Source organism: Ureibacillus acetophenoni (genome assembly GCF_900220965.1).
Classification (GTDB): Bacteria; Bacillota; Bacilli; order Bacillales_A; family Planococcaceae; genus Ureibacillus; species Ureibacillus acetophenoni.
In genome coordinates this window covers 1-57,671 of record NZ_OBQC01000001.1, presented here as the reverse complement: position 1 = coordinate 57,671, position 57,671 = coordinate 1, and the positions used below count along the sequence as shown (strand labels likewise).

General features: G+C 36.5%; 50 protein-coding genes. 12 read left to right on the top strand and 38 right to left on the bottom strand.

What is annotated here, in order from left to right; translation table 11 throughout:
* Nucleotides 1-24 precede the first annotated feature (24 nt).
* From fsa to CRO45_RS00235, 3 genes are all read right to left on the bottom strand, one after another.
* Nucleotides 25-675, bottom strand: coding sequence for a fructose-6-phosphate aldolase (gene fsa / locus CRO45_RS00245; RefSeq protein WP_097147620.1), 651 nt, complete (start codon nt 673-675; stop codon nt 25-27).
* Between the two features lie 393 nt (nt 676-1,068).
* Nucleotides 1,069-1,923 carry a class II fructose-bisphosphate aldolase gene (locus tag CRO45_RS00240; protein ID WP_097147619.1) on the bottom strand — a complete coding sequence of 285 codons (855 nt, stop codon included), beginning with the start codon at nt 1,921-1,923 and terminating at the stop codon, nt 1,069-1,071.
* Between the two features lie 318 nt (nt 1,924-2,241).
* Nucleotides 2,242-2,622, bottom strand: a complete 381-nt coding sequence (locus CRO45_RS00235; protein ID WP_097147618.1) for a response regulator — start codon at nt 2,620-2,622, stop codon at nt 2,242-2,244.
* 213 nt (nt 2,623-2,835) lie between these two features.
* Between CRO45_RS00235 and CRO45_RS00230 the strand changes: the two genes are divergently transcribed.
* Entirely contained in the window at nt 2,836-3,366 is a 531-nt protein-coding gene (locus CRO45_RS00230; protein WP_097147617.1) for a DUF2529 family protein, read from the top strand.
* Between the two features lie 1,679 nt (nt 3,367-5,045).
* Here the strand turns inward: CRO45_RS00230 and CRO45_RS00225 are convergent.
* From CRO45_RS00225 to CRO45_RS00180, 9 genes are all read right to left on the bottom strand, one after another.
* The gene (locus CRO45_RS00225) at nt 5,046-6,647 is read right to left on the bottom strand and encodes a CTP synthase (RefSeq protein WP_097147616.1); all 1,602 of its coding nucleotides are present in this window, start codon (nt 6,645-6,647) and stop codon (nt 5,046-5,048) included.
* 432 nt (nt 6,648-7,079) lie between these two features.
* Nucleotides 7,080-7,664, bottom strand: coding sequence for a DNA-directed RNA polymerase subunit delta (gene rpoE / locus CRO45_RS00220; RefSeq protein ID WP_170949366.1), 585 nt, complete (start codon nt 7,662-7,664; stop codon nt 7,080-7,082).
* Between the two features lie 366 nt (nt 7,665-8,030).
* Nucleotides 8,031-11,300, bottom strand: a complete 3,270-nt coding sequence (gene icmF, locus CRO45_RS00210; RefSeq protein ID WP_097147613.1) for a fused isobutyryl-CoA mutase/GTPase IcmF — start codon at nt 11,298-11,300, stop codon at nt 8,031-8,033.
* A 150-nt stretch (nt 11,301-11,450) separates the two neighbouring features.
* The gene (locus CRO45_RS00205) at nt 11,451-12,089 is read right to left on the bottom strand and encodes a TetR/AcrR family transcriptional regulator (RefSeq protein WP_097147612.1); all 639 of its coding nucleotides are present in this window, start codon (nt 12,087-12,089) and stop codon (nt 11,451-11,453) included.
* A 3-nt stretch (nt 12,090-12,092) separates the two neighbouring features.
* Nucleotides 12,093-13,232 carry an acyl-CoA dehydrogenase gene (locus CRO45_RS00200; protein WP_097147611.1) on the bottom strand — a complete coding sequence of 380 codons (1,140 nt, stop codon included), beginning with the start codon at nt 13,230-13,232 and terminating at the stop codon, nt 12,093-12,095.
* Between the two features lie 78 nt (nt 13,233-13,310).
* Nucleotides 13,311-14,441: an acyl-CoA dehydrogenase gene (locus CRO45_RS00195; protein WP_097147610.1), complete on the bottom strand. Its 1,131-nt coding sequence runs from the start codon at nt 14,439-14,441 to the stop codon at nt 13,311-13,313.
* A gap of 15 nt (nt 14,442-14,456) precedes the next feature.
* The gene (locus CRO45_RS00190; RefSeq protein ID WP_097147609.1) at nt 14,457-15,308 is read right to left on the bottom strand and encodes a 3-hydroxybutyryl-CoA dehydrogenase; all 852 of its coding nucleotides are present in this window, start codon (nt 15,306-15,308) and stop codon (nt 14,457-14,459) included.
* A gap of 63 nt (nt 15,309-15,371) precedes the next feature.
* Complete coding sequence (locus CRO45_RS00185; RefSeq protein WP_097147608.1) at nt 15,372-16,565, bottom strand: acetyl-CoA C-acetyltransferase; 1,194 nt, start codon at nt 16,563-16,565, stop codon at nt 15,372-15,374.
* Between the two features lie 528 nt (nt 16,566-17,093).
* The gene (locus CRO45_RS00180; RefSeq protein ID WP_097147607.1) at nt 17,094-19,232 is read right to left on the bottom strand and encodes a (Fe-S)-binding protein; all 2,139 of its coding nucleotides are present in this window, start codon (nt 19,230-19,232) and stop codon (nt 17,094-17,096) included.
* 263 nt (nt 19,233-19,495) lie between these two features.
* On the opposite strand from CRO45_RS00180, the gene CRO45_RS00175 reads away from it, so the two are divergent.
* Complete coding sequence (locus tag CRO45_RS00175) at nt 19,496-20,044, top strand: HXXEE domain-containing protein (RefSeq protein ID WP_235864494.1); 549 nt, start codon at nt 19,496-19,498, stop codon at nt 20,042-20,044.
* 1,561 nt (nt 20,045-21,605) lie between these two features.
* Here the strand turns inward: CRO45_RS00175 and CRO45_RS00170 are convergent.
* The 15 genes from CRO45_RS00170 to speB all read right to left on the bottom strand — a co-directional run bounded on the left by CRO45_RS00170 (nt 21,606) and on the right by speB (nt 38,209).
* A complete protein-coding gene (locus CRO45_RS00170; RefSeq protein ID WP_097147606.1) occupies nt 21,606-22,166 on the bottom strand; it encodes a cob(I)yrinic acid a,c-diamide adenosyltransferase in 561 nt (186 codons plus the stop codon).
* A gap of 132 nt (nt 22,167-22,298) precedes the next feature.
* The gene (locus tag CRO45_RS00165; RefSeq protein ID WP_097147605.1) at nt 22,299-23,654 is read right to left on the bottom strand and encodes an aspartate aminotransferase family protein; all 1,356 of its coding nucleotides are present in this window, start codon (nt 23,652-23,654) and stop codon (nt 22,299-22,301) included.
* 174 nt (nt 23,655-23,828) lie between these two features.
* Nucleotides 23,829-25,400 carry a PucR family transcriptional regulator gene (locus CRO45_RS00160; protein WP_235864493.1) on the bottom strand — a complete coding sequence of 524 codons (1,572 nt, stop codon included), beginning with the start codon at nt 25,398-25,400 and terminating at the stop codon, nt 23,829-23,831.
* 150 nt (nt 25,401-25,550) lie between these two features.
* Nucleotides 25,551-27,077, bottom strand: coding sequence for a CoA-acylating methylmalonate-semialdehyde dehydrogenase (locus CRO45_RS00155; protein ID WP_097147604.1), 1,527 nt, complete (start codon nt 27,075-27,077; stop codon nt 25,551-25,553).
* Between the two features lie 564 nt (nt 27,078-27,641).
* Nucleotides 27,642-28,397 (bottom strand): amino acid ABC transporter ATP-binding protein, encoded by a 756-nt coding sequence (locus CRO45_RS00150; RefSeq protein WP_097147603.1) that lies wholly within the window; start codon nt 28,395-28,397, stop codon nt 27,642-27,644.
* An 11-nt stretch (nt 28,398-28,408) separates the two neighbouring features.
* The gene (locus tag CRO45_RS00145) at nt 28,409-29,128 is read right to left on the bottom strand and encodes an amino acid ABC transporter permease (RefSeq protein ID WP_235864492.1); all 720 of its coding nucleotides are present in this window, start codon (nt 29,126-29,128) and stop codon (nt 28,409-28,411) included.
* A 16-nt stretch (nt 29,129-29,144) separates the two neighbouring features.
* Nucleotides 29,145-29,855, bottom strand: a complete 711-nt coding sequence (locus tag CRO45_RS00140) for an amino acid ABC transporter permease (RefSeq protein WP_097147602.1) — start codon at nt 29,853-29,855, stop codon at nt 29,145-29,147.
* Nucleotides 29,856-30,017: 162 nt separating this feature from the next.
* The gene (locus CRO45_RS00135; RefSeq protein WP_097147601.1) at nt 30,018-30,893 is read right to left on the bottom strand and encodes a transporter substrate-binding domain-containing protein; all 876 of its coding nucleotides are present in this window, start codon (nt 30,891-30,893) and stop codon (nt 30,018-30,020) included.
* A 2-nt stretch (nt 30,894-30,895) separates the two neighbouring features.
* A complete protein-coding gene (locus CRO45_RS00130; RefSeq protein WP_097147600.1) occupies nt 30,896-32,101 on the bottom strand; it encodes an acyl-CoA dehydrogenase family protein in 1,206 nt (401 codons plus the stop codon).
* A gap of 207 nt (nt 32,102-32,308) precedes the next feature.
* Entirely contained in the window at nt 32,309-32,656 is a 348-nt protein-coding gene (locus CRO45_RS00125) for a hypothetical protein (RefSeq protein ID WP_097147599.1), read from the bottom strand.
* A 42-nt stretch (nt 32,657-32,698) separates the two neighbouring features.
* Complete coding sequence (gene argS, locus CRO45_RS00120; RefSeq protein ID WP_097147598.1) at nt 32,699-34,366, bottom strand: arginine--tRNA ligase; 1,668 nt, start codon at nt 34,364-34,366, stop codon at nt 32,699-32,701.
* Nucleotides 34,363-34,803, bottom strand: coding sequence for a DUF1934 domain-containing protein (locus CRO45_RS00115; protein ID WP_097147597.1), 441 nt, complete (start codon nt 34,801-34,803; stop codon nt 34,363-34,365). The genes argS and CRO45_RS00115 overlap by 4 nt, the downstream gene beginning before the upstream one ends.
* A gap of 162 nt (nt 34,804-34,965) precedes the next feature.
* A complete protein-coding gene (locus tag CRO45_RS00110) occupies nt 34,966-36,399 on the bottom strand; it encodes a carbon starvation CstA family protein (protein WP_097147596.1) in 1,434 nt (477 codons plus the stop codon).
* A 267-nt stretch (nt 36,400-36,666) separates the two neighbouring features.
* Entirely contained in the window at nt 36,667-36,957 is a 291-nt protein-coding gene (locus CRO45_RS00105) for a CC/Se motif family (seleno)protein (protein ID WP_097147595.1), read from the bottom strand.
* A 379-nt stretch (nt 36,958-37,336) separates the two neighbouring features.
* The gene (gene speB, locus CRO45_RS00100; protein ID WP_097147594.1) at nt 37,337-38,209 is read right to left on the bottom strand and encodes an agmatinase; all 873 of its coding nucleotides are present in this window, start codon (nt 38,207-38,209) and stop codon (nt 37,337-37,339) included.
* A gap of 1,270 nt (nt 38,210-39,479) precedes the next feature.
* Here speB and CRO45_RS00095 point away from each other — a divergent pair.
* Complete coding sequence (locus CRO45_RS00095; RefSeq protein ID WP_097147593.1) at nt 39,480-41,531, top strand: transglycosylase domain-containing protein; 2,052 nt, start codon at nt 39,480-39,482, stop codon at nt 41,529-41,531.
* Between the two features lie 331 nt (nt 41,532-41,862).
* Here CRO45_RS00095 and CRO45_RS00090 read toward each other — a convergent pair whose 3' ends face one another.
* Complete coding sequence (locus CRO45_RS00090; protein WP_097147592.1) at nt 41,863-42,381, bottom strand: YwhD family protein; 519 nt, start codon at nt 42,379-42,381, stop codon at nt 41,863-41,865.
* Between the two features lie 69 nt (nt 42,382-42,450).
* On the opposite strand from CRO45_RS00090, the gene CRO45_RS00085 reads away from it, so the two are divergent.
* Nucleotides 42,451-42,636 (top strand): 2-hydroxymuconate tautomerase, encoded by a 186-nt coding sequence (locus tag CRO45_RS00085; protein WP_097147591.1) that lies wholly within the window; start codon nt 42,451-42,453, stop codon nt 42,634-42,636.
* 59 nt (nt 42,637-42,695) lie between these two features.
* On the opposite strand, the gene CRO45_RS00080 is transcribed toward CRO45_RS00085, so the two are convergent.
* Nucleotides 42,696-43,946 carry an HD domain-containing protein gene (locus CRO45_RS00080; protein WP_097147590.1) on the bottom strand — a complete coding sequence of 417 codons (1,251 nt, stop codon included), beginning with the start codon at nt 43,944-43,946 and terminating at the stop codon, nt 42,696-42,698.
* A 130-nt stretch (nt 43,947-44,076) separates the two neighbouring features.
* Nucleotides 44,077-44,298: a DUF1450 domain-containing protein gene (locus CRO45_RS00075; RefSeq protein ID WP_097147589.1), complete on the bottom strand. Its 222-nt coding sequence runs from the start codon at nt 44,296-44,298 to the stop codon at nt 44,077-44,079.
* A 264-nt stretch (nt 44,299-44,562) separates the two neighbouring features.
* Between CRO45_RS00075 and CRO45_RS00070 the strand changes: the two genes are divergently transcribed.
* Nucleotides 44,563-45,234 carry an RsfA family transcriptional regulator gene (locus CRO45_RS00070; protein WP_097147588.1) on the top strand — a complete coding sequence of 224 codons (672 nt, stop codon included), beginning with the start codon at nt 44,563-44,565 and terminating at the stop codon, nt 45,232-45,234.
* A 24-nt stretch (nt 45,235-45,258) separates the two neighbouring features.
* Here CRO45_RS00070 and CRO45_RS00065 read toward each other — a convergent pair whose 3' ends face one another.
* Nucleotides 45,259-46,092 (bottom strand): lipoate--protein ligase family protein, encoded by an 834-nt coding sequence (locus CRO45_RS00065; RefSeq protein ID WP_097147587.1) that lies wholly within the window; start codon nt 46,090-46,092, stop codon nt 45,259-45,261.
* A gap of 200 nt (nt 46,093-46,292) precedes the next feature.
* Here CRO45_RS00065 and hemQ point away from each other — a divergent pair, with 200 nt between their 5' ends.
* A complete protein-coding gene (gene hemQ / locus CRO45_RS00060) occupies nt 46,293-47,048 on the top strand; it encodes a hydrogen peroxide-dependent heme synthase (RefSeq protein ID WP_097147586.1) in 756 nt (251 codons plus the stop codon).
* A 32-nt stretch (nt 47,049-47,080) separates the two neighbouring features.
* On the opposite strand, the gene CRO45_RS19955 is transcribed toward hemQ, so the two are convergent.
* Nucleotides 47,081-47,251, bottom strand: a complete 171-nt coding sequence (locus CRO45_RS19955; protein ID WP_170949365.1) for a hypothetical protein — start codon at nt 47,249-47,251, stop codon at nt 47,081-47,083.
* Nucleotides 47,252-47,679: 428 nt separating this feature from the next.
* Here CRO45_RS19955 and CRO45_RS00055 point away from each other — a divergent pair, with 428 nt between their 5' ends.
* Nucleotides 47,680-48,150, top strand: a complete 471-nt coding sequence (locus tag CRO45_RS00055) for a spore coat protein GerQ (protein ID WP_235864491.1) — start codon at nt 47,680-47,682, stop codon at nt 48,148-48,150.
* A gap of 66 nt (nt 48,151-48,216) precedes the next feature.
* On the opposite strand, the gene CRO45_RS00050 is transcribed toward CRO45_RS00055, so the two are convergent.
* The 6 genes from CRO45_RS00050 to CRO45_RS00025 form a co-directional block, all read right to left on the bottom strand.
* The gene (locus CRO45_RS00050; RefSeq protein WP_097147585.1) at nt 48,217-49,902 is read right to left on the bottom strand and encodes a methyl-accepting chemotaxis protein; all 1,686 of its coding nucleotides are present in this window, start codon (nt 49,900-49,902) and stop codon (nt 48,217-48,219) included.
* A gap of 106 nt (nt 49,903-50,008) precedes the next feature.
* Nucleotides 50,009-51,187: a M20 family metallopeptidase gene (locus tag CRO45_RS00045; protein ID WP_097147584.1), complete on the bottom strand. Its 1,179-nt coding sequence runs from the start codon at nt 51,185-51,187 to the stop codon at nt 50,009-50,011.
* 177 nt (nt 51,188-51,364) lie between these two features.
* Nucleotides 51,365-51,745 carry a DUF423 domain-containing protein gene (locus CRO45_RS00040; protein WP_097147583.1) on the bottom strand — a complete coding sequence of 127 codons (381 nt, stop codon included), beginning with the start codon at nt 51,743-51,745 and terminating at the stop codon, nt 51,365-51,367.
* A gap of 52 nt (nt 51,746-51,797) precedes the next feature.
* The gene (locus tag CRO45_RS00035) at nt 51,798-52,082 is read right to left on the bottom strand and encodes a YwdI family protein (protein WP_097147582.1); all 285 of its coding nucleotides are present in this window, start codon (nt 52,080-52,082) and stop codon (nt 51,798-51,800) included.
* The gene (locus CRO45_RS20235) at nt 52,079-52,255 is read right to left on the bottom strand and encodes a uracil-DNA glycosylase (RefSeq protein ID WP_097147581.1); all 177 of its coding nucleotides are present in this window, start codon (nt 52,253-52,255) and stop codon (nt 52,079-52,081) included. Before CRO45_RS20235 ends, CRO45_RS00035 begins: the two co-directional genes overlap by 4 nt.
* Before the next feature lie 70 nt (nt 52,256-52,325).
* A complete protein-coding gene (locus CRO45_RS00025) occupies nt 52,326-53,009 on the bottom strand; it encodes a uracil-DNA glycosylase (RefSeq protein WP_097147580.1) in 684 nt (227 codons plus the stop codon).
* Nucleotides 53,010-53,354: 345 nt separating this feature from the next.
* Between CRO45_RS00025 and CRO45_RS00020 the strand changes: the two genes are divergently transcribed.
* From CRO45_RS00020 to CRO45_RS19950, 5 genes are all read left to right on the top strand, one after another.
* Nucleotides 53,355-53,705 carry a YojF family protein gene (locus tag CRO45_RS00020; protein WP_097147579.1) on the top strand — a complete coding sequence of 117 codons (351 nt, stop codon included), beginning with the start codon at nt 53,355-53,357 and terminating at the stop codon, nt 53,703-53,705.
* A 14-nt stretch (nt 53,706-53,719) separates the two neighbouring features.
* Nucleotides 53,720-54,397: a bacillithiol biosynthesis deacetylase BshB2 gene (gene bshB2, locus CRO45_RS00015; protein WP_097147578.1), complete on the top strand. Its 678-nt coding sequence runs from the start codon at nt 53,720-53,722 to the stop codon at nt 54,395-54,397.
* A gap of 257 nt (nt 54,398-54,654) precedes the next feature.
* A complete protein-coding gene (locus tag CRO45_RS00010; protein ID WP_097147577.1) occupies nt 54,655-56,007 on the top strand; it encodes a YjiH family protein in 1,353 nt (450 codons plus the stop codon).
* 172 nt (nt 56,008-56,179) lie between these two features.
* The gene (gene ilvA, locus CRO45_RS00005; protein WP_097147576.1) at nt 56,180-57,442 is read left to right on the top strand and encodes a threonine ammonia-lyase IlvA; all 1,263 of its coding nucleotides are present in this window, start codon (nt 56,180-56,182) and stop codon (nt 57,440-57,442) included.
* Nucleotides 57,443-57,477: 35 nt separating this feature from the next.
* Nucleotides 57,478-57,627 carry a hypothetical protein gene (locus tag CRO45_RS19950; protein ID WP_170949364.1) on the top strand — a complete coding sequence of 50 codons (150 nt, stop codon included), beginning with the start codon at nt 57,478-57,480 and terminating at the stop codon, nt 57,625-57,627.
* Nucleotides 57,628-57,671: the final 44 nt, after the last annotated feature.

Here is a 57,671-nt window from a genome sequence, read left to right as displayed (position 1 = left end):
TTGTATTTAAACAACATATCATTATTATTGACCTTCGCGCTTTTTCCAATCCGCTAAAAAGCCTTCAATCCCTTTGTCAGTTAGTGGATGATGGAATAATTGTTTTAATACTTTGAATGGTGTTGTAGCGATGTCGGCTCCTGCCAAAGCCACATCAGTTATATGTTGAGGATGACGAATTGAAGCGGCAATAATTTCAGTTGGAATATCATGAATTGCAAACATATCAGCAATTGTGGAAATTAACTCCATCCCACTTTGACCGATATCATCTAAACGACCAACAAATGGTGAAACATAAGTAGCTCCTGCACGTGCAGCCATTAAAGCTTGATTTGCACTAAAGATTAAAGTAACGTTCGTTTTAATGCCTTTTTCAGCAAAAAACTTACATGCTTTTAAACCTTCTGGTGTCATAGGTAATTTCACAGTAATATTTGGATGAATTGCTGCAAGTTCTAGTCCTTCTTTAATCATTCCTTCAGCATCTAGAGAGATTACTTCTCCACTAACTGAACCATTCACAAGTTCTGCAATTTCACGTAGGCGATCATGAAAAGAAATGTTTTGTTCTTTTGCAACTAATGATGGATTCGTAGTTACTCCTGAAAGAATACCCCATGAGTGGGCTTCTTTAATTTCTTCAAAGTTTGCTGTATCGATAAAAAATTTCATTTCGCTGTTCCTCCTGCATAGTATTGGTGCATTTTATATTGACACCTAATCAATTTTGACAATCTTCCCAATTTAATAATTGGGGGATTTATCCAGAATTATGTTAAAACAAAGAGAAGGCTGATATTAAAAAATCAGACACTTCTCCTCAAGATCATTTACCTTGTATTAAATGAATTAAGAAAAGCAGTGTATAAATAAACACATTATTTACTTATAGGATAAATTGGAAATTAAAATGGGCTGCTTTCTTTATTCAGTGTATCCATATTTTTGATTATTGTACATATTATGATAAATTTTTATTGAAATTTGCTGTTGTATTCTAAATATAACATATGCTTACTAGCTCTTTTATGTCAAAAGCCCACAATTTCCTGTATAGGCTACTAACTATGCTTTTTGAGAGCTACCAAATTCACGCATTTTACCGATAACCGTAGCTTTAATCGCATCACGTGCTGGTGCTAAATATTTACGTGGGTCGTAAACTTTTTTGTCATTGTCTAATACTTCACGGATTACTTTTGTAGCTGCAATTTGATTTTCAGTGTTTACGTTAATTTTTGCAGTACCTAAAGAAATAGAACGTTGAATATCTTTTGTTGGAATTCCAGTACCGCCATGTAATACAAGTGGAATATCTGTTGATTTTGAAATTTCTTCCATTTCAGCGAAACCTAAGTTTGGCTCACCTTTGTAAGGTCCGTGTACTGAACCTAATGCAGGTGCTAAGCAATCAATTTCAGTTTGCTCAACAAGAGCTTTACATTCGTTCGGATTTGCATAGATAATGCCGCCAATTACGCCATCTTCTTCTCCACCTACAGTTCCTAATTCCGCTTCAACTGAAACACCTTTTGAATGTGCATATTCAACAACTTCTTTTGTGATTTTCACATTTTCTTCAAATGGGTGGTGAGAAGCATCAATCATAACAGATGTAAAACCTGCATCTACAGCTTCTTTACATTTGTCAAAGCTTGAACCGTGGTCTAAATGGATTGCAACAGGTACAGTAATTTTATAGCTTTCCATTAAACCTTTTACCATATGAACAACGGCGATAAATCCGCCCATATATTTTCCTGCGCCTTCAGATACACCGAGGATCACTGGAGACTTTTCTTCTTCTGCCGCTTGTAAAATTGCTTGAGTAAATTCTAGGTTATTAATGTTAAATTGACCTACTGCATAACCTTCTTTTTTTGCTTTAATTAACATTTCCTTCATCGATACTAATGGCATTGTGAAAATCCTCCTGAAGATAGTATTTTTATTTAAATATTCCATTTCATATTAGCAGAAAGGCTGTTGTCTCACAAGTAAGGAGACAACAGCCTTTCATACGCCGAAAGCTTGCGGCAGGCGAAAAAACATCTTTGTTAGGATTTCTTAACTTTAGAAATGATTTCGTCATTTTCAACTCTCGTTAGTAATGTTTGATAATCGATAATCTAGTTATACTACGCGATTGAAAAGACACTATCCATTAACTTAAAATAGTAGAAATTTAATTTGTTAAAATTTGTTAACATTTTCGTGACAGATTCAAAGATCAATAATTTATTGCTCATTCTGATTTTTATCTATGTACACTTTATTTTTTACAGTTGTAATTAAATCATGAATATTAAACGGTTTTGTAAAAAAGCATGAAGCACCTTGTTCAAGCGCTTTTTCAATTAAAGTTTGCTCTGAAAAAGCAGACATCATAATAATAGGTAAATCGCAATTTATGTTTTTAATTCTCTTAATAATTTCTAGACCATTCATATCTGGAATTTTCATATCTAGTAGTACACAATGTAAATTGTATTTTTCTACTAGTCGAATTGCTTCAGCTCCACTAGTTGCAAGATGAACGAGATAGCCTTCTTTATTAAACACTTCTTTTAATAACAATCGAATCCCTTGATGGTCATCTACAATTAATAGTTCTTTCACCACGATTCTCTCCCATTCCAAAATTTATTAATCTATTTAACTATTACGTTCCCTATTATTTTGAGTTTAAAACCTTTTAAGTTGATATTTTATTCTCCATATAATATTCATTTGCTTGAATAATGACCTATTTATAACTAAACTTGATGAGACAAAGTACATGGATTTTAATTTTACTAATATAACTTTATAATGATTTTAGAGGTGAACGGAATGAAAATACTTACAACCCAATTAACAGGTTTATTACAAAGAATCTCACAGAGTGAAGAAGAAGCCATCGAAGAAACTGCAAGATTACTCGCCCAAGCATCTGTTGGTGAAGGGAAAGTTTATTTTGCATGTTTTGATGGATTAGAAGGTGTTGAGCTTAATGCTTTACATAATTCAGAGCCATTCTATCAATTAGAAAAATGGACTCCAGACACCGTGATTAATGATGTAGATCGTGTTTGTATATTTACAAAAAGTAGTCAGAATGAAGATGCGTTGGCTCTTGCAAAACAGTTGGCTGAGGAATTTATTCCTTTTGCTGCGGTTGCTAGTGAGAAACCAGATGAAGGAAATGAATTGAGTGAACTCGCTTACACTTATATTTCAATGAAAGTGAGAGGCGGCATTCTACCCCACCCTACTAAATTAGGGGAGCGCACATTAATCCCGCATTTATTTTCCGCGCTATTTGTTTATGAAGCAATTAAGTTAAGCTATGATGAGATAATTTTCGATGATGACGAGTTGTGATTTCAGAAGTATCCTAAAATAGTTTGAAGTACTAATGAAGACCGATTTTGTTCGTTTTTTGGATCAAATCGGTCTTCATCTGCTTTATCAAGACCTTTTTAGATTGCCTTTTGAATTAAATTGATCCTCATCCGCCTTATCAAGACCAGTTTTGATCATTTTTTTGTTCAAAATGGTCTTCATCCGCCTTATCGAGACCAGTTTTGATTATTTTTCGGTTCAAATCGGTCCTCATCCGTTTTATCAAGACCAGTTTTGTTTGATTTTTAGTTCAAAATGGTCGTTATCCGTCTTATCAAGACCAGTACTGGTCAGTTTTTGATTCAAAATGGCCTTCATCACCTGTATGAAAGACGTTTTTGATCCTTTATCATCTTCAAATGTCCTTCATCACCTCTATGAAAGACATTTCTAACCAATTTCCACCTTTAAATGTCCTTCATCACCCTTATGAAAGACATTTCTAACCATTTTCCACCTTCAAATGTCCTTCATCACCTGTATGAAAGACATTTCTAACCATTTTCCACCTACAAATGTCCTTCATCACCTGTATGAAAGACATTTCTAACCAATTTCCACCTTTAAATGTCCTTCATCACCTCTATGAAAGACATTTCTAACCAATTTCCACCTTTAAATGTCCTTCATCATCCTTATGAAAGACATTTCTAATCGTTTTCCACCTTCAAATGTCCTTCATCATCCTTATGAAAGACATTTCTAATCGTTTTCCACCTTCAAATGTCCTTCATCACCTGTATGAAAGACATTTCTAATCATTTTCCACCTACAAATGTCCTTCATCACTTGTATGAAAGACATTTCTAACCAATTTCCACCTTTAAATGTCCTTCATCACCTCTATGAAAGACATTTCTAACCAATTTCCACCTTTAAATGTCCTTCATCATCCTTATGAAAGACATTTCTAATCGTTTTCCACCTTCAAATGTCCTTCATCACACTTATAAAAGACATATCACCGCAATATCCTCTCACTTTTGTCCATTATAAGGGTTATAAAAGACATTTCAACGCGATTACCTTCCACTTTTGTCCTTTATAAGTCCGATAAAAGACATTACAACTCAATTCCCTTCCACTTTTGTCCTTTATATGGCCGATAAAAGACATTTCAACCCAATTTCCTTCCATCTTTGTCTTTTATAAGCTCTATTAAAGTCATTACAACTCAATTCCCTTCCACTTTTGTCCTTTATATGGCCGATAAAAGACATTTCAACCCAATTTCCTTCCACTTTTGTCTTTTATAAGCCCTATTAAAGACATTTCAACCCAATTTCCTTCCATTTTTGTCCTTTATAAAGTCTATAAAAGACATTTCAACCCGAATTCCTCCAATTTTTGTCTTTTATAAGCTCTATTAAAGACATCTCAATGCAACTCCCTCTCGCTTTTGTCCTTTATAAGTCCGATAAAAGACATTACAACGCAGTTCCCTTCAACTTTTGTCCTTTATAAGGCCTATTAAAGACATTTCAATCCAATTTCCTTCCACTTTTGTCTTTTAGAAGCTCATTAAAGACATTTCAATGCAACTCCCTCCCACTTTTGTCCTTTAGAACGAAACCAAAATAAAAATGCCCCACTATGAATCAAAATCAAAAACCCCCAAATGCCAATCCGGCATTTGGGGTCTCATATCTCATAATTTATTATCGTTTAAAATTAAACGCTGCGCCGACAAACTCACGGAATAGTGGTTGTGGACGTTGTGGGCGAGAAACGAATTCTGGGTGGAATTGACATGCCATGAAGAATTTTTTCTCAGGTAATTCGATAATTTCGACTAAGCGATTGTCTGGGCTTGTACCAGAGAATACAAGGCCTTCTGCTTCCATCGCTTCACGGTACTCGTTATTGAACTCATAACGGTGACGGTGACGTTCGTAAACTAATTCGTCATTGTAAGCTGCCTCTGCACGAGAACCTTCTTTTAACTTACAAGGATATAAACCTAAACGTAACGTACCACCTAGGTCTACCTCATCGCTTTGATCTGGTAAGAAGTCGATAATTGGGTATGGTGTTCCTTTGTTTAATTCTGTTGAGTGGGCACCTTCTAAACCTAGTACGTTACGAGCAAATTCAATCGTTGCTAATTGCATACCTAAACAAATACCTAGGAATGGGATATCGTTTTCTCGTGCAAATTGAATTGCTGCGATTTTCCCTTCGATTCCACGATCACCAAATCCACCAGGCACTAAAATACCATCAGCGTCTTTTAATAATTCTTGTACATTTTCAGTATTTACTTCTTCGGCATTAATCCAATCTACTTCAATATCTGAATCAAACGTATAACCAGCATGTTTTAACGCTTCAACAACTGAAATATAAGCATCTTGTAGTTCAACATATTTCCCTACTAATGCGATACGCGTTTTGTGAGTTAAGTTTTTCACTCTTACAACAAGCTCTTTCCAAGCTGCCATATCTGCCTCGGGCGCTTCAATACCAAAGTGCTCTAACACGATATCGTCAAAATCTTGAGCATGTAACTTTAATGGAATTTCATATAAATGCTCTGCATCCGCAGATTCAATAATATCACGAGCAGTTACGTCACAGAATAATGCTAACTTTTCACGCATGTCTTGAGAAATCGGTTGTTCTGTACGTACAACTAAAATATTTGGCTGAATTCCTAAAGAGCGTAATTCTTTTACAGAATGTTGTGTTGGTTTTGTTTTTAACTCACCAGCAGCTGCAATGTATGGAATTAAAGTACAGTGAATGTACATTACATTTTTATGACCAAGGTCAGATCTCATTTGACGGATTGCTTCAAGGAATGGTAGTGATTCGATGTCACCTACTGTTCCACCAACCTCTGTAATAACGATATCTGCATTTGTTTCACGACCAGCACGTTGGATACGGTCTTTAATTTCGTTTGTTACGTGAGGAATTACTTGAACTGTTTTCCCGTTATAATCACCACGACGTTCTTTAGCAAGAACTGATTGATAAACACGTCCAGAAGTTACAGTTGAATGTTTCCCTAAATTAATATCAATAAAACGTTCATAGTGTCCTAAGTCTAAATCTGCTTCCGCGCCATCATCTGTTACGAATACTTCACCATGTTGATAAGGACTCATTGTACCTGGGTCAATATTTAAATATGGATCGAATTTTTGAATCGTTACTTGTAAACCACGGTTTTTAAGCAGTCTTCCTAATGAAGATGCGACAATTCCCTTCCCTAAAGATGAAACAACTCCACCTGTTACAAAAATATACTTCGTCATTAAAAATTTCCTCCTCTTATACGATTAAAATAAGAAAAGCCTTGAGATCCTCGTTTTAAATTCACCTTATAAGCAACTTTCCACGAGTTTTTCATAGCTATACATAAACATCTCTATTTACTTTTCTTTTTCTTTTTTCTTTGATGTGATTGGAAGGGCACTTGGCAAATTACACATCTTCTTTATGTAGCTTATCTATCTAACACACAGATACATTTGAAATGTGTGCAATTAGTTTATAAAAAACAAAAAAGCCCCACCTGCATATCATTTGCAGGGGGAGCGATTAATAATCACGGCCATTCTCCTTTTTCAAGGAGCCCAAGTAAAAGATTAAACGGAACACTATAAGAAGTCAAGATATTTCAGAATGATTATTTGACATTTCATCAAATGTTCACGTTCAAACTTTTCAAATAAAGTAGCCTAATTTTACTCTTCTTCTTCCTCTAAAGCTTCATCTTCATCGATAATAAATGCGTCTTCCTCGTCGATTAAATCTTCGTCGATTTCATCATCCACATCCACATCTACGTCGACATCTACGTCTACGTCGTCGTCAACCGCATCAATATCTTCATCAAAATCAAGATCTTCATCTACTTCTTCTTCTTCTTCTTCATCGACGAATTCATCTAGATCTTCTTCAAATACTAGATCGTCTTCATCAATTTCGATTTCTTCCTCATCTTCATCAAGAAGAGCAGATTTTGCTTTTCGTTTACGAGATTTAACAGTTGGTGCTGTTTCTTCTTCGATTGTTTCAATTTTATACCATTCACGAAGACCCCAAGTGTTATCGTTATTTAGTAAGAAACGTCCGTCTACATTCATATCTGTATAAAACTGTACTAAACGATTTTGGATTTCTTCATCAGATAAACCATTTAAATTTTGGATTTCTTTTAATAGATCTAAAAATGCAAGAGGTGACTTTCTTTCTTCTAGTAGTGCGTATGCTAGATCAATCAATGATTCTTCTTCTAGCTGTGCCTTTGTTAATTCACGAAGGTTCAATTCATGCACGTCCTTTCCTTAATACATTACTCACACGGCAAACGAGTTTGCAATAATAACCATTATATACAAAGTGCTATATTCTATGCCAGCTTCATTTACTGTTTTTTATTTTATATATTTCAACGTAAGCTAGTATGAAGAAATATGCAGATAATATTAAAAATGGTATCGCACCTTTTCCACTATTATATATTAGAAAAGTAGTAATCACACAAGCAATAATAATGAAATAGTGTACGAAACGCCACATTGTTGCAACCTTCCTTCTAGTATGTTTACTTTTGTGCATCGGTACTTCCATAAACATACCACTGATAAGAACGTTTTGCTCTAATAATTTTTAATATTTCTATTACAGTTTTATTACATATTTCTTCGATATTGTCCGCCGACTTCATATAGTGCATTCGTTATTTGACCAAGGCTTGCATATTTTACCGTTTCCATGAGTTGAGCAAATATATTCTCCCCTGAAAGTGCAACTTGTTTCAACTTTTCAATCTCTTCATGACATTTAGATTCATTGCGCTTTTGGAAGTCCCTCAAATTATTAATTTGAAGTTCCTTTTCTTCTTTTGTTGCACGAGCAACTTGTAATGTATCAATTTGAGTTGGTTCTGCATTCGGATTAATATACGTATTTACACCAATAATCGGTAGTTCACCTGAATGTTTTAAGTGTTCATAGTACATTGATTCCTCTTGAATTTTCCCACGTTGATATTGCGTTTCCATTGCTCCAAGCACGCCACCACGATCATCAATACGCTCAAATTCTTCAAGAACTGCTTCTTCTACTAGATCTGTAAGTTCTTCAACAATAAATGAGCCTTGCAATGGATTTTCGTTTTTCGATAAGCCGTGTTCTTTTGTAATGATCATTTGGATTGCCATTGCTCGACGAACTGATTCTTCCGTTGGCGTTGTAATCGCTTCGTCATAAGCATTTGTGTGCAATGAATTACAGTTATCTTGTAACGCCATTAATGCTTGTAATGTTGTACGTATATCATTAAATGCCATTTCTTGTGCATGTAATGAACGACCAGACGTTTGAACATGGTATTTTAACTTTTGAGATCTTTCGTTTGCGCCATATTTGTCTCGCATAACAATTGCCCAAATTCTTCTCGCTACTCGACCAATCACTGTATACTCAGGATCAAGGCCATTCGAGAAGAAGAATGATAAATTCGGTGCAAAATCATCAATGTGCATACCGCGGCTTAAATAATATTCCACATAAGTGAAGCCATTAGCTAAAGTAAATGCAAGTTGTGAAATTGGATTCGCACCAGCTTCGGCAATGTGGTAACCAGAAATTGATACGGAATAATAATTACGTACTTTATGGTCAATGAAATATTGTTGAATATCCCCCATCATACGAAGGGCAAATTCCGTAGAGAAAATACATGTATTTTGACCTTGATCTTCTTTTAAAATATCCGCTTGCACAGTTCCGCGCACTACTTGTAATGTCTTTTCTTTTACATCAGTAAATTCTTCTACAGTTAATATGCGGCCAAGTTCTTCTTCTTTTTCCTTCACTTGCTGATCAATTGCTGTATTTAAGAACATTGCTAAAATAATTGGTGCAGGGCCATTGATCGTCATAGATACCGAAGTACTTGGTGCACATAAATCAAAACCTTCGTACAGTTTCTTCATGTCATCCAATGTACAAATACTAACACCAGATTCTCCTACTTTTCCGTAAATATCTGGTCGATAATCTGGGTCTTCTCCGTAAAGTGTAACTGAATCAAAGGCTGTTGAAAGTCGTTTCGCATCATCATCTTTGGATAAGTAATGGAATCGCTTATTTGTACGTTCTGGCGTACCTTCCCCAGCAAACTGACGTTTCGGGTCTTCTCCTTCTCGTTTAAATGGAAAGACGCCCGCTGTGTAAGGGAATTGTCCTGGAACGTTTTCTGCGTATACCCAGCGTAAAATTTCTCCATAGTCTTTGAACTTCGGAAGTGCAATTTTAGGAATTTTTGTTCCTGATAAAGAAGTTGTTTTTAAAATTGTACGAATCTCTTTATCCCGAACTTTTGTAATGAATTCATCGCCAGAATATGCTTCCTTCAATTTCTCCCAATTTTCTAAGATGCGTAGGGATTCTTTTGTTAGTTGATTTTTTACGCCATCAGCCAATGATGTTAATGAAGCGAGCATTGCATTTGCATCTGGATTTTGTGCACGAACTGTTTCAATCGTTCCTTCTAATTGATAAAGTTTTCGTGCAAGTTCAACTTGCTGTGCGGCTTGTTTATGATAATTGCGAACTGTATCTGCAATTTCTCTTAAGTAATATCTACGGTTTGTTGGAATGATTACATTTTGTTTCTGTGTTTTAACGAATTGTTCGTAAGAAGTTTTCCAGTTGAAACCGAATTTTTCATTGATTTTATCGACCAATGCTGCGAACAATGAATTCGTACCTTTATCATTGAATTGGCTAGCAATTGTGCCGTAAACAGGCATACGGTCAAGGCTTTCAGACCATCTTTCATGGGATCGCTGGTACTGTTTTTGTACCTGTCTTAATGCATCTTCTGAACCTTTACGCTCGAATTTGTTAATAACAATTAGGTCTGCAAAGTCAATCATATCAATTTTTTCTAGTTGCGTTGGTGCACCGAATTCACTTGTCATGACATACATAGACAAGTCTGTAAACTTTGTAATTTCTGCATCCCCTTGCCCAATACCACTTGTTTCAACAATGATTAAGTCATAGCCAGCTGCTTTTACAACAGTAAGCACATCACCAATAGACGCAGATAGTTCTGTTCTAGAACCACGCGTTGCTAAACTACGCATATACACACGCTTATCGAAAATTGCATTCATCCGAATACGGTCACCAAGTAATGCCCCACCTGTTTTTTGTTTCGTTGGATCCACAGAAATAATGGCCACTTTTTTCTCTGGAAACTCTCGTAAAAATCTTCGAATTAATTCATCTGTTAATGAAGACTTCCCTGCTCCACCTGTTCCAGTGATCCCTAAGATTGGTGTATTCTTATCTTTCTTTTCTGCTTCTCTTAGAAGCTCTGCAACTTCCTGTGTTCCGCCAATTTCTGCCGCTGTTATTAGATTTGCCAAAATTTCAGGTTTGTCTGTTGAAAGTTCGTCTAGAAGTTCTAGGTAATTTTCTTTTAATGTTGAGAAATCAGCACCTTCTAGTTGCTTATTAATCATTCCTTGAAGACCGAACTTCATACCATCATCTGGAGAGAAGATTCCTGCTATTCCGTACTCATGAAGTTCTTTAATTTCACGTGGAAGGATTACCCCTCCACCCCCACCATAAATTTTAATATGAGGTGCACCTTTTTCGCGAAGTAGGTCATACATATACTTAAAGTATTCCATATGGCCACCTTGGTAGGAAGATACAGCAATTGCTTGTGCGTCCTCTTGAATTGCTGCGTTCACTACCTCTTCTACAGAGCGGTTGTGCCCAAGATGAATAACTTCTGCTCCACTTGCTTGTAAAATTCTTCTCATTATATTTACTGAAACATCATGACCATCAAATAAGCTTGATGCCGTTACAAATCGTACGTGATGATTCGGACGATATACTCCATTTTCCACTTGTGATTTTTCAAGTTTCACCATACGACTTTACCCCTTTCTTTGAACGTAAACATTTGTAAAATAAAGACCGCTAATGGCAGTCGTGAAAACTATGCTACTTAGCGGTGTCGGTTGTTTACTTCTGTATAATTTTTTCTCCCTATTCCCCCAATGAATCTTGAATCTATTAGTTTACTTATCTTGGAAATGTAGTAATCCTGAAAGAATGAGTTTTGTTTGATCTTCCACATATTCCTCAATTGTGTATCGCTTTTTAAACGCCCATTTTCGAAACGCCCATGCTTGCCCTTGAACAACGATATGGTTAGCAGTTAAAAAGACTTCTTTTTCTGTTAATTCTATCCTTAAAGAAGGTAAAGAATTTTTTATAATTCCCTCGAATAATCGAACCATCTCGAATTCTTTATCAAACACATAGTGCATCGCTTCTTTGGAAAGCGATTTTGTCTCTTGATACATAATCGTAAATTCATCGCTCATTCGATCGATTAAGCAAAAATATTGTTTTATTGCTTCTTTTAATTCATCTACTGTTCCTGTATCTGAATTAATTTCCGCAAGTTGTTGTTTCACTTTGTCATAGATATGATCAGAAACTAAGTAAAGAACATCTTCTTTTGTTCGGATGTATTCATACAAAGTGCCAATACTAAATCCAGCCGCTTTTGCGATTTCCCTTGTTGTTGCCCGATGAAATCCTTTTTCTTTAAAAAGATTGACCGCTCCATTAACAATTTGAAGTCGTCTAATTTCTATTAGGCTCTCATCTTTGACAGATGTTTGGACAACAATTTTCTCTTTTTCAGCCATCGATTATTTTGTAATTAGTCGAGAGATAACAAGACGTTGAATTTCCTGTGTACCCTCGTAGATTTGAGTTATTTTTGCATCGCGCATAAAGCGTTCTACTGGATATTCTTTCGTATAGCCATACCCTCCAAATACTTGAACTGCATCTGTTGTTACTGACATTGCAGTATCACCTGCCATCAATTTTGCCATTGCAGAAGCTTTTCCATATGGAAGATTATTCGATTCTAACCAAGCTGCTTGGTATGTTAATAGTCTAGAAGCTTCAACTGCTGTCGCCATATCTGCTAATTTAAAGGACACACCTTGATTTGCAACGATTGGTTTTCCAAACTGCACACGCTCTTTTGCATAGTCGATAGCAGCATCTAATGCCCCTTGTGCAATTCCAACCGCTTGTGCAGCAATTCCGTTACGTCCACCATCTAATGTTTTCATTGCGACGATGAAGCCATCGCCTTCATTCCCCAATAGATTTTCCTTAGGAACACGACAATTTTCAAAGATAATTTCTGTCGTAGGTGATGAACGAATGCCCATTTTCTTTTCTTTTTTCCCTACTTTAAATCCAGGGAAATTCGATTCAACGATAAACGCACTTGTTCCTTTATGTTTGGAAGAAGGATCCGTTACCGCGAAAACGATGTATATTTCTGCTTCCCCACCATTTGTAATGAAGATTTTAGAACCGTTTAGTACGTATTCATCACCTTCAAGTTTTGCTGTCGTTTTCATACCGCCAGCATCACTTCCGGATCCGGATTCAGTTAAACAATAAGCTCCGATTTTCTTACCCTCTGCCATCGGACGTAGATATTGTTGTTTCTGCTCTTCTGTACCAAATTTATACACAGGCCAACCAGCAAGTGAAGTATGTGCAGATAAAGTTACACCTGTAGAAGCACAAACTCGAGAAAGCTCTTCCACAGCGATACAATAAGCTAAATAGTCAAAGCCTGCTCCACCATACTCTTCTGGCCATGGAATCCCTGCCAAACCAAGCTCAGCCATTTTATCCCAAATAGCACGGTCAAAAGTTTCATTCTCATCTCGCTCTGCTGCTGTTGGTGCTACTTCATTTACCGCAAAATCACGGATCATCTCGCGTAATTGTTCATGTTCTTCAGATAATTGAAAGTTCATCATTTTCCCCCCGATTGTGTGGGTACCAGGTACACATACAATTCCGAATATTCCGAATTATTTTTGTACCTGGTACCATTATAGATTTTTGCTTATTACGATTTTTTGAATTTCACTTGTTCCTTCGTAAATTTCTGTTATTTTTGCATCTCGGAAATATCGTTCAACTGGGTAGTCTTTTGTGTAGCCGTAGCCACCAAATACTTGTATTGCTTCAGTTGTCACCTTTACTGCCGTTCTAGAAGCAAACAGTTTCGCCATAGATGCTTCTTTACTACAAGCAAGGCCATTATTTTTTAAATCAGTCGCCTTATAAACTAGTAATTTAGCAGCTTCAACCATTGTGGCCATATCCGCTAATTTAAAGCCTACTCCCTGTTGTTCAGCAATCGGTTTGCCAAATTGGACACGTTGTTTTGCATATTCTACCGCTGCTTCAAATGCTGCTTCTGCCACCCCAAGCGCTTGAGCTGCAATGCCAATCCGGCCAACTTCTAAATTCGCCATGGCAATTATAAATCCTTGGTTTTCTTCACCTAGCAATTGACTTGCTGGTATTTTCATATTTTCAAAGGTAATTTGGACAGTTTGGGACCCGTGAAGCCCCATCTTTTCTTCATTTTTTCCAACAATAAAGCCTGGTGTATCTTTTTCAACGATGAAGGCAGAAATACCACGCGCGCCTTTTTCAGGATTCGTAGATGCAAAGACGATATAAACATCTGCCTCACCACCGTTTGTAATAAACACCTTTGAACCATTTAATATATAATGGTCTCCCGATTTTACTGCACGGGTTCTAAGAGAGGCAGCATCGGATCCTGCTTCTGACTCCGTTAAACAAAACGCACCTAAATATTCACCGCTAGCTAACTTCGGAACATATTTTTTCTTTTGTTCATCCGTTCCGAAATAAAGAATTGGATTTGTGCCAACAGATGTGTGTACGGCTAAGATTACTGCCACAACAGCACTTACTTTTGAAAGCTCATTGATGGCTAATATATAGGATGTGAAATCCATTCCGGCTCCACCTAAATCTTCTGGTGTGGTCATCCCCATTAAGCCTAAATCAGCCATTTTATTTAAGATTTCTCTTGGAAATTCACCTTGCTCCATTTTGTCAATGAATGGTGTGATTTCAGTTTGGGCAAAGTCGCGAACCATGTCTCGAACCATGATTTGCTCTTCTGTAAATTGCAAGTTCATCGGAAATCTCCCCTTTTAGTCATACACATAGAAGCCGCGACCAGATTTCTTTCCTAACCAACCTGCCGCTACATATTTTCGAAGTAAAGGACAAGGACGATACTTACTATCTCCGAATCCTTCATGTAAAATTTCCATGATATATAGACATGTATCTAGACCAATAAAGTCAGCTAACGTCAGTGGACCCATTGGATGATTCATTCCTAACTTCATGACACTGTCGATATCTTCCTTAGTAGCAACCCCTTCATACAATGTGTAAATTGCTTCGTTAATCATCGGCATTAAAATTCGATTTGACACAAATCCAGGGAAATCATTTACTTCAACAGGTGTCTTTCCTAACGTAACAGTCATCTCTTGAACTGCTTTATATACCTCATCTGAAGTTGCAAGACCACGAATAATTTCTACAAGTTTCATAACAGGGACCGGATTCATAAAATGCATCCCAATCACTTGTTCAGGTCTTTCGGTAACCGCTGCAATTTCAGTAATTGGTAAAGACGATGTATTTGTTGCTAGAATTGCATCTTTCGGTGCGATGGCATCAATTTCTCTAAAAATGGATTGTTTAATATCCATGTTTTCAGTTGCTGCTTCAATCACTATGTCCACATCAACTGCATCTTTAATATCAAGAGATTGTGTAATACGGCTAAGAATGACCGCTTTCTCATCCTCTGTTTTTCTTCCCTTTTCAACATCTCTTGAAAGATTTTTTGTAATGTTCGATAATCCACGATCTAAAAATTCTTGCTTAATATCATTTAAAATTACTTCGAATCCTGACCCCGCACATACTTGAGCAATACCTGAGCCCATTTGACCTGCACCGATTACCATTACTTTTTGGATTACCATTATGTTTTCCTCCTATTTTTTGCTCTAATTGTTATTAATAAAAATATATGGATTCAACATCAATTATTGTTTTGGTACCTCAATCATGATTGCGTCCCCTTGACCACCACCTGAACAAATTGCTGCGATTCCGATACCTCCACCGCGGCGTTTTAATTCATAAGCAAGGGTTAAAATAATTCTTGCACCAGAAGCTCCGATTGGATGACCTAATGCAACTGCACCACCGTTGACATTTACTTTTTCAGGGTTAATGCCTGCGATTTGATTGCCTACTAATGCAACCATTGCAAATGCTTCATTGATCTCTACTAAATCAATTTCATCAGCAGTTTTACCTGTTTTGTTTAGTAATTCATTGATTACTAGACCAGGTGTTTGTGGAAAATCTTTAGGTGCTACCCCTACTTCAGCATGAGCTAAAATATACGCAAGTGGTGTGCGGCCTTCATTTTTTGCACGTTCTTCGCTCATTAAAACCATTGCACAAGCTCCATCATTCACACCAGGTGCATTTCCTGCTGTTACAGTGCCGTCTTTATCGAAAGCTGGTTTTAACCTTGATAACGCTTCCAATGACGTATCCTTTCGAGGCGCTTCGTCTTGTGCTACAACTGTCAAATCACCTTTACGTCCCTTTATTTCAACTGGTACAATTTCCTCTGCAAACTTGCCTTCTTCAATTGCCTTTAATGCAAGTTGATGACTGCGAAGAGCCCATTCATCTTGTGATTCTCTAGTGATATTGAACTCACTTGCTGTGCTACTTCCATATGTCCCCATGTGCACATGATTTGGATCAAATGCACAAGATAAGCCGTCATAAACCATGCCATCGATTAGTTGAGCATCTCCCATACGAAGACCCCATCGCCCTTTTGGTAAAAGGTAAGGTGTGTTTGACATGGACTCCATACCACCTGCAACAATCACATCTTCGTCCCCTAAACGAATTAACTGATCTGCAAGAGTGACACTTCTCATACCGGATGCACATACTTTATTGATTGTTTCTGTTTTAACAGAATACGGAATACCTGCTTTTGTAGCAGCTTGTCGTGATGGAATTTGCCCTTGACCAGCTTGAAGTACTGTTCCCATAATAACTTCATTTACTTCATCAGGTTGGATGTTTGATCTTTCTAGTGCCCCTTTAATCGCAATTCCACCAAGATCACTTGCGGATAATGAAGATAATCCCCCGCCAAATTTACCAAATGCCGTTCTTGCTCCATCTAAAATCACAGTTTTACTCATTTTTCCACCCCTATTGTTATTGTTTGAAATCTTTTTTTCTAACAATCTAAAAGCGTACTGATCTTAATATCCCCTGTTGAATTAATTGTGAACTACTCCAGAATGTGTGCTTCTGCGTCGAATCGCTTCGTTATCCTCGGCGCAAATTCAATGACACGATTTCAGTTGTTTCTTACTAGCTTCTGTACCCATGCCTTTACTAAATTGGGCTACTCTTTAATTTGCTTCTGCGTCGCTTCGCTATCCTCGGCGCAAACAAATGACTTAATTTCAGTTTTGTCATGTGCTTCTGCGGTGGTCACAACAAGTTGTCACCATCCTCGGCGCAAACGTGTCGTCTCAAAACAAAGTTTACAGACGACACGTTGACTGAACGCTCGCTCGGAATATTCATATGAAAAGAGGGAGTCTGGTAGAACTCCCCTTTCTTTACATTTATTTTACTGTATTCGCAATTTTCATTCAATCGAATTTTCTCTAAAAAGTTGTTTTTTTCTCGTTAATTCGATAATATCTTCGTTCCACAAATTATTCTGCAATACTAACTGCTTCTTCTTTCACATGTGCACCGAACACGGATCTTTCTAACAATTCAACTACATCATACGTACCGACTTTGTCTTCTACTTCTTTTGCTTTAGTACCATCTGACAGCATTGTTAAGCAGAATGGACAGCCTGATGAAATAACAGATGCGTTAGTTGCTATTGCTTGTTCTGTTCGAGCTACGTTAATGCGATTTCCAACATGTTCTTCCATCCACATTAATCCCCCACCTGCTCCACAGCACATCGCTTCATCACGGTTACGTTCCATTTCTACAAGTTTCACACCAGGAATCGCTTTTAAAATTTCACGTGGTGGATCATACACATCGTTGTAACGCCCTAAGTAACAAGAATCGTGGAATACGATTGTCTCGTCAACTCGATGATTCAACGTTAACTTACCTTCATTTACTAAATCGTATAACAGTTCCGTATGGTGATATACTTCGCCTTCCCAACCAAAATCTTTATATTCATTTTTAAAGATATTGTAAGCATGAGGGTCAATTGTAACGATTTTCTTTACATCATTTTTTTCAAACTCTTCAATGTTTGCAGTCGCTAATTCTTGGAATAAAAACTCGTTTCCTAATCGACGAGGTGTGTCCCCAGAATTTTTTTCTTTATTTCCTAAAATCGCAAATTTCACACCAGCTTCATTCATTAAACGAGCAAAGGATATTGCGATTTTTTGTGAACGACTGTCAAATGCACCCATAGATCCAACCCAGAATAAATACTCAAAGCCTTCACCTGATTTTTTTGCCTCTTTTACAGTAGGTACTTTTACTGTTGGATCAAGATCACGCCAGTTTTCTTTTTCTTTACGGTTAATTCCCCAAGGATTGCCTTGACGTTCGATATTGTTCATCGCACGTTGCGCATCTGGGTTAACTTTTCCTTCAGTCATTGTCAGGTAACGGCGAAGGTCGATAATTTTATCTACATGCTCATTCATTACAGGACATTGGTCTTCACAGTTACGACATGTTGTACAAGCCCAAATTTCTTCTTCTGTAATGACGTCTCCAATTAAAGAAGGATTGTAAATGTTTTCAATAACAGCTCCCTCTGCCCCAGCAGCTAGCGCTAATTGGTTGCCATTAGTTTTATTGAAGAAAGAAGCTGGTACCCATGGTTTTTTCTTTGTTACAACGGCACCTGTATTTGTTAAGTGGTCTCTTAGCTTTACGATTAAATCCATTGGAGAAAGCATTTTTCCTGTACCTGTTGCTGGACACATATTCGTACAGCGACCACATTCAACACAAGCATATAAGTCTATTAATTGTTTCTGAGTAAAGTCTTGAATCTTCCCTACCCCAAACGTAGGCATCTCGTCTTCATCTTCTGCTTCTTCCATTGCTGAAAAGTCAATCGGACGTGGTGTTCCAGCACGATCTAATCGGTGGAAATAAACGTTTACAGGACCAGTAATTAAATGGAAGTGCTTTGACTGTGGTACGTAAACTAAGAATGTTAATAAAATGAGTAAGTGTACCCACCACATAATATAAAAGACAGCTGCTGCAACTGCAGGTGGTAAAAATCCAAAAACAAATGCGATACTTGAAGCAACAGGCTCGCTACCTGTAAAACCATGGTCAAGCCAAACTAAGCTCATCCCATTTCCAATTAAAGTTGAAAGCATTAAGCCCCCGATAAAAATAAGAACAAGTCCGTTTTTCCAACCGCGCTTTAAGCGAACAAGTTTTTCAATGTAACGACGATAAAATGCCCAAACTACGGCAACTAAAATAACTAAAGCGACAACTTCTTCAAATAGTGTAAAAATCGTATACAATGGTCCAAGTGGCAAATGCGATCCAGGAGCTAGTCCTTTCCAAATAAAATCAATCGCTCCAAATTGGACAAGAATAAATCCATAGAAAAATAGAACGTGAATAAAACCACTTTTCGGATCTTTTAACAGTTTTGACTGTCCAAAGACATTGACCCAAATTTTTTCGAGTCGTTCTTTTACACTGTCGTTAAACTCTTCTTTTTTCCCGAGCTTAATATACTCATAACGTGTTTTTAATAGATAAATAAATAGTCCAACCCCGTAGAGCACTACTACAATGAACAAAATCCAGTTTGCAATTAACAATGGATTCATATTGTCTCCCCCCTAATTTTCCCCTTTAGACGTTTTTATTTCTTATTCCTACTTCACTTCAAATATGTTACGAGATTTTAACCGTTTTCTACAAAAATTCTTCGTTTATGCATTCATTTTAAAATATGAATGAGCATTCAGTCAATGGATTGTTGATAATTTTCTAAATATTATAAAGAATGCTATTTGAATTATAGTATATTAAAAGGAATTAACTTATTACTAGGGATTTTTTAGGGATTGTATGTAGAGGTGGATTAATTATGGATACAACATATTATTTACTTACATTAATTTGGCTGTTTCCAATCGCCTTTATTTTTCACGACTTAGAGGAAATAATTATGGTGGAAAAGTGGTTGAAGCAAAATGAAGTAAAGCTGTATCAATTACTTCCTAAGAAGATGGCTGATCGAATCGTAAAGCAGTTTTCAATGACAACGGCTCAATTTTCTGTTGCAGTATTAGTGATTTTTCTATTTGTTTCAACTTCTACAATTCTCGCAGGTCAATACATTGTTGACGGCCCCTTTGGTAATATTTATTTATTCACAGTAGTCGTCCAATTAGTATTCTTTCTTCATGCCTTCACTCATATCGGACAGTCCATTTTATTACATTCAATTACTCCAGGGGTTATCACTTCTGCAATTATTATTCCTTATAGTTCTTTCTTATTTCTCGCATTATTTGAATATGGGATTATTTCATGGCAAACCTTTGGATCTCCCTGCCGTTTTTGTTATTTATCTTTCCGGTGCTATTTTTTGCACATTGGGTTGGGAAGAAGATTGGATAGTGATGCCTGGTAAAGTATTGATATTCGCCAAAATCATGAAGGTTATCGTCAGTTTAATAGACTTATCCTCTATTATTTTCCAGGAAGACTTAGTGGATGCTAATAATGTGTTGATATTAGCCAAAATCCTGTAGTTATTCGCCAGTTTGATACAATTATTCGCCAAATTAAAGGAGTTATTCGCCAGGATGACTTTTTAGAGCTGCTAATGGGGGGATTTTCGCCAAAATTACGAAAGTATTCGCCAGTTTGATAGACTTATTCGCCAAATTGAAGGAGTTATTAGCCAGGAAGATTTTTTGGAGCTGCTATTGGAGGGATATTCGCCAAAATCGCGAAAGTATTCGCCAGTTTGATAGACTTATTCGCCAAATTAAAGGGGTTATTCGCCAGGATGACTTTTTGGAGCTGTTAATGGGGGCATATTAGCCAAAATCTTGAAGATATTCGCCAGTTTGATAGATTTATTCGCCAAATTAAAGGGGTTATTCGCCAGGAAGACTTTTTGGATGCTAATAATGTGTTAATATTAGCCAAATCCTGAAGATATTCGCCAGTTTGATAGACTTATTCGCCAAATTAAAGGGGTTATTCGCCAGGATGACTTTTTGGAGCTGTTAATGGGGGCATATTAGCCAAAATCTTGAAGATATTCGCCAGTTTGATAGACTTATTCGCCAAATTGAAGGAGTTATTAGCCAGGATGACTTTTTGGCGCTGCTAATGGGGGGATTTTCGCCAAAATCGCGAAAGTATTCGCCAGTTTGATAGACTTATTCGCCAAATTAAAGGAGTTATTCGCCAGGATGACTTTTTAGAGCTGCTAATGGAGGCATATTAGCCAAAATCCTGAAGATATTCGCCAGTTTGAATTATTCGCCAAATTAAAGGAGTAATTCGCCAGGATGACTTTTTGGAGCTGCTAATGGAGGGATATTCGCCAAATTAAAGTAGTTATTAGCCAGGATGACTTTTTGGAGCTGTTAATGGGGGCATATTAGCCAAAATCCTGAAGATATTCGCCAGTTTGATACAATTATTCGCCAAATTAAAGGAGTTATTCGCCAGGAAGACTTTTTAGAGCTGCTAATGGAGGGATATTCGCCAAAATCGCGAAAGTATTCGCCAGTTTAATAGAATTATTCGCCAAATTAAAGGGGTTATTCGCCAGGATGTCTTTTTGGAGCTGTTAATGGGGGCATATTAGCCAAAATCCTGAAGATATTCGCCCAGTTTGATACAATTATTCGCCAAATTGAAGGAGTTATTCGCCAGGATGACTTTTTGGAGCTGTTAATGGGGGCATATTAGCCAAAATCTTGAAGATATTCGCCAGTTTGATAGATTTATTCGCCAAATTAAAGGGGTTATTCGCCAGGAAGACTTTTTGGATGCTAATAATGTGTTAATATTAGCCAAATCCTGAAGATATTCGCCAGTTTGATAGACTTATTCGCCAAATTAAAGGAGTAATTCGCCTTAATCTTTTATTAGCTCCCCAGATGTAAGATCCTCTCCCTTAATTTCTTCAAACTAAAAACCTAGCATCCATCCAGATGCTAGGCTCCTATCAATTATTTAAATACATCTCCACCGCGAATGTATTCAACGTCCTTCACATTCAAACGATGGTTCACAGCTCTTGCCGCTGCAAAGAAATAGTCAGATAGACGATTCAAATACTTTTGGATAATTGTCGGAACATCGTCTGTTGCGTTCATTAACGATACAACACGTCGCTCTGCACGTCGACAAACGGTTCTTGCAATGTGAAGAGTCGCAGAAGCTTCTGACCCTCCAGGTAAAATAAATCGTTTTAAAGGTGGAACTTCCTCAGTTAAAACATCTATACGTTTTTCCAACACATCAATCGATGCCTCTTCTAATTTGTACTTTCTCTCTTTCATCACATTTGCTAAATCGCCACCACAATCAAAAAGTTCATGTTGAATCGTTTCAAGGTCTTCTATTAAATCTTTAAACACATTCTTATCTAGTTCTGTCACGGCTTTACCGATAAAAGAATTTAGTTCATCAACTGTTCCATAAGCTTCTACACGAAGATCGTCTTTACTCACTCGCCCACCTATTAAGCTCGTTTTCCCTTTATCGCCTGTTTTCGTATATAGTTTCAAATTTCTTCCCCCTTAATTAATGCTCAATCAATTTTTTATCCATTATTTATAATATATAGCAAAATGGCACCCTTTACATAAAAAGCTGACCTAAAAAGAATGAATTCTTCTCTTAAGGTCAGCAATTGTTTATTAGTTTAACTTGTTAATCGCATCCACTAACGTTTTTAGAACAATCTCTAAATCTTCATCTGGAATGCTTAATGGTGGAGATAATTGAAGGATATTGTTATAGCCTGCAACTGTTGTACCGTTTTTCCCAATAATAACTCCGTTTTCTTTACACGTCGCTACCACTTGGTTAACCAAAGCAACATCAAGTGGCTCCTTCGTTGTCTTATCTTTAACTAGTTCTACACCTATTAACAAACCTTTTCCGCGCACATCCCCAACGTAAGGATGCTCTCCTAAAGCATTTTGAAGCTTTTCAAGTAATTCACTACCCTTTTCTAGTGAACGCTTAAATAATTTTTCATTCTCCATAATTTCTAAATTCTTCAATGCTAATGCGCATGCAGCGGGACTGCCGCCAAACGTGTTCACATGTCGGAAGAAATCGTAATTTCCACTTTTTGTGAACTCTTCGTAAATTTCGCGTTTCACCGCAGTCGCTGAAAGCGGTAAATAAGCGCTAGTCAGTCCTTTTGCCATTGTGATAATATCCGGTTTCACATCATAGTTCATGAAGCCAAATGGTTTACCAGTACGACCAAAACCACATATAACTTCATCGACAATTAATAAAGCACCGTGTTTCTTACAAACTTCCTCAATACCTTTTAAATAATTTTGAGGTGGAATTAAAATTCCCCCACCAGTAATAATCGGCTCTAAAATCATTGCCGCAATTGTTTCACTAAATTCCCAAGTCATCAAATTATCCACTTCTTTTACACTTGGAATTTCTTGCGCTTCTGTATACTCATCTTCGTTTCGACGGTATGAATCAGGAGGTGTTACATGCAGGAAACCTGGTGCTAGCGGTTCATATTTATATTTCCGTTCAGCCTGCCCAGTTGCTGCAAGAGAACCCATACTACTTCCGTGATAAGCCCGATATCGAGACACAATTTTATAACGTGAGCCTTCCCCTCTTTGTTGATGGTATTGTCTAGCAATCTTAAATGCAGCTTCATTTGCCTCCGACCCGCTATTCGAGAAGAATACGACATAATCACCGCCAAGCATTTCGTTTAGCTTTTCCGCAAGTTCAATAGCTGGCACGTGTCCTTGAGAAAGTGGCGTATATGGATTTTTTAATAATTGTTCATATGCCGCTTGTGCTAGCTCTTGTCGACCGTAACCAACATTCACACAGAACAAACCAGCCATCGCATCAATATATTCTTTTCCATCAACATCTGTAATACGTGCACCACTGGACTGTTCAACCACCAATGTTGCATTTGGATTATACGGTTTCATGGAGTGCCAAACATATTTTTCATCTTTACTCATCAGTTCTTTACCGACATTTGTCTCTAACATAACCACACACCCCTATCCATTTTTTAAAGCATCGAATCAAACTTTAATTTACAGTCAATTATGATTTGTCCCTTCATTTTTTTCACTAAACAAAACGTAAAATAATACCAAAAAATTCATACATAACGTAAAAGGAGTAACGATCGAAACTCCATCCAATCGCTACTCCCTACACTATACATTTGCCATGAACTTACGAGAGAGCAACATAAATTCCAGAACAAGCCGCTTCTCTCCATCCATAAAATCTTCACCTATTAAACTTTCAATCTTTCGAATCCGATGGTATAGTGTTTGCCTCACAATAAACAAACGCTTTGCCGTTTCTTGCTTCGAGCCATTCGTTTGCAAATAAACTTCCAATGTATCAATCAACTGCCCATTATTTTTTTCATCATACTCTATTAATGGCTGTAAATATTCATTAACCATCTCATGTAAATCGGTGTGCATTTGCATTTGATAAATTAAACGGTACAGATGAAGATCATCATAGAAGTAGGAGGATGTCTTAATTTTTCTGGAGATATATAATGCATCTAATGCAGATTGATAACTCTCCCCAATGTGGTGAACCTGGTCGACTAATTTACCAACGACAAACTTAAAATGAAAGGCATCTTGATTCGTTATCAAATCGGACTGTTCTATTTTTTTCAGAGATTCATAGATTCTATCCTTCATCGAGCTTTGCTCACGTTTATTCAGCAAAATAAAATTAAGAAACTTGTTCTTTTCCACAACAAATGAATAAAATCCATACTGTTCAAAAATCGACTTACAATACAATTTCAAATATGTTTTATCAAGTTGTTGATTTCTTTTCATTTCGGAAATGGATGTGAGGACAACCGTACATCCTTTTGGTACATAACTTGTCCATTGGGATAAAATAAATTGATCGATCGCTTCCTTTAAATGCTTTCCTTCTAACCATTCTTCCAACCACTTGGCATCTTCTATCCCTTTTTTCTCTTCCACATACAAATTTCGAATTAATAATTCCCCTAATGCCGTTGCCGTTCTGTCTAAAATGAGGGATTCAAATTCTGTAATTGCTTTTTCCTCGCTATATAACATAATTTCAGCATATGGATGTTCAAATAAATGAATTGATTGGCTAATAAAACATGAATCTTCTGAATGATATTCTATTTTTTTTAGTAATGAGGATCTCTGTTGTTGTGATAAATTCGGAATGAACAACGGTTCTTGCCCTTCAATCTTGAGGATTGTCTGAACCTTTAAATATTGATACATCATTTTCATAAGATGACTCGGTGTTTGTGTAGATAATGTTTCTTTATTTAATTGCTGTGCATATTTTTCTAATTTCGAGATCATTAAATATTGTTGATTAATAATTAAGGAATGAAGTTCTTGAGTTATTTCAACAAATGCGACAATTTCGTGGAATACGATGATAGGGAACTGATGTTTATTGGCAAGGTCTATAACTTCTTCCGGGATGCTTTGTATATACTCACCATATTCAATACACAAACCTGCACTTTTTGCTTTAATTAACCCTTCTACAAAAAGAAGAAACTTTTCTGTATCTTGTTTAATACTTACACCTGTCGTTAATACAAGTTCTTGCCCTTTTAGTAATTTTTCAACATGGTAGGTTTCTAAAATATGTACCCATTTCACAAGGTTGCTAAGTCCATTGCTTCCCGCAATTACTTCCGCTCGAGCAAAATGTTTATTTTTTAAAACATCTTCCATTTGCAATGAATGAGTCACTAAACATCCCTCCTGTTCTACACCGATTTCACTTTTCAAAATATTTAAACTATTATTCTATTGATATTATAGAAGAAACCTTTCTACTTTTCTAATAAAATCAAAAAAGAGGCATACCAATGCGGTATACCTCTTTTAATATGTTATTTGTTACTTTCCACTTTCATTACTTGGGAAGGAAAACGTTGATGCAGTTTCATCATCTTCTTCTAACCAACGTTCTGAAATCGTTTTTACTTTTGTGAAGAAGCGGGCTTGGTCTGGACCAAACATGTAACCCTCACCAAATTTTGAACGTTTTAGTCCACCAAAGTTATGATAGCCTACTGGAATTGGTATCGGTACGTTTACCCCTACCATACCAACTTCAATTTCTTCTTGGAATTTACGAGCAGCCGCTCCACTATTTGTGAAGATCGTTACACCGTTACCTAATTCGTGGTCATTAATTAAATCAATCGCTTCTTGCAGAGATTCTACACGAACGATAATACGTGCAGGACCGAAAACTTCTTTTTCATAGATTTCCATTGATGGTGTCACTTCGTCTAAAAGTGTCGGCCCAAGATAGAAACCTTTTGATGTTTCACTGATTTTTGGATTACGACCATCAACAACGATTTGCGCACCCTCTTCGATTCCTTTATTAATCGCTGCAAGAACCGCATCTTTTGATTGCTGTGTGATGACTGGTCCGAAATCTACTGTTTCGTCAGTATATGGTCCCACTTTTAAGTTTGCAATTTTTTCTTTTAAGATCGCAACGAACTTGTCTGCTGTTTCTTTACCAACTGGGATTGCACCCGAAATAGCCATACAACGTTGCGATGCTGCTCCATAGGCTGCTCCTAAAAATGCATTTGCTGTTTTCTCTAGGTCAGCATCCGGCATAACTACCATAAAGTTTTTACCACCACCTAGGGCAGCCACACGTTTGTTATAGCTTGTTCCTTTTTGGTAGATATGCTCAGCTACTGGAGTTGAGCCGACAAAGGAAATAGCTTCAATTGTATTATTTTCTAATAGTTCATCAACCGCTTCTTTGTCACCATTGATAACTGTCCAAATGCCATCTGGTAATCCAGCTTCTTTCCACAGATTTGACATGTATAGCGCTGAGATAGGTACTTTTTCAGATGGTTTTAAAATTACCGCGTTTCCAACAGCAACAGCCATACTTGTTTGAGCAAGTGGTACCATTACCGGGAAGTTAAACGGTGAAATGGCAGCAACGACGCCAAGTGGATATTTTGCAGAATATGCGTTTATGCCTCCACCAACATTGACTGAGTATTCCCCTTTAGTCATGTGGGCAACGTTGATAGCTAAATCAACAGATTCTAAACCACGAGTAATTTCACCTTTAGCATCTTCTTTCGTTTTTCCACTTTCTTCACAGATGACTTCGATGAGCTCTTCAATATTTTCAGAGACTAATTGACGGAAACGTTGAACAACTTCTGCACGCTTTCCTGCAGATACTTTTTTCCAAGCTGGAAATGCTGCTTTTGCATTTTCAATAGCAGTTATAACTTCCTCTCTCGATGCTAATGGCACTCGTGCAATAACTTCACCAGTACTCGGATTGTAAACATCTGAATAACGTCCACTTGTCCCATCCACTAGTGAACCATTAATAAAATGCTGTAATTCTCTAACTTTTTGATCAACAGTCATTTGCTACACCCCTTATTTTTTCAGTCTCCCTCTTATATATATGAGAAAGAACATCCTAACTTTAATGTAAATTTATTTTTGCTAATTTTAAATGGACATATGGTAAAGAAAGTTATGCTTTCTTTTCACATTTTGTTGCATGGGTTGGTTTGGATTGGGTCTACGGGCGAAATTCAGGTGTTTATGTGCGAGTTTCTGATATTTACGGGCGAGTTCCACGTACTTATGGGCGACATTTGCATACTTACGGGCGTTTTAGCTTATTTCAGGTTTTTACGAGCGCTTTTCTTAAGATTACGGGCGAATTTCAGAAACTTATGAGCGAGTTTTGAATACTTTCGTGCGATTTCTTAAATTGATAAATTTTACTTGCGAATTTCAGAACGTTACTTGCGATTCTATGGAGTTTATTTGCGAGTTTTGGTTACTTATTTGCGTTTTCCGAATTTGATGGAATTCACTTGCGATTTTCAGTACGTTACTAGCGATTCTAATGAGCTTACTTGCGAGTTTGAGAAACTATTTTCATAAAAATATGGTAAAACCAGCCCTAAATAGGACTGGCTAAATTTCAAAATCATATTCCCCTGGTAGCACGCGTCGTAAAAATCGGCGTGTTCGTTCTTCTTTTGGTGTGACAAAAATTTCATGGGGTGTTCCCTCTTCAACAATGTTGCCACCATCCATAAAGATCACCTTTTTCGCAACATCCTTAGCAAATTGCATTTCATGGGTTACGACAATCATTGTAGTTCCTTCACGGGCGATTTCTTTCATAACTTCGAGTACTTCTCCAACTAGTTCTGGGTCGAGTGCAGAAGTTGGCTCATCGAAAAGAATGACATCTGGATTTAATGCAACCGCGCGTGCAATCCCGACACGTTGCTGTTGCCCTCCGGATAATTGGCTAGGATAGGAGTCGTATTTCTCAGATAGACCTACTTTATCTAATGCTTCACGAGCAATTTTGTATGCTTCTTCTTTAGGTATCTTTCTTCCAATTATTAAACCTTCAGCCACATTTTCAATGGCTGTTTTATTGTTAAATAAATTATAGTTTTGGAAAACGAAAGCAGATCGTTGACGAACGGCCAATACTTCTTTTTTCGAAGCTGAATGCAAGTCTACCTTCAAATCCCCTAAAGTCGCTGTTCCTTGATCAGCTCTTTCTAAAAAGTTTATGCATCGTAAAAGTGTTGTTTTTCCGGATCCACTTGGACCGAGTATTACAACTACATCGCCTTTATCTACTGAAAGATCGACGCCTTTTAATATTTCATTTTTACCAAATGATTTATGGACATTTTGAATTTCTAACATCGTTTTCCCCCCTATGCCGTAGCAACAGCCTTATAGCGACTTAGTCGTTTTTCAAAGACTTTAAATAAATACTCAACCGTAATACACAAAATCAAGTAAACAATAAATATATCAATATACGCTTCTAAATAGTTGTACCCTACGTTTGCAGCCACTTTCGCTTTTAGCGTAATTTCTTGTAATGAAATCGCGTAACCTAATGACGTTGCTTTGATCAAATTAATCGTTGCTGTACATAGATTAGGCATTGCAGATACAAGCATTTGTGGGATAATAATTCGGCGATACGCTTGTGCTGTTGTTAACCCAACAGAGTAAGCTGCCTCCAATTGTCCTGCATTTACAGTTTTCAGTGCCGAACGAAAGACTTCGACTAAAATAGCAGCTGTATTAAACGAGAAAATAATAAATGCATACCATAGTGTATTGACTTCATATATTGGGAAATCAATATTATACCTTTCAAAAATACTTGCTAAAACTAATGGTAGAATACTATATAAAACAAATATTTGAATGATGATAGGCGTCCCTCGAACAAAGGACACATACACTTTTGTAAAACCATTAAGTATTGGAATTTCATTGATTCGTGTTAATGCGAGGAAAAAGCCGATTGGCAAAGCGATCGCAAGTGCAACAACAGTTACAAGAAGCGCAATTGGAACGCCACTAAGTGCTACGAAAAATGTATCAATTAGAAATTCCATATTAATAAAACTAGAATTCATCCTTTAATGCGCCTCCTTAACTTGTTTTTAATGAACGTTGCCCTTTACTAAATGCTTTTTCTAGCAATTCAAAGATTTTTGCAATCACAACGGAAAGTACCCAATAAAATACTGCTAAAGCAATATAGATCTCTAACGCGTGTGTATTGTAATTATTCGCAATGATTAGATTCGCTTTTCCTACAATGTCAATAAATCCGATTGTATAAGCTAGTGCTCCCTCTTGTAGGACTGAAATGAGTCCGTTACCGAAGTTTGGTAGCGCAACAACTACAGCTTGTGGGAAGATGATTCGTCGATATGCTTGGAATGGTGTTAACCCAACACTTACTGCAGCCTCATATTGTCCTTTATCAATAGCTAAATAAGCGGATCTAATTACTTCTGCCATCATCGCTGCGAATTGTAAGCTAAACGTAATAACTACAAATACTCCAGTGTGTACATCTTGTAAATATATACCGAAGAAAGAATCAGCAAAAGCAGGTATTCCATAATAAACAAGGAATAATAGTACAATTGAAGGCGTACAACGCATGATTGTAATATAGCTATTTGCTAATAATTGTAAAAATCTATTTTTAGATAATTTAAAGACAGCAATAATTAAACCAAGCAAGGTTCCAAAAATTACGGACAACGCAGCTACAAATAAGGTAATCCATAAAAATGGTACTAGTTGAGGAAGTGCCGTCCAAAGATAATTTATATCAAAATACTTTTCCATCTACTCACCACTTTCCAAATGAGAAATTCATTAGAGAGAGAAAATTATGTTCCGAAACCTTTTTCTATTTTCATAGAAAACTAATCTAAAAGATGTTAATCACACAAATATAAGAAAAGGGCTCCAGAGAAACTGACCACTGGCAGCCCTTTCTTACATTTTTTAACGTTCTACTTTATCTAACACTTCAAATAAATCTCTACCGTAGAACTCAACACTTAATTCACGTAATTTATCAGTCTCTTTTAACTCTGCTAGTGCTTTGTCATATGCATCAGCAAATTCTTGTTCATTTTTGTTGAATAATGGCCATGTTTTAATTACCGCGAATTCGTTATAGACAACTTCATCTTTTAAGTTGTAATACGGACCGCCTTCAGTTAATACTTGCCCTTTGAATGCACCTTCAATGATTACCCCACCATCAACACGACCTTCATTTACCCATTGAACAACGTCTACAGTAAACTCTTCACCTGCTTGTAGTTTTACAGGATTGTCTGGGTTTGCGTCGTTGTATTCAGCAATAACCGTGTATTGTGCATTGTTAGCTGCAATTGGTGCTAGAGTCATACCAGCTGTTGCAAAGTCACTTAAGTCCTTAATATTTTCATTTTCCTTTTTCAACACTAGACCTGCACTACTTAAGCCAAGGAATTCTTGTGGGAAAATGAACTTCTGTGTACGCTCTTCTGTCCAGAAGGCATTTTTTACTCCAGCATGGTATTTTCCTTGTTCTACACCAATTAATAGATCGTCATTTGTCGTACCTACAAATTCAAACTCGTATTCTGGTAAAAGTTCATCTACTAGTTTCATAACTTCTACGTCATAACCTGTTGCATTTCCATTTTCATCGATGAATGTCATCGGTTTACCCGCTTGGTCGTAAGCTACTTTTACAACTCGAACTTCTTGACCGTCTTCTGTCGTCTTCGTTCCTGATGATTTTTCACTTTCACCGTTTCCACATGCAGCTAAAATTGAAATTGATGCAAATCCTACAGCAGCAAATTTAAGTAATTTATTGAATTTCATGATTATTGTTCCCCTTTATGTTCATCTTGTTTTAAAGCGAATTCCGCTAATTTTTTAATTGTAATGTCATCCATTGGTGGGTTGTGGAGCCCTGCACGAACGTCACGATAGTAACGTTGTAATGGATTTGTTCTTTGTAAACTTTTTGCTCCAACAACACGCATTGCTTTATCCACCACTGTAATCGCAGCATTTGTAACAACATGCTTTGCTGTATTGACTGCGTTCACAAGCATCGTGCCTTCATCTTCTGAAAGTTTGTGACCTTCACTTTCCTTTTGTTTTAACTCTACATAGTTTTGTGCCGCACCATATAAAGTGTAACGAGCCGTTGCAAGTTCCAATTCGATTTCACCAAGTAAACTTTGTACGTTTGGTAAAGATGCGATTGTACCTTTAATACTGTTTGGTGAGTGAGTATTTGCAAATCTTAATGCGTAATCACGTGCAGCTTGAGCAATCCCTAAATATGTAGCTGGTATTAATAAAAGCCAACCATTTAACTTAAAGCCTGTACTGTAAGTAGGAAGTTCAACTAAATCTGACTCATCCACTACTACATTTTCAAGTACTAAGTCATGACTACCTGTTCCGCGCATCGCAATTACATCCCAAGTTTCATCGATTGATAGCCCTTCTGTATCTTTATGGATTAAGAAGAAACCGATTGTTTCTTTTTCTTCAATCCAAGCAGAAGTAAGGAAGTAATCTAGTTCAGGAGATCCTGATGTATAACTTTTACGTCCATTGATCACCCACTTGTTCCCTTCACGTACTGCTTGTGTTCCAGGACGTCCACCACGGATTGGGCTACCTGTTGCAGCTTCACTTACTGAACGGTTAATAATTGCGCCTTGTTCAACCGCTTTAGCTAGAGATTCAAGTTTAGATGGTTCCCAGTTTTTATTTTCAAAAAGATCTCCAACTGTTAGAAGCGTCCAAGCGATCGATAGTGCTGTACTTCCATCGTAACTACCTAATGTTTCTTGAAGGACTATTGTGTCGTGAATGTTGAATCCTTCACCACCTAATTCTTTTGGTAATGTTACTTTCGTATATCCAATTTCCCGCAGAGCTTGAATATGCTCCCTTGGAAAATATGATTCCTCGTCGATTTGTTGTGCATTGAGTTTAAAGGTTTGTTCTAATGTCGCTAATTTTTCAAGCCAAATTTTTTGTTGTTCCGTTTTTATGAATAGATCCTTCATAAAGACAAAACCTCCTTTTCCTTTTCCAACCGTAAATCAATTCCTACTTTCTCCCTTTGAAAAGTCGGTTAATTGTATTGAATTGATTTTATCTTCTGATAATTAATAAGTCAATAGGCAATTCAGAGTTTTTTTGTTGGAATTAGAAAAGTGCCAGTTACTCATCAATTCCTGAAATTCTGAATTGTTTGAGTGCCTGGCAATAAATTAAACGATTTCGTTATAGTATTCGACTGTTTTCATCGAATCTCCAATTTTCCTCAGTTTCCAACTATCTTCTAAATAAACTTCAGCTAATTTCTCGTACTTTCCACCATATTTTGCTGCCCATTCTACAGCAACGACACTTTCATAAATTAACGCCATTTTTTCAGCAAAATGCTTTCCTTCAAATGTTTGCATGGCATCATCTAGTGAAGTGAACACTTGAAGTTCCCCTGATAATTCATCTAACTTTTGTCCTAAATTGTGTGGGTACCAGGTACGCAAACGATTCAGAATAATCTGAATTGTATCTGTACCTGGTACCCACACAATTAAACAATTTCTAAACATAAAAAAACCAGCCTCCCTTTTCCAGGGGGCTGGTTTAATGTATTACATTTTCTCTGGAGCGCTTACGCCGATTAAGCGTAACGCATTTGCTAATGTTACGCGTACTGCGTTAATTAAAGCTAAGCGTGCTTCTGTTAATTCTTTATTGTCAGGGTTTAGTACTTTTTCTGCATTGTAGAAGCTGTGGAAGCTTGCAGCAAGTTCTTGGATGAAGTTTGCTACTCTATGTGGTGTACGGTGTTTTGCCGCTTCCGCCACAACTTGTGGGAATGAGCCCACTTTCTTTAATACTTCCTCTTCTTTTTCTGCAGTTAATAAATCCAAGTGATCAAGTGTCGCCGCAAAACCTTGTTCTTCCGCTGAGCGTAGAATTGAGCTAATACGTGCGTGTGCATATTGCGCATAGTAAACTGGGTTTTCATTTGACTGTGATACCGCTAAATCTAAGTCAAAGTCCATGTGTGAATCACATGCAGCTTTCACGAAGTAGTAACGTACTGCATCTAACCCTACTTCTTCCACTAAATCACGCATTGTTACAGCATTCCCTGTACGTTTACTCATTTTGTACTTCTCGCCGTTTTTATAAAGTTGAACCATTTGAATTACTTCAACTTCTAATTTTTCGCGGTCATATCCAAGTGCTTGAATGGCAGCTTTCATACGCGGAATGTAACCATGGTGGTCAGCACCCCAAATGTTAATTAACTTATCAAAACCACGTTGGATTTTATCTTCATGGTAAGCAATGTCAGGTGTTAAGTATGTGTATGAGCCATCTGATTTCACTAACACACGGTCTTTGTCGTCACCGAATGTCGTTGAACGGAACCAAGTTGCTCCTTCTTCTTCAAACACATGACCGTTAGCTTTTAATTTATCTAACGCAACATCGATTTTTCCGTTTTTGTATAAAGATGTTTCTGAATACCAAACATCGAAATTTACACGGAAGTTTGCTAGGTCATTTTTTAGTTTGTCTAATTCTAGTTTTAAACCATTTTCACGGAAGAAATTGAATCGTTCTTCATCCGATTTATCTAAGATTGAATTACCGTGTTCTTCAACAATTTTTCCAGCAATAGCAATAATGTCTTGTCCATGGTAGCCATCTTCCGGCATTTCTGCATCAAGACCTAGTGCTTGTTTATAACGTGCTTCTAATGAGTATGCTAGGTTGTTAATTTGATTTCCAGCGTCATTAATGTAATATTCACGAGAAACAGCATAGCCTGCAAAATCTAACACATTACATAATGAGTCACCAAATGCCGCACCACGTGCATGGCCTAAGTGAAGGTCACCAGTTGGGTTTGCAGATACAAACTCCACTTGTACTTTCTCGCCACCACCAGATGTTGAGCGACCGTAGTTTTCACCTTGTGCTTCAACAGCTTTTACTACTTGAGCTAAGAAATCTTTACGAACAGTTATGTTAATGAAACCTGGTCCAGCTATTTCAACTTTTTCAATATCTGTTCCTTCTGTTTCAAGATTTTCTAAAATGCTTTCAGCGATTGCACGAGGTGGCTTTTTCGCTAATTTTGTTAGTTGCATTGCAAGGTTAGTTGCATAGTCACCATTTGCTTTATCTTTTGGTGTTTCTAGATGAATGTTAAGTTCAGCTGCATCTTCAACGATTCCAGCTTTTGTTACAGCCTGTGCTAACGCAATTTTAATTGACTGTTGTAATTGTTCTACTGCGTTCATGCTTGTCCCTCCGAATAGTGTATTTCCAATTGATATTCTCCAACGGCTTGTCCACCAATAATTAAATCATAGTTTACATAAAAACTTCCTTCGATAGAAGTTTCATCATTGTGAGCATGATTTAATTGATGCGTTTTTGTAAGTAACGGTAACATACCGTATGGCGATTCATAATGTCCGTTTTCCTTTATTTCTAAATTAAATGGAAGTCTCATATTGACACCGCCGCTTCGTAATATTGAAGCTTTATCTTCATTCAGCCGAACCGTAGTGCGAATACTCTTTCCATCTAATTCTTCCACGTAACGTAAATACATTTTATCTCTTTTTTGAATAAAGGATCCTTGTAACCAAAGCTCATATGATTCGCTTTCCCCTTCAGTTGGAGTGATCGTTGATTGTAATTTGATTTTTACTTGTTTTTCAACATCGATCATACTGTGGTCACTTCCTTTCCTTATATAACCTTCATATTATACATTAGACCCAGCACAAAGCACAACATATAACGGAGCTAAACTAGCTTAATCAGCATTCTATATTAATGTAGGTTTTAGTAAAAAAAAGAATGCCCAATCGGACATTCTTTAAGAAACTTCTTATTCCACTTCAAGATCGATCTGAAGATTTTCCTTTTTATTCTTATTCGCTTTCATAAAGAATAAGACTGCTATAACGGCTGTAATAATAACGCCACCAATTTGTGCAATGTTAAGTGCTAAACCAAACCCTAAGTTACTGTCGTATAATATATAGGTCATTACCATAGCTGTAATAAAGAGAGCTGGAATAAGGGAAATCCAGTAATTCCGTCCCTTTACAAGTAAATACATTGTTGCGATCCAGAGGGCAAGTGCGGCCGTTCCTTGGTTCGCAAAGGAGAAATATCGCCATAAAATATTAAAATCAATTGTTGTTAACCAATACGAAACGACAAACATTGGAATAGCAATCATTAAGCGCTTTGCCATTTTTATTTGGTTGATATTTAAATAATCTGCAATGATATTTCGCGCTGCACGGAACGCAGTGTCGCCGGATGTAATCGGGAGTACAACTACACCAAGTACAGCAATCGTACCACCAACCGCACCTAAAAGTGTAACTGCTACTTCATTTACAACTAGGGAAACTGTCCCTTCACTAATTAAACCTTGAAGAGTTTGACCATCAAAAATACTCATTGCAGCTGCTGCCCAAATCATGGCAATTACAGCTTCTGCTATCATCATTCCATAGAAAATATAGCGACCTTGTTTTTCATTTTGCGTCGTTCTGGCAATTAACGGTGATTGTGTTGCATGGAAACCAGATAATGCTCCACATGTAATTGTTAAAAATAAAATCGGAAAAATTGGCAAATTGGCAGGGTGTAAGTTTTCAAATGATAATTCAGGAATCCTATATTCAGAGAATAATAATGTAAAGCCAACCCCTATTGTTCCAATTAAGAGGATCGCACCAAAAAAAGGATAAATACGACCAATAATCTTATCAATTGGCAATATAGTAGATAAGAGATAATAAATAAAAATTGCAAATATTAAAAAAATAAGTGCGATTTTACCATCTATTAGAACATAAAGTAAACTCGCAGGTGTACTTACAAATACTGTTCCTACTAACAATAAGAGAAGTAGCGCAAAGAAATTCACTAAGTGTTTAGATATCTTCCCCAAAAATTTACCTGCTAATTCAGGGATGTGAGCTCCTCTGTTACGAATTGAAATCATCCCTGTTAAATAATCATGAACAGCTCCCGCGAAAATTGCCCCAAAGACAATCCATAAAAATGCAACAGGACCAAATAATGCACCCATAATTGGACCGAAAACTGGACCTGTTCCTGCAATGTTTAATAGCTGAATTAAAGCGTTTTTTTGTTTACCCATTGGTACATAGTCAACGCCATCCGCATTCACATAGGCAGGTGTTCTTCTGTTGGGATTTATACCAAACACTTTTTCAACAAATTTTCCATACGTAAAATAAGCAATAACCAATAAAACAACAGCAACTAAAAAGGTAATCAAATGTTTCCCCCCTCATACTTTTGTAAACGTTTTCCTTTTGTAACATGTTATATAAATCTATAAAACTTTATTACAAACTTTCATAGAATATTTACGTTTTTCTACGATTTCCCTCGTACTCATCATAAATCGGAAAAATAAAGTGGGAATGCTTTATTAGTAATTTAACGCTATTTTTACATCTAGTTTAATTGCTTCCAAAGTGCAGTTCACATGTTTTGACAGTGGCAAAAGCTTGCGGCAGTCATGATTAAAAAGAACCTGAATTTATATTCGTTTTAATTCACCTGCATAGATGTATTTAAAGGGGCCAAAACCAGAAACGGATAATATAACACGGTCATCTTTAAAGCGCAGTATTTTATCTATATAAATCGTTAAATCGTCTTGTTCTACAATTACGTACTTCGTCTTATCCTTCGGCACTTTATACGAAACATCTGTTTCTTCCGCAACTACACAACATCCTTGTACAATAAAACTCGAAATAGTAATAATGTTTCCCTTATTTTTCATATACATTTTTACATTTTCTTCTACAACGACCGATAGATTCAAGACAATTTCCCCCTTTAATAATTTTTTAAAATTAAATAGGGCTGTTTTCGCCACGTTTGATACTCTAACCATCTTCCCGTATTCGTTAAGTTGTCCCTGAGGCAGGTGGTGAGCCTTCTCACATATAAAGTACTATGGGGCTTATGTTAACAAATTTGATTTTTGCGGTGAAAGACAGCATAATAATAAAAATTGGTATTAATTACACATTATTCAGAGATGTACATTATTAAAACTTGTGGACCTTCACTTTTGCGTAAAAGTTGATAAATTTAATTTAACTCAATAGAAAACGTGTTGCTCCCATCTCCTTATAGCTATAGCTAAAACATCACAATAAAAAGCACAGAGAAATTATTTTCTCTGTGCCTCACTCACATTATTTCACCCAGCCTAATATCATTTCTCTTAACAATTTCGACGCCGTATTTGAAGTCATTTCTGATTGGTCATAGATCGGAGCAACTTCCACTAAGTCAAAACCGACAACATTTACATCACTACCAGCAATGGCATGGATGGATGCTAATAATTCTTTTGATGTGATACCACCAGCGTCAACAGTTCCTGTTCCCGGTGCATGTGCTGGATCCAACACGTCAATATCGATTGTTACATATACATTACGACCAGCTAATGTTGGAAGGATTTCCTTTAATGGCTCAAGCACTTCAAATTTTGAAATGTGCATACCATTTTCACGAGCCCAGTCAAATTCTTCTTTCATACCAGAACGAATTCCGAAAGAATAAACATTATTTGGACCAATATGCTCAGCAATTTTACGAATTGGCGTTGAGTGGGATAAAGGCTCCCCTTCATAATCAGTACGTAAATCAGTGTGCGCATCAAAGTGAATGATCGCTAAATCGTTATATTTTTCGTAAACTGCTTTCATCACTGGCCAAGATACTAAATGTTCCCCACCCATACCAACAGGGACTTTGCCGTCAGCTAAAACCCTCTTTACAAACTCTTCTATTGTATCTAGTGATTTTTGTGCATTTCCGAAAGGTAATGGAATATCACCAGCATCAAAATATTTCACATCATCTAGCTCACGATCAAGGTACGGGCTATATTCTTCTAATCCAATTGATACTTCGCGAATTCTGCCTGGACCAAAACGTGATCCTGGACGGTAACTTACAGTCCAGTCCATAGGCATTCCGTATAATACCGCTTTTGATTCTTCATAATTTGGATGACTTTTAATAAATACATTTCCTGAATAAGTTTCATCAAATCTCATTAATATCACCTACTGATTATATTTTGTATTTTCGTAATAAAAGCACGTTTTTTCTATATGAAATGTGTTTATCTGAATTATTAAAGACATTTCATAATGATTTTTTTGTTCTAATGTCCTTTAGAGGCACTATTAAAGACATTTCATGACGATTTGCTTGCTGTAATGTCCTTTAGGGGCCTTATTAAAGACATTTCATGGCGATTTTGTCGCTGTAATGTCCTTTAGAGGCCTTATTAAAGACATTTCATGACGATTTGCTTGCTGTAATGTCCTTTAGGGGCCTTGTAAAAGACATTTCACAATGATTTGCTTACTGTAATGTCCTTTAGGGACCTTGTAAAAGACATTTCACAATGATTTGCTTGTTGTAATGTCCTTTAGGGGCCTTATTAAAGACATTTCATAACGATTTGCTTGCTGTAATGTCCTTTAGGGGCCTTGTAAAAGACATTTCACGATGATTTGCTTACTATAATGTCCTTTACAAGGCTTATTAAAGACATTTCAAGGCCATTTTCTTGCTGTAATGTCTTTTATAGATATTATCAAAGACATTTCTAACCTGTTTTCACTTCGAAATGTCCTTGATCACACTTATAAAGATATTTCCATCCGATTTTCACTTCAAAATGGGCTCCATCATGCTTATGAAGGACATTTCCACCCAAATTTCACTCCAAAATGGGCTTCATCACCCTTATGAAGGACATTTCCACCCAAATTTCACTCCAAAACGGGCTTCATCACCCTTATGAAGGACATTTCCACCCAAATCTCACTCCAAAACGGGCTTCATCAACCTTATGAAGGACATTTCCACCTGAATTTCACTCCAAAATGAGCTTCAGCGCCCTTATGAAGGACATTACCATCCGAATTCCACGACAAAATGATCTTCATCACTTCAACGCAGACCTCAAACTTGAAATTCCCCATACCTATAATACTCTTCCCATTTTCCAACTCTTTAAATTCTCAAACGAGAATTTTCTTCTACGAAAGAATTCGCTGAAAATTATGAATAAGTCTCGATTTGAAACTTTTTCTCTATTATATCCGTATTAATTTGTATACAAAGTTACCATTATTCCAGAAATACGGTCTCATTTGTAAACTTTTCCTACAATACAAAAATATGAATTCATATCCATCAGAAAAGTATAGTGTTTTTCTGGTATTGTGCAACACTTTTTTCGAAAAAAACTAGATTAAACGAAAGATTTCACGTCTATACTATCGTTAATTGGAAAGAATGGGGTGAATATGGTTGAAAAGACGAAGCTATTTTCGTAAAAAAAGACGACAAAAGTGGGTAAAAATAACAGTACTAACCTTTGTCGGTTTCATATGTGCCATGGCTGTAGGGCTTTTGTCATTACGTATTTACGCCCAAATTGCAGGAGCACCGCCTCTCATCATACCAAAAGCATCAGTATTTTTAGATAGTAATGGAAATAAAATCGGCGATTATTACACCGAAGAAAGACGTTACTGGATCGAGTTAGAAGAAATGTCACCCTATCTACTAGACGCGACCATTGCTGTTGAAGATAAAGATTTTTATTCACACAATGGATTTGACTTATCTCGAATTGCAAGTGCGATTCTAACTGACATTAAAACGCAAAGTATGGCTGAAGGTGCTAGTACACTTACACAACAACTAGCCCGTAATCTCTACTTAACACTCGATAAAACTTGGTCGCGAAAATTTAATGAGGCGCTTTATGCTTATCGATTAGAAATATTCTATTCAAAAGATGAAATTCTTGAAGGCTACTTAAATACCGTTAACTATGGACATGGTATGTACGGAGTTGAAGCAGCCAGTCAATATTACTTTAGTAAATCAGCTAGTGAGTTAACACTTGCTGAAGCTGCAATGTTAGCAGGAATTCCAAAAGGTCCTAGCATTTATTCTCCAATTATTAATTTTGAAAAGGCATCAAATCGTCAAAAGCTAATATTAAGTTTAATGGAAGACCAAAAAATGATTAGTGCAACTGAAAAAGAGCGTGCACAATCCCAACAAATCGTATTAAAAAATGATGAATGGATTGCTTCACGTAAGATTGCACCTTACTTTTTAGATACTGTTTGGCAAGAAGCAACGAATATATTAGAAAAACAAGGGTTAAACATCCGTGAAGGCGGTTGGACAATTCGGACAACCTTAAATCAGGCTCATCAACAAGCGGCGGAAGAAGCTGTTGAGAAACATATGCCTGACAACGAGTTGCAAGTAGGTTTTGTTAGTATGGATGTAGAGAAAGGTTATGTTACAGCACTCGTTGGAGGACGTGATTATGGAGTAAGTCCTTTTAATCGTGTCACTCAGGCAGCACGACAACCTGGCTCCACAATTAAACCGATTCTTTATACTGCCGCACTCGAAAATGGATTCTCACCATTAACTTATTTAGAAGTTGGCGAAACGATTTTTACCTATGATGGTGGAAGATCAACATATCAACCGAAAAACGTTAATGGGAAGTTTGCTGATAGTGCAATGTCTTTAGCGCAAGCAATTGCTATTTCAGATAACATTTATGCAGTGAAAACATTACAAGAAATTGGCCATAATGATTTTCGTGATATGTTAAAACGTTTTGATTTATCCTACTCTTCAGGGGATAATCCTTCAGCTGCACTTGGAACAATTGAAACGTCTTTATACGATATGACAAATGCTTATAATATCATTGCTGCCAATGGTCAAAAACGGAAACCAACGACTATTATTTCCATTCATAATGCTAAAGGAGAGGTAGTTTACGAATATAGTCCGCCAGCACCAGAACAAATCGTTTCTGAACAAGATTCATTCATAATGACACAGTTAATGACTGGTATATTTGACCCTGTATTTAACGATTATTCACCAGCAACAGGTGTCTCGTTAAGACCTCGAATGACACATACTTATGCTGCTAAATCGGGTTCAACTGTTAGTGATAACTGGTTAATCGGTTATACACCGAGTGTTACAGCAGGTGTTTGGAATGGATATGATGCAGGAAAAACCTTAACCGATTCGGACGATAAAAGTGCTACAAAGCTAATTTGGATAGAATTTATGGAAGCTGTTCATAAAGGTAAGGATAACGAATCCTTTAAAGTTCCTAGTGGTGTTGAAGGCGTTATCGTAGATATTGAATCTGGAAAGATTGCAACAGACGCTTGTCCTAAACAAAGACTCGTTTATGTGAAAACAGAAGATGTGCCTACTGAAAAGTGTTCACTCTTTGAGAATGAAGATTGGGATCAATTCTTCAACTTGTTCGATTTAGAAGGTTTTACAAATATATTCGGATTTTAAGGTAACAAAAAAGCTCTCTCTTATTTGGAAATAACTTTCCAAAACAAGAGAGAGCCTTTTTTTGGGCAATCGAGGCATGAAAATTATGGGGCATTCGGCTTGGGTATTGTTCAAATGCCGCATAGTTTTCATAGCCTTCAATTAGCCACAGTGTCCTAGTTCATTATTTGAACTATAATGTTAATGTACCTTTTTTTACCGCTGGTTTCAATAAAGGATTAATTGGTAAAGATAACTGTCACACTTTGTTCATAATTAACACTATTCCAACGATGTTTATGTTGACAAAAGCGCTTTCATTCAATCTTCAAATTATCTTAAAATAGTTTAGTTAGTTTACTTGCAAATCGTTTTTTAACTGTTCTTCGCTTCGATCCCACATTTCTTGGTTGTGGGTTTGTAAGAATTCTGCAAGTACTTGCTTAGAACTATCGTCCATGTTATCAACTAGAATCTTGCGCTTTAATGATTTATCCATTCTGTTTACATGGTCAGCAAGTATTTTATATCCGCGTCTTTTCTCACGATTAACAACCATTTCACAAGCTGTGACACCCGCATAATATGGACCATCTTCTTTAAAGTCGATTGTAATCCACACTAGCCAATAAGGTTTACCACCTTCAGAATCTTCCCGATTTATTGTAAACTTAATGCCCTTTTCTACTGCACTTTTCGCATGCATCGCCCCGATATCAATAAATGCACTTTTCTCTTCAATATCAATAAATAACGGCGTGACATTTTCTAAAGATAACGAACCTATGCCATACCCTTTATGTCCATCTGTTGGGTCATCTTTAATAATAGTAAATCCAATTTTTTGTTTTGGTTTTTCTCCACTTGTCATTGTAAATCCCTCCATCTAAGCCTATTATAATGAATATACACTAATTATATCCACTAAGGAGGATGCAACATGCCAATCGTAACTATAAAAATGATTGAAGGTCGTACAGATGAGCAAAAGAAAGCATTAGTTGAAAAAGTGACAGAAGCAGTAGTAGAAACTGTGGATGCCCCTGCAGAAGCCGTTACTATCGTTATTGAAGAAATGGCTAAAAATCACTATGCTAAAGCTGGCGTTCGCGCTAGCGATAAATAACGTAAAAGAGAATCCCAATACGAGGATTCTCTTTTTATGTACATCAGAGATTGTTTATCTTAAATAAACATAATCTCTTTCGGATAGTACACTTTATAATCTACTTTAATATTATTTGCCATTGCCGAAACGATATGAGACTGCTCAGAAAGTTCTCGTATTTCACCACTCGGCATTTCCAAGTAGATTGGTTTTTTCGTTGTTTTATCACCTGGTCGATAAAAGTCATACGGCAAATCCGATGTGGAATCTGGTTTTACATAATACTCAGGGTCGAATCCCTGTGCCCTCACCTGCTCGATTAACCAAGCATAACGTTCTGGCTCCTCTTCAGGATTTAAATCAACATGGGCAAACAAATCGCGGTTTATAAATCTTCTACTTAAATCTTTTAAAATGGCATCCTCTTCATCCATCCAATATTGGAAATAGGCAAGCAATATATTTTCATCTAAAGCTAAGTAGTCTTCTAATGTTACTCTATTTTCAAAGAAGGAATGGAAGTGAATCGGGTCAAACTTAAATTGATAACCTTCATCATATAATTGCTTTGCACGTTTTAATGTTAAGTTAAGAACCGTTTCGGCACTTCTAGAAACAGGATGAAAATAGATTTGTAGGTACATTTGATACCTAGACATAATATAGTCCTCTATTGCATGCATCCCAGTCGCTTTAAAAACGATTTGTCCTTGTCGCGGACGGATCACTCTTAAAATTCTTTCCATATCAAAATGGCCATAACTTACCCCTGTAAAATAAGCATCCCGTTGTAAGTAATCCATTCGATCGGCATCTATTTGACTTGATATAAGACTCACTACAATATTATTTGTATAATTTTTTTCAATAACTAGGGCAACTCTTTCAGCAAAATCCTCCGACACTTTCCTTAATACTGCATTGACTTCTGTGTTTCCTAACAATATCTCTCTTGTATAATGTTCGTGGTCTGTATGAAAAACATTTTCGAAAGCATGGGAAAACGGTCCATGGCCTAAATCATGAAGTAACGCCGCACATAGAGCAACTAAACGTTCACTTTCATCCCACTCTGGACGTCCTCTGAAGACATCATCTACAATTCGACGAACAATTTCATAGACACCTAGCGAATGGTTAAAACGGCTATGTTCTGCACCGTGAAACACTAGGTAAGAAGTGCCGAGCTGTTTAATTCTTCGTAAACGTTGGAACTCTTTTGTGCCTATTAAATCCCAAATAACTTGATCGCGCACATGAACATAGCGGTGCACAGGATCCTTAAATACCTTTTCTTCTACTAACTTAGAATTAGCGTAATTACTCACTGTCCACACCTCACTCCCACAATCTTACTATCTATTATATGTGAGTTTTGAATTATTTTCATTAAACTCTATTATTTAATTGTACACAAAAAGACTATCTCCTTCATTTAAGGCGATAGTCTTTAGTTTATTATTTCAGTTTCGCTTTTACTTTTTCCATTAACTCATCTTCTGTTAATGCATTAAGTGGTCTTCCATTCACAAAGGTAAATGTTTTTTTACGACCTGGACCACAATATGAATGACAGCCAATTTCAATCGTTGCTTCTGGATCTAGTTCTTTTAACTTTGGAATTAACGTTTTTAAGTTAACGGCCTGACATTCATCGCAAACTTTAAATTCGTTTGCCATTTTGTCCACAACCCTTTCTATTTGTATATTTCTTTTATTCATTAATTGAATATTTACGAGTCTTTTTTCACAAATGCTATTTTATATTAACTAATACATCCCTTTCAAGCAAAAAACAGACTAATCCGTCAAAGGTCTTAAGAGATGATATAAATCACTAAAAATTTTTTACTATTAAAATAATAATTATGAATATTTTTCTAAAATATTGGCGATGATACATTATGAACAAATAAAACTATTAACATCACAGGAGGTTAAATAATGGTCAAAATTAGACAAGATGCTTGGCTTAAAGAAAACGATGAACTGCTAGCGGAAGCTGTTTTGCGTCACGTTAAAGAAGGTAGTACTCAATTAAACGCTTTTGAGGAAGCAGGCGATGCATTAAATCGTACGGCAGCTGCATGTGGTTTTCGTTGGAATGCGGTTGTCCGTCGTTTATATGAGAAAGAATTAGCAGAAGCTAAAAAAGAAAGAAAAGAGAGAATGAGAGTGTTAGGAATGAACGGTAGACGCCGTAACCAAGGTGTTTATTTGCTTCCATCTTCCACTCAAACTAGTGAAGATGTTAAATCTATTCCTCTTTCAGCTCTTAATCTAGATATCGTAATTGCTTATTTACTTCGTTTACAACATAACGGTGGCTCTGACAATGAAGCTACTAAATGGCGTCAAGTTGCCAATGCTGCAACAGAGAAAATTAAAGAACTAGAGAAAAAGATTTCTTCTTTAGAATCGGAAAACCGTGCAATTCGTGAAGATTATGAACAATTCGTACAAATTATGAATCGTGCTCGTAGACTTGTAACTTTAGAAGAAGACGAACAGCGTATTGCTCCTGTGTTTAAGATGGAGAAAAACGGCAATCTCGTTGCAAACTATTCTACTAATGTTAGTGATCAAGGAAAAGAAAACGTGGATGTGCCTCACTAAGCACATCCAAAGTTTTTCTCTTACCTATTCATTTCTCTCAAGCATTCTTTTATTTCGCTCAAAAATTCTTTTCAAATAAAAGTCATAGTATTCCGTTTCGGTATCATGGAGATTTTCCAGATTCATATCACCAATAGACTGCACGAAATTTTGAAGGTTGAACACAGTTTCATAAACTGTAATCTCTCTATTTAATAATTCACTTAAACTTGCCATTACAGATGGTTTTATAGTTGGATAGACAAATTTAGTTGTCTCATTTTTCAAACTAACTTGATAAAAATCACGAATGAGTTCTGCTCGTTCGCTTCCACTACCTTCAATGCAAAGATAAATTTGTACAGCAATCCCTTGTCTAATTCGACGTTGTGATATTCCTGCAAATTTTCTTCCATCAATACTTAAATCATATGAACCTGGGCAATACGAACCAACAATTTCATAAGCTTTAATATCGTTTGCTACCTCAGGAAATAGATTTTTAATAAGTTCAACCATCACATCATAACCATCGTTAATACTAATCAAGTGTTCTCTTTCAGATAATACGATGGATATATTTAGTACTCCCGGATCTAACACGACTGCTAGTCCACCAGAGTTTCTAACAATAGCTTGATATCCCCTATTTTCTAATAGGTTAATACCTTCTTGCACAAAAGGCAATCGATGGTCTTGTATACCTAACACAACCGTTTTATCGTGCACCCAAGTACGAATAGTTGAGTCACACATCCCTTGTCCTACTAAATGACAGAGGGTATCATCCATCGCAAAAGATTCTAATGGTGTACGATTCTTCGAGCTAATGGATTGATCGATAAAACGCCATTTTTTTTGATTTAGTAAGTGATTCATTTTTGTATACTCCTAAATATCCATTTTAACATTTGCTACACTTTTTAAGCATACACGTTTTACATTTTGATGAAAAGTGGGCACACTATTGTCGAAATGATGAATTTCACTAATTTGTAGCATTCAAACCAAGGAAATATTTTGGATTTATGCTAAGATTGTAATTGATAATGTTAATCAATTAAGGGAGTGTTCAACCAATGAATGAAGCAGCTATTACATTAGACGGCTGGTACTGTTTACACGATTTCCGCGCAATTGACTGGACTTCTTGGAAATTAGTTTCTGAAGAAGAACGTACAAAAGCAGTTGAGGAATTTGTACAATACTTAGAAAAATTAAATGAAGCACATGTGGCAAAAACAGGATCCCATGCTTTTTATTCAATTCTTGGTCAAAAAGCTGACTTTATGCTAATGATTCTTCGCGAAACTCCAGAAGAACTACAAGAACTTGAAGCAGAATTCAATAAATTAGCAATTGCAGACTTTACAGTTCCTACGTATTCATATGTTTCTGTGGTGGAACTTTCAAACTATTTATCAAAAGAGTCAGATGAAGATCCATACCAAAACCCACATGTACGTGCACGTCTATACCCGGAATTACCACGTACAAAATATTCTTGCTTCTATCCAATGGACAAGCGTCGTGAAGGCAATGACAACTGGTACATGCTATCTATGGATGAGCGACGTGATTTAATGCGTTCTCACGGTCTAATTGGTCGCTCATATGCAGGTAAAGTTAAACAGATCATTACAGGTTCAGTTGGTTTAGATGATCACGAATGGGGCGTAACTTTATTCTCTGACGATATGCTTCAATTCAAAAAAATCGTATACGAAATGCGTTTTGATGAAGTATCTGCACGTTACGGAGAATTTGGTGAATTTTTAGTTGGTAACCTATTAGATAACGAAAAATTAGTTAAATTTTTATCAGTAAATAATTAAAAAATAGACCAGTAGCCAATTTAGGTTACTGGTCATTTTTGTTCATCATTTGACTTTAAAATTAATATGATTGTATTAATGAAAAAACCAATAAACAAAATCAAGATAAATAAATACCAATGCAAAGGTTGATGATAGAAGGATCCAACAATAAATGCTAAAACTGCACTAATGACAATTGCAATCCAAGGTCCTAAATGCAAATTACCAACCCCTCATTTTAATGTATAATACATTCTCCTTACCCTTTACACTTCCTAAAGACTACGAACACTCTTATTACCATTATATTAATGAAAGACTTAATACTTACTTAAATACAGACATCGTTCAAAAATTTTTCACTGTAATACAATTTTCTACAATTTTATTATTTTTTATTCTGAAATGTTAATTGTTGCATACATTATTTTGAGGAGGTATGAATGATCGAAGTATTTGTAACGAATGAATCTTGACGGTAACGGTATTGTTCTAAAAACGTGCTCATTGGTTTTTCATACCTACAGATGAGTGACCAGTTATCAGTGATTAAAATGGTTCACTAAAGTGCTATTAATTCCACTGTTTCTTTGCCTCCGTCCTAGGTTTACCGAGGAATTTTAATTTAAAATTGAAAGGATGTTTTTGATTGTCTTATTATTATTGGAATGCTAACAGCAATCAGCAACAACCGAATACTGCGTTCCCACAATTTCAGTTCCCAACCCAAACTCAACAAACACAACAAACTCAACCACAATTCCAATTTCCAACCCAACCACCAAGTCAAGCTCAATCACAACAGCAAATGAATCCTATGGCCGCTTTTACAGCTGCCCAAATTCGTGGTGAAGAATCATATATTGAGAATATTTTAAGATTAAACAAAGGGAAGGAAGCTGTGTTTTTCTTCACTGTTCCTTCAGCGGAAAGAGAAGGTGGAAATACGGTTGAAGTTCGTGGTGTAGTTGTTGAAGCAGGTCGCGACCATGCAGTTATTCGCGAATTTGAAACAGATCACTATTTCCTATTCCCGATGATCTATTTCGACTTTGCTAGATTTGAAGAACCAATTACTTATTTAAATAATGGTATGGTTATGAATCAACGAACACGATAAAATGTACTTATATATTGAAAACCCACTTCATTATTGACAATCAATGAAGTGGGTCTCTTTTTCGTTTTATAATTTAAATTTTTGAACTTCAGATTGCAATGATTGCGCTTTTTCACTTAAATCAACGGCTATTGTGTTTACTTGCTCCATCGTTGCTGCTTGTTCCTCAATTGATGTTGCTATTATTTCTACATCTTTTGAGGAGTTTAAAGAACTGCTTGAAATCTCTGTAACCGATGCAGAAACCTCTTCTGCACTAGCTGAAATCTGTTCTGCAGTTGCTGAAATTTCAGCTATTTGTACATTCATCTTTTCAATGGCATGTACAATGTTTGAGAATGCATCCCCTGCTTCTCCTATAATGATCACACCATCTTTTACAGATGTAATTGAATTGTGTACGGCTTTTGTAACATTAGTAGTATCTTTTTTAATTTCTACCGTTAAATCCACAATTTGACTAGCAGATGCTTTTGATTGTTCTGCAAGTTTACGAACCTCATCTGCCACAACAGCAAATCCTTTACCATGTTCCCCGGCACGTGCTGCCTCGATTGCTGCATTTAAAGCAAGTAAATTTGTTTGCTCCGTAATTTCAGTAATGACTCTTGAGATGTTTTCAATTTCATTCGTTTGTTCACTTAGTTTTTGAACAAGATTATTGACCATGTTCGTTGAATCATAAATTAAATCCATTTGTTCTTTAGCATTGATGATTATTTTACCACCACGTCTTGCAGTATCGCTTGTATCTATTGAACTTGTATTTAAGTCTTGGGTCGATTCTGCAATCCTACTTACTCCTGCAGCTGTTTCATCCATTGCTATAGCACTATCATTTGCAGATTGCGCATTTGCGCCAGCACTTTTCGCTGTCGTTTTAACACGGGATGTAATATCCTCAGTCGTTGCTGTAATTTCTTCAGTACTAGCTGATAGCTCACTTGAAGCTGCGCTTAAATGATCTACGTTTTGTTGCACGCTTCTTATAAGTGATTTTAGGTTATTTTTCATTGTATTAAATGAATTCGCAAGCTGACCAATTTCATCCTTTGTATGGTGATTCATATCTTCTAATGTTAGGTCACCTTCCGCAATTGCTTCCAAGTTCTTAACAGACTGTTTAAGTGGCGTTGTAATTGTTCTACGTACATAAAGAACGAAGAAACCAGCTACGATTAAACTGACAATTAATATAACAATGGACGTTAATTTCGAAGTGAACATAGCTGATTCAGAATCTTTATTAACGATATTTAGTTGCTCATTTTGATATTCATCTATTAATTCAGTAGTTGCTACTAGACTTTCAAAAGCATCATTTAAATCTGTAGACATAATTCGTTTTGCTTGTTCGACTTGTCCAGAACGATACTCTTTAATAGCTAAATCAAGGTTTATATCGTACTGTTCCTTATCTTGTAGCATTTGTGCTAGATAGCCCTTCATTGTATCACTAATGACTAATGCATTTAATTCTTCTAGATCTTCCGTTAACGAATCTTGATAAGATCTTAACTCCTCCTGGGATTTTGTTGAACCAGTTAACATTATATTTCGAGAATGCAATCCCTGCATCGCAATTGAATTACGAATAGAATCAGCTAGTTGAATTTGTACAAACCGACTATCTAAAGTTTCTTCCATTTTGCTTTCAATATTATTTAAGTTAAAGAAGTTAACTCCCATTGAAATGCATAGTAAAGCTATTAATGTATAAAACGCTGTATTAAGTTTTCCCCCTATGCCCACACTCTTCACTCTTTCTATAAAAGTTACATTCTAGATGAATAGTCTATTATACATTACCTTTTAATAGTAATATTAAAATAATTTATATTTTGTAAATAATCTAATATTATTTACTCTCTTTTAAATATTCTAGCGTTGCTAAACCTAATGTTTTCGCTGCAATAAGCATTGCTCTTTCATCAAAGTTAAATTGTGGATGGTGATGAGGATATGCTGTTTCCCACGAAGGATCTTTAGCACCAGTGATATAAAACGTACCTGGAACTTTTTCAAGATAATAAGCAAAATCTTCCCCAATCATTAGAGGGTCACACTCTATTACTTGTTCCACCTCATTGATTTGACCAGCGACTTCTGCTAAGAACTTTGTTTCTTCAGGGTGGTTAACAACTGGTGGATAACCTCTAAAGAACGTATAATCATAAGTTGCATGTGCACCTTCACAAACCGATTTTAATAGTAATTCAATTTCTTTCTCGATTTGAGTACGAATATCTTCATCAAACGTTCTTACAGTACCTTTTAATTCTACTTTTCCTGCAATTACGTTAAATGGATTGCTTGCTTCAAAATGACCTACCGAAATAACCGCAGATTTTAACGGGTTAATTCTTCTAGAAACAATAGATTGTAGTTGCGTCACAAAATGTGAGGCAATTAAAATAGCATCGACAGAATTATGTGGCTCTGCACCGTGCCCACCTACTCCATTGATTGTAATTTCGAATCGATCTGCCGCAGCCATAATAGGCCCTTGACGAACCCAAACTTCTCCTAATGGTGTTGGTGCCCATAGATGTGTTCCAAAAATAACATCTACACCGTCTAAACAACCATCTTCAATCATCGGTTTTGCCCCACCTGGTGCTAATTCTTCAGCAAATTGGTGAATGAACACGATATTGCCCTCAATTTCCTCTTTCATTTCAGTTAAAACTTTAGCAAGTACTAAAAGCGTAGCTGTATGTCCATCATGACCACATGCGTGCATTACACCATCTACTTTGGATTTGTATGGTAGATCATTTAGTTCTTGAATCGCAAGTGCGTCAAAGTCAGCACGTAATGCAACCGTCTTGCCTGGTTTTGCTCCACGTAATGTAGCAACTACCCCTCTACCTCCAACACCTTCTCGAACTTCAAGACCAAGTTCACGATGATAATTTGCTATATAAGCAGGTGTATGAACTTCTTGAAATGATAGCTCAGGATTTGCGTGTAAGTAACGTCGAATTGACACCATTTCTTCAAATCCTAGTTCTAGTTTTGTTAATAAGTGCTCCATTAAAAAGCCTCCTTCTTATTTCTATTAATTTTCAATTTAATAAATTATTCTTCTTAGATATGATACCTTATTTTTACCTTTTCTGTAAAAATAGAATGAATCGTTCGAAATCGTAAAAGGATAAAAAATGAGGGCATCCAGAAATACTAGCTTTCCAGATACCCAAATCTCCATCATTTATTTCGCATGTTTACTTACTGAAACAATGACTAAAATCCATCCTGTTAGGAATAGAACGCCACCAATTGGAGTGATTGCACCTAAAGTTTTAATCCCTGATAGGGCTAGTACATATAAACTACCTGCAAAAAATACGATGCCTAAATTCATTAAAATAGCTGCCCACTTTAATGTTTTAACATTTCCCATTAACTTTGTACTCATCAGAACCCCAATGATTATTATTGCAACAGCATGGAACATTTGGTATTGTACTGCTGTGTTCCAAATACCTGTTCCATAATCATCAAGAACTGCTTTTAGTGCATGTGCACCAAAAGCTCCTAATGCAACTGCAAAAAATCCGTGTATACTACCTGAAATAATTGAACCCTTCATGTCATTTCCCTCAATTTCTGTTCATTAATGTATGTTTCAATTGGTTTGTCACCTAAAAATCAAATATTGAATTTCCGTTAGCTCCATCGTCTTCTTTTATTGGATTCGACTGTAGAGACGGTTCGGTTGTACGATTTAATTGTACTGTTTGAGGTAAACTTTGTTGTTGGAAATGATTTTTTGTCACAGAAATGTTAGAACTTTGTTCAGTTAGAGCAAGTTCACAGAGCGCTCGAATTGCAATCAATTGCTCGCGAATTAGTTGGTCATTTTCTGTACTTTTTGCAAGTTGTGTATGTTTTTCAATTTGCTGTAATAATGTTTGAGTGGATATCATCGTTTCGCCTCCTGCTTTTTTTGTTTATAATGCAAGCAATCCATTCCCGAGGATTGTTTAACGACTACTGAAGGTAATTGTCTCGTTTTAAATCCATAGGCAGCACAGCCTCTTGGATTGTTTTGATCCCATGTAACTTTAAAGTATTGGCATTGAAAACAATTTATTCGCAAAAAGTGACTCCCTTCTTTCTAATACGAATTCTTTAAATTGGCTGGTCAATTTAAAGGATTATCCTTCTATTTATTGTTCATCTAGACACCAGTCAATCGGCTCTTTCCCCCACTGTTTTAACTGGTCATTGATTTTTGAAAATGGCTTACTTCCAAAAAACCCTCTATGTGCACTTAATGGACTAGGATGTGGCGCTTGTAAAATGATATGATGGGATCCATTTTGTTTAATGATCGTTTGTTTCGTTTGAGCAGGTTTACCCCATAAGACAAAAATTATCGGGTCATGTCTTCTGGCAAGTTTTTCGATTACTGCATCGGTAAATTGTTCCCATCCAATCCCTTTATGTGAGTTCGCTTCACCTTTGCGGACAGTTAGTACTGTGTTCAGCAAAAAGACTCCTTGCTGCGCCCACTTCATTAAATAGCCGTCTTTCGGAGTAGGACATCCTAGGTCATTTTGTAACTCTACAAATATATTTCGAAGACTTGGAGGATGTGGTACACCCTTTCTTACAGAAAAGCACATGCCATGAGCTTGTCCCGGTCCATGGTACGGGTCTTGTCCTAATATTACTACTTTCACATCTTTATAGGAAACAGTATTGAAAACATTCATGATATCCTCTTTAGCAGGATAAACTGTATGTAAGTTGTATTCTTGTGCAACAGTTTTTCTTAGTTGTTGATAATATGGTTTCTCCAACTCTTCCGCAAGTATTTCTTGCCAATCATTTTCGAATACTTTTTTCATACTCAAACACCTCTTCTTCACGGTACTTCAAAGAGTTGTAGATTTCAATACGAGATTTGTGTGGGTACCTATTTGTGTGGGTTGTGTGTGTACCTGGTACACACACAATTCAGATACAATTTAGATTATTCCGAATTGTTTGTGTACCTGTCACCCGAACAATTCAAGTAAATTCAGAATATTACAAATTGTTTGTGTACCTGGTACCCGAACAATTCAGAATTGTTCGGGTACCAGGCACCGAATAAGAGGCACCGGTTAAGGTGAGACATTTTCATTTCATAAATTAGAAATTTTTACTATACTATTAAATACAAAACGAAAGCTGTGGAAAGGAGAATTAGGATGAAGGAAGTTAACATAAGCGAGCTCCAAGGTTTGCTTAACTCATTCGCGAACAAAGACGTCTTTATTCACCTCGAAACGACGAACGGTTCATATGCTTCACATTATGATGAAAAGTTTTTTAATGCCGGAGCTTTCATTCGAAATGCGAAAATTCGCTATGAATTAGGAAAAGTTGTCGGTGAATCCCCCCACCGCGTCGGATTGAAAATGGAGCATGGTTGGGTGTACGCTCAAGGAATTACACATTTTACTTTAGATGAACAAGGGCGCCTGTTGATGGCTGGATTAGACTATAGTGGAAAACTTGCGGTTGCACTAGAAATTAGTGAAACACCATTTACTTATTAAGGAGAGATGAACAAATGACTCTACAACCTGAACGTCATGTATTAGTCGTTTTCCCTCACCCAGACGATGAAGCCTTCTCTTCTGCTGGAACGATTCGACTTTATCGTAATATGGGCGTACCAGTTACATATGCATGTTTAACATTAGGAGAAATGGGACGAAACCTTGGAAATCCACCATTTGCAACACGTGAATCCCTTCCTGAAATCCGTCGAAAAGAGCTAATTGCAGCATGCGAAGCAATGGGCATTGAAGATCTTCGTATGATGGGTTTACGCGATAAAACCGTAGAATTTGAAGATGATGAAAAAATGGTGAAGCTCGTTACAGACTTAATCGATGAAATAAATCCATCCTTAATCATCACATTCTATCCCGGCTTTGCTGTACATCCAGATCACGAGGCTACTGGCCGTGCTGTTGTTGAAGCTGTTCGTCGCATTCCAAAAGAATCTCGACCTCGAATTTATGCAGTAGGATTTGCTAATAATACAATGACTAAACTCGGTGTACCACCAATCGTACATGATGTAAGTAGCGTAAGAAAAGACAAAGAAGCAGCACTACGCGCCCACAATTCTCAAACCGCTTGGATGATGCAAGAAACGCAACATCGATCCGAAGAAGAAACTACAAAGCTTGATAGTTGGTTTAATGTGGAATCTTATTATCTTTATACATTTGAAGATTAATAAATATGCAAGGGCAGGATACTAATCCTGCCCTTTTTAATCTTGTAAAAAACTAGTGTTTATTCCTCTGATAACTTCCATGAATTTCGTATATTCCCTCTATTTATCCACAAAATAAAAAATAGAAAAGTTCATTAATAGTTTCGGAAGTTTCTGAATAATATTTCTTTTTATATACATATAGACAAATGAATATTAAACCCTTATAGTGTATAAATATTCAACAAATACAATTTTACTTCTGAGAGGGAAAGATCATGACTACAAAATTCACACCATATACATGGTTTTTATTTATCGTTTTATCTGTAGTAGGTGTTTTCTTATTTATAACACCAATTGATACAGGGGACGGACTAAAAGTACCAATCGCTATTCTAGCGAATTTCTTATCGGCTAATGTCGTTTCATTTATACATTGGTTTGCATTTATAGTATTTATTATCGCAGCTGTGGGATCGATTATTATGCATTTTATTCCTGCAAAAGAAAATCGTACGCTAGCTGATTCTTTATTCCGTGTTCATTGGTTCTGGACTATAATGCGAATACTTGCTGTTATTTTTGCAGCGATGTATTTATTCCAAATTGGACCTGAAGCTTTCACTAGTGACTATACATCTGGATTATTAATTACACCAGATGGCGGATTAGTAACAATGATGTTCTCATTATTCTTATTTGCAGGATTATTATTACCGTTATTAACTGACTTTGGTCTATTAGAATTCTTCGGTTCAATGATGGTTAAAATTATGCGACCATTATTTAAAATTCCTGGCCGTGCTGCTATCGACTGTTTAGCTTCATTTGTAGGTGACGGAACTATCGGGGTTTTATTAACAAACAGACAATATGAAGAAGGCAACTATACTGCACGTGAGGCAGCAACAATTGCTACTACATTCTCAGTAGTATCGATTACTTTCTGTTTCGTTGTTCTTGAAACAATTGATATGAGCAATTACTTTGTACAATTTTATGGATCAGTTATTTTTGTAAGTATTATTTTAGCATTAATTATGCCACGTGTATTTCCATTAAGTCGTATTGCAGATACAAAGATTGATGGAACTAACCCTCCTGCTAACCGTGAAGATGTACCAGAAGGCTATAACGTGTTCTCTTTAGGTATTAAAAATGCTCTTACAAAAGCTGAAAGCAATAAAAATTTAGGACAAGTAATTGGTTCTGGTTTAAAGAATGTTTTAGAAATGTGGTTTGCGATCACACCAATCATTATGGCTTTTGGTACAATTGCCCTTGTTCTTGCAGAATATACAAGCTTCTTTAAAATTTTAGGTATGCCATTTGAGCCAATTTTAGCGCTACTTCAAATTCCTGAAGCCGGTGCAGCAGCACAAACGATGATTGTTGGTTTTGCTGATATGTTATTACCTGCAGTATTAGGTGCTGGCATTGAATCTGAAATGACACGTTTCTTCATTGCTACTGTATCTGTTACACAATTAATTTACATGTCTGAAGTTGGTGGATTAATCTTAGGTACAAAACTTCCATTAAATATTTGGAGATTGTTTGTAATCTTCTTAATCCGTACGATTATTTCAATTCCAATCGTTGCAGCAATTGCACATATTTTATTCTAATAAAGATAGAGAAGCTGGCTTGAATGCTAGCTTCTTTTTTTTGAGGCAAGTTATTAATTTGGAAAAAATTAATTTTGTACTTAAAACGTTTTCATTTTGAAAATTTCGAAAAAACGTTGATTTTTATGTTAAAATGATAAAATGTTCTAACAATAACGGAGGTTACAAAACGATGGAAGTTACTGGTACGAAATCATATGCAGTTGAAAATATTTTGAAAGCCCATCATCTTTTGAAAGATGTAGTTGTACATACACCACTTCAAAAAAATGACTATTTATCAGAAAAATATGGAGCACACATTTATTTAAAACGTGAAGATCTACAATCTGTTCGTTCGTTTAAATTACGTGGTGCATATTATAAAATTAAAAAAATAGAGAACGAAGCACGTAATAGCGGGGTTGTTTGTGCAAGTGCTGGAAACCATGCACAAGGTGTTGCTTATTCCTGTGCACATTTAGGTATTAAAGGTGCCATTTTCATGCCTTTAACGACACCAAAACAAAAGGTTGACCAAGTTCGCATGTTCGGTCGCAATCAAGTAGAAATCATCTTAGTAGGTGATACATTTGATGATTCAGTTGCAGCTGCGAAAGATTATTGCGAAGAGCACGATATGATTTTTATTCATCCTTTTGATGATTTAGATATTGTTGCTGGTCAAGGTACTGTAGCAGTCGAGGTATTAAACGACATTGAAGAGCCATTAGACTTCATCTTTGGAGGAATTGGTGGCGGCGGTTTAATGTCTGGGGTTTCCGCTTATATGAAAAGCATCTCGCCGAACACTAAGGTAATTGGTGTTGAACCAACGGGTGCCGCAAGTATGAAAGCCGCAATTGAAAACGGCAGCCCTACCCACCTTCCTAAAATCGATAAATTTTGTGATGGTACTGCTGTGCAATTAGTTGGTAATGAAACATACAACATTTGCAAACAGTATTTGGATGATATCGTTGTTGTTCCTGAAGGAAAAGTAAGTACAACAATTCTCGATTTGTACAACAAACACGCCATCGTGGCAGAGCCATCTGGTGCCCTTCCTGTATCGGCATTAGATTTATATGCAGATCAAATTAAAGGAAAATCTGTCGTTGTCATTATTACAGGTGGAAACAATGATATCAGTCGTATGGCAGAAATTAGAGAAAAATCATTATTATTTGAAGGTTTATTATATTACTTCATCGTGAACTTCCCACAACGTGCAGGTGCGTTACGCCAATTCTTAACTGTGGTCCTTGGTCCAAACGATGATATTACAACATTCGAGTATACAAAGAAAAACAATAAAGAAAGCGGTCCAGCTTTAGTCGGGATCGAAGTAAGTAAACCCGATGATTACGAAGGTCTAATTGAACGCATGCGCGTGAATGGCTTTGAATTTACTGAAGTGAATAAAGATAGCCAATTGTTCGGGCTGTTAGTATAAGGTTTTGGTAGACTCTGCACTTCCCTTTTAAGGGAGTGCGGGGTTTTTTATTTGCGGGCGGTTTCTTCTACTTATTTGCGATTCCTGAGTTACTTGCGATTTCGCGTAGTATACTTGCGAAATTTGGATCTTTAGTAAGCCCGAAATATAAAAAAACGTACCTTATTGGTACGCATTACGAATAGCCCTACTATGCTAATTTTTTTCAGATAGAGGGCTATTTTGCACA

Bases quoted from the DNA above. Each gene is read 5' to 3' on its own strand.
- fsa (WP_097147620.1), bottom strand. From the start codon at position 675: ATGAAATTTTTTATCGATACAGCAAACTTTGAAGAAATTAAAGAAGCC.
- CRO45_RS00240 (WP_097147619.1), bottom strand. From the start codon at position 1,923: ATGCCATTAGTATCGATGAAGGAAATGTTAATTAAAGCAAAAAAAGAA.
- CRO45_RS00230 (WP_097147617.1), top strand. From the start codon at position 2,836: ATGAAAATACTTACAACCCAATTAACAGGTTTATTACAAAGAATCTCA.
- CRO45_RS00225 (WP_097147616.1), bottom strand. From the start codon at position 6,647: ATGACGAAGTATATTTTTGTAACAGGTGGAGTTGTTTCATCTTTAGGG.
- icmF (WP_097147613.1), bottom strand. From the start codon at position 11,300: ATGGTGAAACTTGAAAAATCACAAGTGGAAAATGGAGTATATCGTCCG.
- CRO45_RS00205 (WP_097147612.1), bottom strand. From the start codon at position 12,089: ATGGCTGAAAAAGAGAAAATTGTTGTCCAAACATCTGTCAAAGATGAG.
- CRO45_RS00200 (WP_097147611.1), bottom strand. From the start codon at position 13,232: ATGAACTTTCAATTATCTGAAGAACATGAACAATTACGCGAGATGATC.
- CRO45_RS00195 (WP_097147610.1), bottom strand. From the start codon at position 14,441: ATGAACTTGCAATTTACAGAAGAGCAAATCATGGTTCGAGACATGGTT.
- CRO45_RS00190 (WP_097147609.1), bottom strand. From the start codon at position 15,308: ATGGTAATCCAAAAAGTAATGGTAATCGGTGCAGGTCAAATGGGCTCA.
- CRO45_RS00185 (WP_097147608.1), bottom strand. From the start codon at position 16,565: ATGAGTAAAACTGTGATTTTAGATGGAGCAAGAACGGCATTTGGTAAA.
- CRO45_RS00180 (WP_097147607.1), bottom strand. From the start codon at position 19,232: ATGAATCCATTGTTAATTGCAAACTGGATTTTGTTCATTGTAGTAGTG.
- CRO45_RS00175 (WP_235864494.1), top strand. From the start codon at position 19,496: ATGGATACAACATATTATTTACTTACATTAATTTGGCTGTTTCCAATC.
- CRO45_RS00165 (WP_097147605.1), bottom strand. From the start codon at position 23,654: ATGTTAGAGACAAATGTCGGTAAAGAACTGATGAGTAAAGATGAAAAA.
- CRO45_RS00155 (WP_097147604.1), bottom strand. From the start codon at position 27,077: ATGACTGTTGATCAAAAAGTTAGAGAATTACAGCATTTTATTAATGGT.
- CRO45_RS00150 (WP_097147603.1), bottom strand. From the start codon at position 28,397: ATGTTAGAAATTCAAAATGTCCATAAATCATTTGGTAAAAATGAAATA.
- CRO45_RS00145 (WP_235864492.1), bottom strand. From the start codon at position 29,128: ATGAATTCTAGTTTTATTAATATGGAATTTCTAATTGATACATTTTTC.
- CRO45_RS00140 (WP_097147602.1), bottom strand. From the start codon at position 29,855: ATGGAAAAGTATTTTGATATAAATTATCTTTGGACGGCACTTCCTCAA.
- CRO45_RS00135 (WP_097147601.1), bottom strand. From the start codon at position 30,893: ATGAAATTCAATAAATTACTTAAATTTGCTGCTGTAGGATTTGCATCA.
- CRO45_RS00130 (WP_097147600.1), bottom strand. From the start codon at position 32,101: ATGAAGGATCTATTCATAAAAACGGAACAACAAAAAATTTGGCTTGAA.
- CRO45_RS00125 (WP_097147599.1), bottom strand. From the start codon at position 32,656: ATGTTTAGAAATTGTTTAATTGTGTGGGTACCAGGTACAGATACAATT.
- argS (WP_097147598.1), bottom strand. From the start codon at position 34,366: ATGAACGCAGTAGAACAATTACAACAGTCAATTAAAATTGCGTTAGCA.
- CRO45_RS00115 (WP_097147597.1), bottom strand. From the start codon at position 34,803: ATGATCGATGTTGAAAAACAAGTAAAAATCAAATTACAATCAACGATC.
- speB (WP_097147594.1), bottom strand. From the start codon at position 38,209: ATGAGATTTGATGAAACTTATTCAGGAAATGTATTTATTAAAAGTCAT.
- CRO45_RS00090 (WP_097147592.1), bottom strand. From the start codon at position 42,381: ATGACAAGTGGAGAAAAACCAAAACAAAAAATTGGATTTACTATTATT.
- CRO45_RS00085 (WP_097147591.1), top strand. From the start codon at position 42,451: ATGCCAATCGTAACTATAAAAATGATTGAAGGTCGTACAGATGAGCAA.
- CRO45_RS00075 (WP_097147589.1), bottom strand. From the start codon at position 44,298: ATGGCAAACGAATTTAAAGTTTGCGATGAATGTCAGGCCGTTAACTTA.
- CRO45_RS00070 (WP_097147588.1), top strand. From the start codon at position 44,563: ATGGTCAAAATTAGACAAGATGCTTGGCTTAAAGAAAACGATGAACTG.
- CRO45_RS00065 (WP_097147587.1), bottom strand. From the start codon at position 46,092: ATGAATCACTTACTAAATCAAAAAAAATGGCGTTTTATCGATCAATCC.
- hemQ (WP_097147586.1), top strand. From the start codon at position 46,293: ATGAATGAAGCAGCTATTACATTAGACGGCTGGTACTGTTTACACGAT.
- CRO45_RS00045 (WP_097147584.1), bottom strand. From the start codon at position 51,187: ATGGAGCACTTATTAACAAAACTAGAACTAGGATTTGAAGAAATGGTG.
- CRO45_RS00040 (WP_097147583.1), bottom strand. From the start codon at position 51,745: ATGAAGGGTTCAATTATTTCAGGTAGTATACACGGATTTTTTGCAGTT.
- CRO45_RS00035 (WP_097147582.1), bottom strand. From the start codon at position 52,082: ATGATATCCACTCAAACATTATTACAGCAAATTGAAAAACATACACAA.
- CRO45_RS00025 (WP_097147580.1), bottom strand. From the start codon at position 53,009: ATGAAAAAAGTATTCGAAAATGATTGGCAAGAAATACTTGCGGAAGAG.
- CRO45_RS00020 (WP_097147579.1), top strand. From the start codon at position 53,355: ATGAAGGAAGTTAACATAAGCGAGCTCCAAGGTTTGCTTAACTCATTC.
- bshB2 (WP_097147578.1), top strand. From the start codon at position 53,720: ATGACTCTACAACCTGAACGTCATGTATTAGTCGTTTTCCCTCACCCA.
- CRO45_RS00010 (WP_097147577.1), top strand. From the start codon at position 54,655: ATGACTACAAAATTCACACCATATACATGGTTTTTATTTATCGTTTTA.
- ilvA (WP_097147576.1), top strand. From the start codon at position 56,180: ATGGAAGTTACTGGTACGAAATCATATGCAGTTGAAAATATTTTGAAA.